The sequence below is a fragment of the Paenibacillus jiangxiensis genome, from assembly GCF_046098255.1.
In the GTDB taxonomy this organism is placed as follows: domain Bacteria; phylum Bacillota; class Bacilli; order Paenibacillales; family Paenibacillaceae; genus Paenibacillus; species Paenibacillus jiagnxiensis.
In genome coordinates this window covers 1-57,671 of the sequence record NZ_JBJURI010000017.1, presented here as the reverse complement: position 1 = coordinate 57,671, position 57,671 = coordinate 1, and the positions used below count along the sequence as shown (strand labels likewise).

Here is a 57,671-nt window from a genome sequence, read left to right as displayed (position 1 = left end):
GTTATGACGGCTGGCCATACGGCCAAATTCAAGTCAAAGTTGTTGGCTGGGCAGTTGCCAATGCGAATCAGATTCAGAATAAGCAGCCAAATGAAATCGTATATACGGATTATATCATCGACGAATTGAGCAAAACTGATCCGCGCATTCCCGCCAAGCTGCCGGTGGCGCCAAGCGCTTTGTCGAGATTTGACCATTTTAACGACCCGAACTATCAATATCCCGGCGGATTAGACAAACGATTTGACATGTATCTTTGGGGGACTACCAACTTTGGTGGAGGAGCTGGCGGAGACTGGGGGCAGCGGATGTCCGAGGATTATATCCTCAGCACGGTTAATTCCAGCACGAACGTGATTGTCAGCCACGAAATAGGGCATGGCTTCGGCTTGCCTGATTTTTATCAGCCTCAGGATCGGCCTCCGGGCGGTTTTCCTGTCCCAACTATTATGTGGGCCGGCAACTCCCAGGTGATCACCGATTGGGATGTATGGATGCTGCGCTATACATGGAGCCAGATCAAGAATGAACCTTCCAGGTTCTAAATGTAAATCATGCTCCAGTGTCTATATTCACTAAAATGAATAGCCGGTGAGGAGTGTGAGCTCCTCTCCGGCTATTTTTTGTTGATTGTAGTTATACAAACATAAGACGCAAAGGTATAATAAACTATTATATTCTGCTAACGATGGCCTCAGCAGGGCGTTATTCGTCTGTTTTGAGGTTTTATTTCTAATCAAACTTTTAATGGAGTGAAGCAGATGATAAATAAAAAACTCTTGAAGACTTTTGGAATGTTGGCGGATGAGACTGAGGTAAAATTGAGTGAAGGTTTTAACTTGGCTATTTTAAAGCAGATCAATTCTCCATTTCCTTTAAGTGAATTATCACTCCTGTTAAAAGAATCTACTGACCAGAAAAAAAGAGCTTTCGCATTAAATATGAATATCCGCATCAAAACCTTTTCTAACAAACCCTTTCCTGATTCTCAACTAATCACCTTATTAAGAACGAAGTATACAAAAGAAAAAACAAAAATATTATTGTACCAGCAAATTGCTAATCTTATTTTCGATATCTATGGCGAACCTGAAGAAATCACCGCTGATCAATTTTTGTGTGAAGAACGCAGAATCATCGAGGAATATGGACCGGCCCACTTTTATTGGGGATTGCGCATGTTTCCGATCCATGATAACAACATAGAGCAGCGTCTCATTGAACTTGGGGAGCAGATGACAACCTTTACTGATGTTTCAAAGGAAGTGGCAGTGACTGACGATCTGACTGTTGCAAAAGATGAAACTAAAGAAGAAAAAGAGAGCTCTCTTGTTGCAAAGGAACGAGGTCTAAGAGTAAAGGCAGAGCAAGAAGCAGAAAGCTTAAAGAAACAAATGAGGAGCTTAGAAAAAAGTCTGAGTCGTTTACAACAAAAAAACGAACTTTTAACATCAGAGAATGTCTCTTTGCAAGGAAAGCTGTCTGCAATGGAAGAGTCCACAAAATTTTATTGCAATAAAACCACTGACCTGGAAATCGAAAAGGATCATCTGAACGCTCAAATATACAACCTTCAGGAAATACTTGAAAAGCAAATAGCCAATGAGCAGCTAAAAATTCAAAATTATGAGGATAAAATAGAAAAGTTAATAGCTGGCGAACAAAGGATCATTCAAAGGTATGAAGCGGCTCTAAAGCAAATGAAGGAGGAAAAATCCTCTATCCATATATCTTTGAACGAAGCAGGAAAGATGCTGTTAGAGTATCTGAGTCAAGGTATCGATCAAAATTTTGCTCAACTGAAAGCCGGCCTTGAAATCCGGACAGAGCGGGAAGAACTAAGAAGAAAAATAAACGATCACTTTCAGCTCATGAATGCCCTGGAATTGCTTCTGGAAGAAGTAAAAATACCTGATGTTCGATTAGCACCCGAAAAAAATTATTCTGCACTGCAGATTGAGGAGCCTCCAAAGGGAAGTATTCAAAACGATGAAACTCTCCGTTCACAAATAGGTACCTTTTATAGAATGGATCATGGCGGTTATATTAAGCTGGAAAACGGTGCGGCTTTCAATATTCCTGAGTCATTGGTAAATTCCTTGGCTTTAGAGCATGAAGCTGAAGTTGAATGTGAACCAACACGTAAATTTGATGGTTCTGCAAATTACTTTATTCGGGTTCTTTTGCAAGGGGATGATACCCATGCCCCAATTACACAATATATGGGGTATATTGAACTTGGCGAACACTTTAAATACTACTGTGTGGATCTGTCTGATCCCACTCGTCGGTTCCCATTGTATGAAAAGGATATTGAAATTCAGAATCCTCAAGATGGCGATCCATGTTTGTTTAATGTTGCTCATGGCGGGGAACATGCCCGATTGTCCAAGCTCTTCACCAGGTATGAAGGGGAATACTTCACCAAGGAGAAGCTAAAGAAAGAGCAGTCAATCAAAGGAAGCACCGGTACCGAGTCAAAAGAGAAATATGAACAGACGAATGCCGAGGCCGAACCCTTCCTCGAAGGGTGTAAGATTGTCATCATCGGCGGATTAAAGAAATGGTTCGACTCCGTTGTCGAGGAAACGGGAGCTGAGTTCTATCATGATAGCGGAGAAACGCCATCCAGAATTCATCCGAAGCTGCGCCGCGCCGATGCTCTTTTTTATCTTTTAACTGCAAACTCCCATGAGGCAACAACGAGCTGCATTCCTATTGCGAAAGAACATCATATTCCTCATTTTAAGATTGAAGGTTCGAAGTCTAATCTTCGTAAGCTGCTTTGGGAAAATCGAGAGAGTATACGAAATCATAAAAATAGGCAGTAATTTATATCAGGCCAGGATCGTCCGCCGGGAGGTTTTCCTGCTCCTGTTTGTTGACAGAAGAATAGCCGGTGTGGAATGATCCACCTTGCCCGGCTATTTTCGTTTTTTCAATATTAAAGATTTGGAGAAACGAGGATTTTCACCTGACTTTTCTCTTTCAGCAGCGCTTCAAAGCCCTGTTCCACAATATCATCCAGGCCGATGCGTTTGGTAACCAGCTTTTCTGCAGAGAAGTAGCCTTGATTCATGAGGCTGATGACAGCAGGGAACACATCGCGGTAGCCGATGATGCCAGCCATGTTGCGCTCCTGCATGACAATCCGGTTCGGATGAATGGAAGCTTCTTTCTCAAAAATGCTGACAATCATAATCTGGCCGCTCAGCTTGGTGGATTCAATGGCTTGAGTCAATACGACCGGCACGCCCGTTACCTCATAAGCGACGTCAGCGCCGCCGCCCGTGAGGCGGTGGATTTCCTTCACGACATCCACTTCCGCCGGATTCAGGCCGATGGCTCCCAGCTCTTCCGCTTTATTTCTGCGTTCAGCGGACAACTCCACTGCGTAAATTTCCGATGCACCGGAGGCTTTAAGTGCTTCAATGACGAGCAGTCCGATCGGACCGGCTCCGAACACGACCGCACGGTCTCCGACCTTGAACTGGCTTTGGCGAACGGCGTACAGCGCAACTGCCGAAGGCTCCACGAGGGCACCCTGCTCGAAGGATACGCTGTCCGGGATTTTATGCACCATATGCTCATCTGCAGCGACATACTCCGAGAAACCGCCGCCGCCTCCGGCAAGTCCGAGGAAGCCCATTTTTTCGCACAGATTATATTTGCCCTGTCTGCAGGCTGTACATTTGCCGCAGGCAAAGATCGGTTCCACAACAACACGGTCGCCAGCCTTGAACTTGGTCACACCTTCCCCGACTTCAACAACCTGCCCGGAAAATTCATGTCCCATGACAATAGGAGCTTTTTCATTTGTGAGCGGGTGTGGGCTGTTTTGCGAAATGAAAATCGGCCCGGCCGCATATTCATGCAAATCGCTGCCGCAAATGCCGCACCATTCAATTTTTATTTTAACCTTCCCCTTGAGGGCAGCCGGTTCTTCGATGTTGTCCACTCTTACGTCTTTTACCCCATGCCATCTTAATGCTTTCAATGAAGTCATCTCCCAATTCAAACTAAAAATGAAAACTCCTCAAAATTTGAATACGTAAAACATTAAAATAAAAAACAAAACAGGAAACGTTTCCGAAAAATATATTGTCACACTTTAGACATATTGTCAATCGAAATTGGTTGTGAAAATGTGATCTTAATACTATGACTAGGCTGCGGTTATGCTACAGATTGTCAGCTTTACGATTTATGCGCTTGTTCATGTTATAATGTAAGCAAAGAATGAAAATTTTCAGCATTTATCGGAAACGATTCCTATATGAAAGGGATTTTCGCATGGCTAATAAAAAAAAGGTCACGATTGAGGATGTAGCCAAGCAAGCGGGGGTCGGCATCGCTACCGTATCCCGGGCGCTTAATAATAGCGGGGGCATCAGCGCCAAGACAAAAGCGCGTATTTTGCAGGTGGTGGAAGAGATGGGCTTTGTTCCGAATACTTCGGCACAAAGTCTGAAAATCCGCCAGACCCGCCAGATTGCGCTGGCGGTTCCCGATATCCGCAATGCCATTATCCCGGATATTGCCTGGTCGGTTGAACAGGCTGCCAAACAGCATGGGTACCGGGTTGTGCAGATTAACACGCTCGGTAATGCACGTCTTGAGCTGGAGGTCCTGAGAGAGGTCAAGAAGATGCATGTGGATGGCCTGGTCCTTTTTCCGCTGGCTTACCCGAAAACGCTGGAGAACATGATTAACCAGTGCGGGATTCCGGTGTCAGTTATCAATTATGGGAAGAGGCTCAGCCTGGACCTGAAGGCGGATGTCGTAGGCCTGGCCCGCCAGGAAGGAAAGCTGGTGATGGAGCATCTGCAGCAGATCGGGAGAACCAGGATCGCCTATGCGGGCGCTCCCAAGGACAAGATTGAGGAGCGGTATCTGGCATATGAACAGTCGTTAAGACAGGTGGACGCTTCGCTGGTCTACTTTGGCGAAGATTTTTCATTTGAAACCGGGCGGCAGGCGGCGGATTATTTCTACAACCTGAAAAATATGCCGGATGCGATCTATGCGGTAAACGACATGGTGGCGATCGGGATTGTGAACCGCTTCAAGGAGCTGGGCGTGCGGGTGCCAGAGGAAGTGGCCGTTGTCGGGATCGACAACAACCTGTGGGCGACCGTTACTACGCCGCAGATTAGCTCGGTCTCGATCATGGGCAATGAAGTTGGCCGCCTGGCCGCGGAGCTTCTGCTAAAGCGCATCCAATCCTCCCAGCATATCGAATATGACCGGGTGGAATTCGAGCCCCGGCTGATCGTGAGGGAGTCCAGCGTGTCCATGAAGCAGTATTCACGCAAGGATTCCTGAAGCCTCCACCGCAGTTGAATACAGATATTTGCATGGAGAGGACCGAATCAATCAATCGGGGACCGAGCGAAAGGAAACGATCGGAGAACATTTTGTCCGCTTGGGGATTTAACCAAATGCCGCCCATGCCGGGAAGGCTGGGAGATGACGAAACAACTGTAGACGATTATTTTTGGAGGAGTGCATATGAGCCATTATCCCGTTGATATTGAAAAATTCCATAACACCCTGATGCAGTTAAAGGGAATTACGGAAGTCCAGAGCGGAGTTGAAAATTTGGAGCCCATTAACGCGGAGCTGTTGGGGAGTCCAGGGTTCGCCCATCTTCCCCATGCAGCCTTGCTCCGCACGAACGGCGGCTTGGAGAATGAAGTGCTGATCCAATTTGAGCTCTGCACGGACTATTCGCTGGAAAGCATGCATTCTCTGGAGTTTCTTGCCTGGTTCGTAAGGGATTGTGCGCGTGGCGGAACACGGATTCAGCTTCGCCCCTTTGCGCTTCCGCCCTCAACTCCTTTCGGCAGGCAGATCGGAACAACACTGAAATTTCATGTTGACCTTTTTGTGGATGGAATCGGGGAGAGCCTGGAACCGGCTTTTGAGGTGATACGCCGCCTTCAGCAATCGCTGCAGACCGCAATCAAGCTGTATGAAATTCCCCTGAAATAACCGGATCCATTATATTTTCATTACATCACAGAAGGGTTGGGAAGCTCTTGATCTACATCGCTTTGCTGAGAGGGATCAATGTAGGCGGCAACAACAAGGTGGATATGAAGCTGCTCAAGCAAACGTTTGAAAAAGCAGGCATGAAGCATGTGACCACTTATATCAATTCGGGAAACATCATTTTTTCCAGCGAAGGCATGAGTCACCAGGAGTTGGCAGACAAGCTGGAGCAGGGCATCTCCGCCGACTTTGGCCTCAATATCCGTGTCCTTATCCGTAATCTGCCGGAAATCAGGGAAGTTATGAAAGTCTTGCCTGAGCACTGGACCAATGATGCCCAAATGAAAGGTGATGTTCTTTTCCTGTGGGATGAGATTAATGACAGGTCGGTTCTCGACCAGATTCCGATAAATCCGGAGATCGACACGGTGCTGTTTGCTTCCGGGGTCATTTTGTATTCCGTCAGTAAAGCGAATGCCTCAAGGAGTGGATTGATCAAACTGGTGGGCACCAAGCTATATAAGCATATGACGGTCCGCAACGTGAATACGACCCGGAAGATTCATCAGCTGATGGAGGCAGCAGCTGAGCAGGAAATTGCGGCCAATTAATAAGGAAGCATGATGGGAGGGTCTGTGGTGTACAAACTGAAGGACAAAGGAAACTTCGAGTCTCTGCCGGAGGAAGCTTTGCATATCTATGAAGGAAACATGTCGGCACTGCAAAGGCAGCTTGCCGAGGGATGGGATATACAGGCCCCGCTTCAGCTTGGGAAATATACGAGTCTATTGCCACTTGAAATCGCACTGATTATGGACCGGCTAGACGTTGTAAAACTGCTCATAGATCATGGAGCAGAATTGAATCAAGAGAAAAAGCCTGCTTTTCTTCTGGCTGTCCGGTATGGCAGCGAGGAAACGGTACGTTATGTACATCAGCAGGGGGCACGGGTGGATCTGCTGAACTCTGTCCAATCCAGCGCCTATCAGGAGGCCTATTACGGAAACGTTAAAAACATTCCGGTCATCCACGAGCTTGGACTGGATATCCGCAAATATGGCGGTAAAACACTGCGCACCGCGGTTTCGGATCGCAACCTGAAAATCGTGACATATATGCTGGAGCATGGGGTTGACATCAACTTCAACGAACCGGACATGGTCTACCCTTACCGGGCCACTCCGCTGACCGTGGCGGTCAGAAATAACGATATGCGGATGGCAAGGTTTCTGATCGAGCATGGGGCGGATGTCACATTGGCCGAGCAGAACGGCGAGCGCCCGTACATTATTGCGGCTGCCAATAAGAACCACGAGTTGGCCGTTTACCTGAAGTCGCTGGAGCCCTCTGAATTTCATGACCGGAGCAACAAGCTGTACGCACTGCAAAGCTATAAGCTTCCTCAAGAGCTGATCGCTTTTCTAAGCGGAGACAATCTGCGTCTTGCGCTCCCCGAAAATGAGTTTGATATCAAATACATTGATTTTTTGAGCCTGACGGATACCGTCGAAATGAAGGTTGACCGCAAAAAGCTGCTGCGTCTGTCGGCCGGGGTGGATAATTACAGCCATATTCTGATCGTGTGGCACCCGGGCCCCAAAAAAATAGGATACTACGATGAAGAACACCTGGAGTTTGCCCCTTTGGCGAAGTTTGCCGATTTTATGGCCGATCCGGTTGGCGTTTTGAGAGAACTTTTTTGAGACAGCTTCGATGGTAAGTGGGAGCCATTAGTCATTGAACAAATTGAACGGAGGGAGAACCTTGTACGCACAGCAAATAGAGCGTATTCTGGCCAAGCTGCGGCAGCTTGCGCAGACAGATCAGGAATACGATATTTTCGGTGCCGACAGCCATCATTACAAGCTGGAGCCGGTGAGAACACCGGAGGAAATCCGGCAGTTTGAAGCAGCGTGGCGAATAGATCTTCCGCAAGATTACAGGGCTTTTTTGCTGCAGGCCGGCGCAGGCGGGGCTGGTCCCTATTACGGATTGGAGAAACCGGAGGATGGTGTGTATGCAGATCTTAACTATAAGGATCTGCTGAACGATGTCTCCGGTGAATTCCCCTTTACGGAGGAATGGAACCCCGATGTTGATTGGTACGACGATGATGTAAGCGAGGAACAAATCGCAGAGCTGGAAAAGCAATATTTCAGTCCGGAGAAATCAGCGGGCATGCTGCGGATCAGCAATTTCGGCTGCGGCGTAACGATCAATCTCATCGTTAAGGGACAGTCCTGCGGCGAGATTTGGGTGGATGACCGCGCCAACAGCAACGGCATTTATCCGGATCATTATTTTGCAAATAAAGCCCGGCTGACCTTTCTGGACTGGTACGAAACCTGGCTTGACCGGTCGCTGGAGGAGCTGACGGAGGATTAATTATCCCCTCAATAAACTATAAGTTCAATCAGGGAGGAAGTGTATTCATGAATATATCAGATTCCTATATCCGGCCCTTTCCCGCATACGAGGAAGTGTTTGTAGGAGATTTGGAGCTGTACCACCGCCACTTCCTGCCCATCCTCTCCCTGAATTTGAAGTGTCTGTTCCCCGAGGAGGATCAGTGGCTGCATTTCGTATCGGTCAAGGAAATTTATGAGGGATGTGTGGGAGAAGCCACCGCGTCGGAACACCGGGACTTTACACGGGAGGATATGCTTGGTTTCGATGTGGTGGATGGCAAATACCGCTTTGAGGCGGATTGGAGCTATTTCCTGCTGCAGCAGGAGCCCGGGGACGAGGCCATGACAGAAGCATATGCTGACAATGAGCGGGATTATCTTGCGCGTAAGCAGTTCTATGAAGAGAAAGGACATATTTTCCCGTACTCTTCCTTTGGCCGGGCGGCTGCCTCAGCGGAGGAGCTGAAGGAGAATTTTCGGGAGAAGCAGGAGAAAGGCTGGGGGCTGAGCTTTCCCGAAGTGAACGGTTTGCTTGATGATGTCGGCTTTTTGTCTGATAAGGCTCAGCAGGAGCTTCGGAAAGAGGGAGAGTCTGTGGAGGACTGGCTGAGCTTTGAGCAAACCAATTTACTGCACGTGCCCCGCACACCGGAAGGGAAGGTCTTTACGTATATCGGGTGTCTGACCGGTTATTATTTTCAGGCCTACGGTGCCGACGCGGTGTATTTGTTCTATTCGCGCGTGCTTCGTAAAGCCGTCATTTGCTTTGAGTATACATAAAAGTAGACGGGATTGATGGTTTAATGGCAGAAGGAAGCATAAAGAAGGAACTGGCTGAGACTTTTAAATAAGCTGCAAGAGCTGTTAGAAAGGAGGAGACAGCGTGGACACAAAAGCGAAAAAAATATTAATGCAAACGTTCTGGAGTTCAACCGGTTGGAAAAGCGGGGGATTTACGTGTCCGGATGAGGATTTTGCCTACGCCAAAAGTAAAGGGCTGATGTTCGATTATTTGACGATGACACATGATGAGTGTGTCCGAAAATTGCGAGATCTTCATGAAAAGGTGCTGACCCGGGAAATAGTTGTTTCCGCCTTTATGCATAGCCTTTCTACGAGAAAAGTTCATCTGCGGAGCGCATTGTCCAGTTGGGCGCTTACCCATGATTTACCTCTGCATACCTATCAACAGAGGGGGGCGATCCAGCCGGGCTACAGTGCCTGCGCGGACTGCAATGACCATAGGCTGATGTCGAATGAAAAGTATGTGAATGAAGATCTGAACGTGCTGAACTTTGAACGGGTGAAATGGGGAGGTGTCCGTTTAAACTGGCTGATCTATTGTCTTATGGACCTGGAACTGCTCAGCAAAGAGGAGGAGTTAACTGTAAGCGGGGAGGATGTTGCCATCCTGCATCGAATGATTGAGGCGGTGGAAGCCTGCAGCGAGAAGGATGCTGCAAGACAGCTCGAGAAACGATGGAAGAATGTGTTCCCGTCCAATCAGTATGAACGGGACAGTGTGCTGGAAATTTGGGGATATACAGGTCTGCTGCACCCGCAGGATGATTTCCGCAAGGAACGCGGACGCGGTACGGACTTTAGGTCTGTGGCAACCTGGCGTGGGGAAGACGGCTATTCCCGGGACAAGCTGGAGTATTACTTTGGCGAGTATCTGAGCTGATTTCGTTTAGGGCAGCCGGCGTTTTGCTTTCCTGGGTGCTTCAGGGCGCCATGCCACGAGCAGGCCGGCTTCGCCGAGAGCCTTGTTCAGCTCCGCAAGCTGTTCCGAGGGGGCTTCCCACATCCACATGTCATCTCCGGCTTGAGTTAGCGAGCCGTGTGTTTTCGTACCGGAAATCCAGTCCTGCAGAGCAGTTCCGCCGATCTGCAAGTGCAGATGTCTGTAGTTAAGCAAGTTGCACGGGTATACCATCCGCAGCATCTGACCGGTATAACGGGCCTGCCTTTCATACAATCCCGGTGTTTCACGGCTCCAGGCAAATCCGTTTTCATTCGGAAACAGCGTGGTCAAATTATGTCCTTCCGCATAATTTAATGTGCGTATAGGGGAGTCAGCTTCATATAAAATGCCGTATGGAAATGAAAATTGTTGAGCCGCTTCTTTGAGCCACCCGGTGATAGCGGGGTACAGCTCTTTCAGAGGCTTGGCAAACTGTAGCTGGATATGGGGAAAGCTGCCGAACCGGCCAGTAGCATAATGAAAGGAAGCGGACCAGGGATCGCTTGCATTGCCGTAGAGCCAAAAGGTGTCTGCCTCGCCATCATGAAGCTTCTCTTTCAATGCTGCAGCGGGTACCTCCTCCAGATCGAAATCGCCGTCATGGTCTCCATCCTCAAGCAGCTTGTAATAACCTCCATCGGTTATTTTACTAACACCCATAGCATGGAAAAAAGCTTCCCCCAAACCAAAGGCTTCGGTAGGGCTGATCGCCTCAGTCTGATAAAGCGCTGCGCCTGTATACATATCTGCCTGTCCTCCGGGTTTTTATAGTTGGCACCAATGTATCATGCAAAAATAACCAGCGTCAATTGACCCTTCCGCCCATTTTCGTTATGGCTTACTAAGCCTTTAAGCTCTTTTAACAACCTTATCCGGCTACTAAAATAAAAGAATACCAAGTGAACGTAACTAACTGATCAGACAAGGGGATAGATCATTGAATAAAGCTGTCAAAGCTTTTCTGAGCGACGTGTGGGCGGAAGTCAGCGCGATTTACGCCAAGGAAAGCCAAAGAATTCATGAGCTGAAAAAGCAAAGCAGACTGCAGGCAGGCATTCACGATTACCTCCAGGTGGCGTGGAGAAAGGGAAAATTAAACCGGGCACAAGGAAGCATCCATATCGATGTTTACGAACCGTTCTCCTGGAGTGACAGCTCGTACAAAATCGAAGCGGGTTCTTATATAGAAGAACTGACAGACGAGCATCTGATTCAGGAGTTTTTCCCTGCATTATGGGGCCGTATGGATGCCCTGTTCCGTTCTGATGCGCTCGGCCCCCGTTTTTTTAATTACCACTTTGAAATCTTATTTGTATTTGAACGGGAGCAATCTGAATTGCGGCTCAGCCATCGCTTGGTGAATGAATCGAAGCTTGCGGAGCTCAAAGAATCGCTGGATCATTTTATTCAGACGAAAATTCTATCCGATCCTCCCGTGCTGCCAGGCGAAAATGATATGTTTTTCTTTGCACGGCATTTGACGAATCCAGACGTTATAAAGCAGGAGGAAAAAGTAGTGGGGCCGCTGATTCACCGGCTTGCAGACAAGCTTCGCAGCAACCGCAAACGATTGGACGAGTGGACAGGCCATTATACCTCGGCTTTGAACGATTGGGCGCAGGAGCATTTTCTGAATCAGCATTTTGTTCGTCCGGATGATTACTCGACAAATTGGATATTGAAGGGAGATTCCGAACGCCAGGCTCCAGAGCCGGGGGAGATAGACTTTTTTCTCTTTGCAGCCCTGGAGATCGGGAGGACCGATCCGCACACGAGACAAAAGTATTTGGAGCTCGCTGTTCAGCTTGGTTCCAGAAAAGCGGCAGACTATTTGCAAGCGGGGAGCGGAAGATTTGAGAGTTTATATAAAGGAAGCCGGATGGAAGGCAGAAATAACGATGTGACGCAGACGATTGAAATCCGTATTCTCTCCGAGGAGGAACTGGCGTATAAGGAAGCGCTGGACTATCTGGTTGGCCTTTTGAGAGACGGATTTCCCAAAGGGTACAAGCTGAAGCTGAAGAGCGGACAAAAGCATTTTCTGCCGCTGAAAAAGCTGGCCAAGTCGAAGCTTCATCAGTTTTTTGGCAATGCATTGCAATATCTGGCCCTCTTCCCCAAGCTTGCCGAATACGCCGAAACGGCCATGGAGGAATTTGCCTGGTACGGGGATGTAGAGCCTGGCGAAAAATCCGTCATGCCCGGCACCTATGCCGTATTTGGCCTCGGCCTGTACAGTGAGTCTTATTTTCCGCTGGTATGCCGCTATATGGAACTGGTGGATACCGAGCATCAGCTGGTACAGGACAGCTATGCGGAAGCTTTTGTTGACGCTCATGGCGTCAAGGCGGATCATATGCCTGTCCTGGTCGCCATTTTGCTGGGAGGCAACGAGGAAGCTAAACCTGTTAAAAATATAGCTATTGATCGTCCTGAGCTTGCTGAGGCACTTGTCAGAGCGCTGAAGGATAAAAAGGATTATGAGCGTGAGCTGGTACTGTGCCGGATTTTCGGCAGTGTCCAAAAGCTTGCCAAAGCGGCCAAAAAAGAACAGCCGCCACTCAAGAACGGGCTGGAACAGCTTTTAGCACTGTTGGAATAATTAACGTCACCCCATTTGAATGGCTCAGGAGTTGAAGAAATGAGTAAAAAAGGGATGTTTTCCGTTGCTGCTGTACTCGTTATCGCGTGCGTGATTATGCTCGGATATCTGGTCTTTCGACAGGAGCTGGACAAGCAGGCTTTGCCGCCTGCCGCTTCTCCCGCTTCATTGAAAGAGGACGATGCCAAAGAACTATTGCAGACTCCAAGCCTAGCGTTTCCTGGTACGGATGGCGGTGGGGTACGGCTTCCGCTGCAAATTGTGAAGAGCCAATTAACTTTGGATGACGGCACCAGAAGCTTAATTACAGAGCCCCCCGAGCCGCCGGTGATGAGCTATAAAATCCCTGCTGAGATGCAGGACAAGCTGCAGGCTGTCATGGTGTACCGTGAGGACGTAACCGGAGGTTATCTTTTGCTTGCTCCGCAGGGATGGCAGGCCTCGGCCGTTGTCGGCGCGAACGGTTCGTATGCAGTTACTCTAAATAATCCCAATAATCCGGATCAGACGCTGGAGTATATTGACACAGCGGGCTCATGTCAGGGCTGCGCGATCAACATAATCGGCACTTATTTTCCCGAGCGGGCCGAGTGGGCGGATCAGCAAGGCTTCACCGTGTATGAGCCGCTGGCTTTTACAGATTGGAGACAGGCAGGTACTGAGGGCGAGGATGCCAGAACAGCAGCTTACACGACAAAGGCAACCAACGAAGGGGATTATTCCAAAGGGATTCTATACTACCAGGAGGACAGTTACGGATATTTAACCCGCCATCTGGAGTTTAAGTTAACGGAAGAGACAAGAATCACAGATGAAACCATGGAAATTGCACTGGATTTTTTCAAGTTTCATCATGGGCCTCTGACAGTGGAAGAATCCTAAACAAGCACTGGAAGCTGGTCAATAGTAATTCTTACTGGGGAGGTTCTCCTCCTCTACATACTGGAACAAGATCGAGAACAGGGGTGAACTTGCCCCTGTTCTCTGTTTTGAAGTGGGGAATCGCACGCAGCAGCGGAGAGGACGAAGCAATTCCGGAAAAGCGGCAGCGTTCGCCTTTGGCACCAAATTTCAACCACTGAAAATATAATCATCAGAAATTTGGGGTCAACAGCGATTGCAGGAATGGTTCGTTCTCGGAGCGTCTCAGAACATAAAAAAGTCGAGCCCAGGATTACTGTTTCATATTTTTATATTCAATCATCATTTTGTTACATTTGATCCGGGTGTAACCGCTTTATAATTAGCTATATCGGCCAATGCGACCTGTTGGTGGACTTTTCGACGATTGATTACGGTCAGGTCATGGTCGGCATCACGATTGCCACCATTCCGATCATTGTATTTTTCCTGGCACTGCAAAAGCACTTCGTTGCCGGCATGCTGGGCAGCGCGGTGAAGTAAGCTGGTACAGATCAAGAGGATTTGTCAATAAACCCATAATTTAAATTGAGAGGAGAACACACCATAATGACTAAAAAATTTGCCCCGTTTCATCCTGCGGTAACAGGCCTGCTGCATGGAGGGGACTATAACCCGGATCAATGGCTCGATTACCCCGAAATTATTCAAGAGGATTACCGGTTGATGAAGCTGGCGAACTGCAACGCTTTTACGCTGAACGTATTCGGCTGGAGCGCGATCGAGCCGGAGGAAGGCCAATATGAGTTTGGCTGGCTGGACCGGATCATGGATGATCTGGCGGCAAGAAATATGAAGGTAATTCTGGCAACTCCGAGCGGCGCCAGACCAGCCTGGATGTCCGCGAAGTACCCGGAGGTGCTGCGGGTGGAGGGCAACCGGCAGCGGAATCTGCACGGATTGCGCCATAATCACTGCTTTACCTCTCCTGTTTACCGTGAGAAAACAAGGGAAATCAATACTAAGCTCGCCGAGCGGTACAAGGATCATTCTGCACTGATTTTGTGGCATATTTCCAATGAATTCGGGGGAGAGTGCCACTGCGACATGTGCCAGGAGGCTTTCCGCGAATGGCTGAAGAAGAAATATGGAACGCTCGACAAGCTGAACCACGCCTGGTGGACCGGCTTCTGGAGCCACAGATTCTCCGCTTGGGAGCAAATCGAATCCCCGGCTCCGCATGGCGAGAATCAGGTGCATGGCCATAATCTGGATTGGCGGCGTTTTGTGACGGATCAGACGATTGATTTCTACCGCAACGAGATCGTTCCGCTGCGTGAAATTACGCCGGATATTCCAGTAACGACCAATTTTATGGGCAATTACCCCCATATGGGTCCGTTCCTTGGCCTCGACTATGCCAAGTTCGGCAAGGAGGTGGATGTCGTCTCCTGGGACAGCTATCCGGCCTGGCACAGCGATTTTCAGCAAACCGCCGATCTGGCGGCAGACGTCGCTTTTGTACATGATATTTACCGCTCCATGAAAGGCGGGCAGCCGTTCCTCGTCATGGAGAATACGCCATCCCTGGTGAACTGGCATAATGTGAACAAGCTGAAGCGGCCGGGAATGCACGCTTTATCTGCTGTACAGTCCCTGGCTCACGGCGCCGATTCCATTTTGTATTTTCAGTGGCGGAAAGGCAGAGGAGCTTCAGAGAAATTCCATGGGGCGGTGGTGGATCACAGCGGCCATGAGCATACGCGCGTATTCCGGGAAGTGGCCGAAGTGGGCGATATGTTGCAGAAGCTCGGAGAAATCCGCGGGACTTCGGTAGAGCCCGAGGTAGCCTTGATTTATGACTGGGAAAATCAATGGGCCATGGATGACGCGCAGGCGCTCAAGCCAAGGGAGAAGGGCTACATCGCTACCTGCCAGGCCCATTACAAAGCGTTCTGGAAACGCGGCATTCCGGTGGATATCATCGACATGGACAGGGATTTTTCCGGATATAAGCTGATCATTGCCCCGATGCTTTATATGGTTCGTCCTGGGGTAGCGGAAAGACTGGAGCAATTTGTGCAGCAGGGAGGAACGCTCGTTGTCACCTATTGGAGTGGTATCGTGGATGAGAATGATCTGACCTTCCTGGGCGGGTTCCCGGGACCACTGCGCAAGCTGCTTGGTATCTGGGCAGAGGAAATCGATACGCTGTATGATGCGGACCGGAACAGCATCCGCTTCAATCAGAACGGGCTTGGGCTGGAAGGAGCATTTGAGGCCATGGAATACTGTGAGGTGATCCATGCTGAAACCGCCGAGGTGCTAGCCGAATATGGGCAAGATTATTACAAGGGATCTCCTGCGCTGACGGTCAATCCATTCGGACAGGGAGCAGCTTATTATATCGCCTCACGGAATGAGGCGCGCTTCCATGATGAATTCTATGGCAAGCTGGTGGGGCAGCTCGGAATCGGGCAGGCTCTGGATATCGAGATCCCGGAAGGAATCAGTGTGCAGCAGCGTTCCGACGGAGAGCATGATTATATTTTCATCATGAATTTTGCGGACAGCACCAATCAGGTAAAGCTGCCTGAAGGACAATTCGAGGACCTGCTGGATCAAACTGGTCGCTCAGGTGAGCTCGAACTGCCAGCTTACGGATATACGGTTTTAAAGCGGGATGCAATCCGGTAAAATAGAATAAGCCTGAACTGTCAGCCTGTTCCATAGCGAACAGGCTTTTCGGTATGATGATTGGACAAGCTTTAGGAGGAGGCAGAAGCGGCCTTGAAGAAGATCAGATACACATTTTCCGGACAGGAAAAGCCTCTGCCCTTATTTGTGGAGAGCATCGGTTATAATCCGCGTGAAGAGGATTTTGCAAGGCCTGAAGGATATCCTTACTTTCACTGGCTGCAGACCGTTGAGGGGGAGGGGATATTCTCCTTTTCCGGCGAGGAGTATACCCTTGGCAAAGGCGCGGGCATTCTGCTGATGCCATTTACGGAGCATTCTTATTACAGCACGGAAGATGCCTGGTCAACGTTGTATGTCACGTTCGGGGGAGCCTCAGCCGACAGCATTTTGAATGCGCTTGAGATTGGAGCGTCGAAGGTATATACCGAGTCGGAGGAGTTCCCATTTTCCGAGCTCATATGGCGTATGCTGAAAAAGATCGGCAAAGGCGCGGAGTTTTCCAGGCTGGATGCATCCGAGGAGCTGTACCGTTTTTTAATCATGCTGAAAAAATACGGTAAAACGGAAAATCAGCCGTCGCTATCCCATTATTATGATCGGATCAGGCCGGTTGTGGAGTGGCTTGAGAGCGAGTATGCGGAAAATATCGGGCTGCAGGAGATGTCCCGGCAAGCAGGCGTAAGCCCACAGCATCTCAGCCATTTGTTCCGTGAGACATTTAACATGAGCCCTTATGCGTTTCTGATTCAGCTGCGCATCCGTGAGGCCAAAAAGCTGCTGGTCGCAAGACCCGATATGCCGCTGAAGGAGGTTGCGCATAGGGTGGGCTTTCATGATGTGAGTCATTTTGTGGCAACGTTCAAAAAAATCGAGCAGATTACGCCGAGCAAATACCGCGGCCTGTTCAATTAGCAGGCTTGATGAGATGCTGAACCATGAAAATGACCTGCAAAAACCGATTCGTGTGCAATGGGTTTCTGCAGGTCATTTTGCTTGTCCATTTTTTGCCTCAGTCCGTGTACAATGCTCTCTTCATCTGCACGATTTTGGTGCCCGCGATGTGATTGCATTTTGGCACATGCCGCTTCAGGAAAGGAACGACATCCTCCTGGTAATCCCCAACTCTTTTGTCCGGACTTTGCTCGGGGATATTGAGAATAAAGCGGGCCAGCACACGGGCTTCCAGCGTCCAATTGGCAGGGTTGCGCACAGGCTTATCGATGGAGACGATCTGCTCTGTGACAATTTCGTTCTGCAAATGCAGCAGCTCATTTTTTATATATTGTTCATAGTCCTCCTCGTGAGGCACTCTTATCAAGCATTCTGCGTAGGTGATGACTTCAATCACGGCTAACCGTCCCCCTGTGTCTGATTCCCTCCTATTATACAATAATTGAGGTAGAATGTTTAAAGGGCCGTGATCCTGCTTTACTTTCTTTCCATAAGATTGGATAATGGTCAATTGAAAAGCTACACCATTTTACTTGCTGAAGGAGTGTGCAGCTTATGCCTGAAACTTGTATCCCTACTGGAGTGAAACCGAAAGACACCGGCTTTGGATATACGTTGTCCTTAATCGGCGGCAAATATAAAATGATCATTATGTACTGGCTGTATGAAAATAAAGTGATGCGTTTTAATGAGCTGCAGCGGAGCATCGGCACCATTTCCTTTAAAACGCTAAGCATGATGCTAAAAGAAATGGAGGCAGACGGCCTGATCATACGCAGGGAATTTCCGCAGGTGCCTCCAAAGGTTGAATATTCATTGTCTGAACGCGGTCAATCTCTTATGCCGCTGTTGAATATGATGTGCGACTGGGGAGAGGAGAACATGCCGGTTACAGACTGTCGATAAAATTTAAATAAGCTTGTGCGCTTTTGTCCAATTTGCTGGCAGGCGCTTCATTTTCTGCACCAGGCGCGTTCTCGCCGGGATCACCTTCTGTACCATAAAACGCAAAAGACGAACGGTAATCCGCATCACAGTATCGGAAGGTCGTTTCAAAGGGAGATAACAGCTGTTCAAGGGTATAGCGGTACCGCCCCGACTCACTATAATTTTCTTTTTTTGCGCCAGCAGATACTGCCAAAGCGGTTTTGCGGTTCTTTAGTTTATCGCCTCCATTTGAACCATAAGCCCAGCCATACGTAAAGACATCGTCAATCCATTTTTTTAAGAGGGGCGGGCAGTTAAACCAGTAGACAGGGAACTGCAACACAAGATTGCCATGTGATTCAATGAGCTGCTGTTCTTTTTGCACATCGATGTTTCCGTCAGGGTAGGCCTTATGCAGCTCATGCACCGTATACTTTTCCGGGTATTTTTGGAGCTCTTCCACCCAGCGTTTGTTTATAACGGATTCTTCCATGTTTGGATGAGTTACGACAACAAGAGTTTTCAACGATTTATCCTCCTTGAATTTGATGTATGTCATGAGTATAAAGAGAAGATCGCAATGATGTAAGTATGCACTTTTAGTTCAACTACTTTCCTAAAGGTAAGTGTTAACCGAAAAGATTGGCTCATAGGAAAAAGCCCGCGACTGACGCGGGCTTTCGTTCGTGCTCTTATCCGGCAATGGATGAGTTTCTATTTCGGTTGCTAAATTAGCTAATCGGTCAGATTTTCCAGAGCCCTGATCACTTCCGCTTTAGCCTGATCTGTGAAGCGGAGATGGCCGTTTTCCTGCTTAATCCGGTCTTCACGCTTGCGCTGGTCCAGCCAGCCGGTAATCCAGCTTGGAGCATAGCCGCCTTGGCCGAATTCGCCGCCGAATGCAATCATTTTCGGATAGACATCCAGATACTGCTGCCGGTCGGTATCCGGGTATGATTTGGTATAGAGCCAAAACTGCACATCATACATCAGATAAGACCGTTCGTCTGCATGAAAGGAAAAATGGCCTTTTTCTTCGACGATGCGGGTACAGATTTTGCGGATTTTTTGTTCAATCTGTTCCACTTCGGTGACTTGGGCACACAGTTCCGCGAGCAGGGGAGAGAACCTCCCATGGGCTACTTTATGTAAATCAGCTTCTTTGTCTTCCGCGGAGGTGTCGTATTCCTCTTCATTCACCAGGCCCCTGATAAATTCCTCAAAATTTTCGGCCAGAAAGGTGATTTCATAATCGTCCTCCTGATCCACATGAATGACCTCCGGCTCGCCTTCCGGACCGCATGCCCGGTAGTCCAGCATCACCACGTCATGGCCTGCCGAAGGACAGTCGCAGATGACAACACCAATGTCGGGGTAGCCCCATTCTTCAATCATAAAACGGCTGCCAAGGTCACCGCAGAGCGAGTAGCTTTTCTCCCGTCCAATGCCCAGGATGCCTGTGATGGCAATATGAGCTTCTGCCCAGGAAGTCGCTTCTTCTGTCGGAAAGCAGGTGTTCTTCGGAATCCCGCCGTTCTGCTGTTTCATTAAAGCAATATATGAGGCGGGCAGCTTATATCCAAGCTCTTCTTCGACGAATGCGATCATTTCATCTGTTGGCGGCTCGGAGACATAGGACTTCCTGGCATACTCGCTATCGTCCCAGAAATCCGAAAGCGACATTCCCGTAAAAGGAACATAGTTCGTGGCCGAATCGTAAGAGGCTGATGACGCTGCTGCCCGTTTGGCCGCTAAGCGCTGCTCCTGTCTGCGCCGCTTCTCCGCTTTTTGCAGGCTCCATTTTAACAGCAGCCCGGTATCCTCGTCGCCAGGCTCAAGGCTGTCTGCAATACCGAACGCACGCGCCGCTTCTTCATACCTTTTCAAATAATAAAGAGCAAAGCCGACCCGATAGTGCCATTTGGGATCTTTTTCGCCTTCGCTGGCAATTCTGTCGAATTGCTCAAGCGCCTCATCGTAAAGTCCCAGGTTGTTATAAGCTCTGGCCAACCGGCTGACCGTCTCATAATCCCGGTCGTTCTCGGGAATTGCCAGTAGGGTGTCCACAATCTGCTGATGCTCGTCCTCTTCATGCCATTGAGTCAATTGCTCGATAAGTTTTTGCTCCATAACTGCCCCCGTAATTTCAGAATGATATGAGAGATTGGTATAGTTACCCTGATTATACCAAATGGAGGGCATATGAAAACGATAATAGAAATATGGTGGACGCTCAGGGTCTTCAGAGCCGGCTCCAATTCAGATCAACAGGCATGGGAGGTGCAGTCCCCGGCTGCTCAATCCCGAAGCCGAGCTCCAGCACGGCTGTAATTTTTTCCTTCTCTGTTACGCCAAGCTTCCGGCATGCTGCGCTGTCGTACATCCATTCACGGAATATGACATTAGCGCCCAACCTCCGCTCGTAGGCGAGCAGCTGAAAGTTTTGCACGAGACAAAAGACAGCGGCTGTATTTTCACTTTGTTTATACGGGTCGCTGTCGTTCTGGCTGGCGATGATTAAATGCGCCCCCGGCTCATGGCTGAGCCATGCTATCTTTTCCGCTTCGTTGCGCGGGACAAAAATAAACCGCCACGGCTCTCTGAGCCTGTGGTTGGGAGCCCATACGGCATGGTTGAGCAGCTCCAGCACCAGCTCCTGCGGCACCGGTTGATGATCTGGCCTAAGTCTGCTCAGCTCTGCAATGTTGCGGTCCAACAGTTTCACTTGGTCTCATCCTCCTTAAAGTTTGGTATGCGCGGAATTATGATCCGCCGATGACCGTCCATCGCTGTTCGGCAGGCGTCCGCGGTCGCCCTTTGGGAGCCTTGTCAAAATGTCCGAGCAGTATAATGCCCACAAACCGCTCATCGTCCTGCATACCGATGCTTCCAAAAAATAATTCATTTTGAAGAAAAGGCTCGGTTCTCCAGGTCATTCCCAGCTCCTGCTCCCATGCAAGCAGCTGGAAATTTTGCAGAATACGGCATACCGTTCCGTAGGTTGCGTCATCCTTTAGCGGTTCTCCTTCTCTTTTGGCAAGAACAATAATATAGGCGGGCACCTCACTAAAGTGCTTTTGATAGGGCTTGAGCAGCGGTCCCAGCGCAAATTTGGCGATTTTATTTTCTGTGATCTTCTCCAATAAATAGCCCGTAAGCCGCTCTCTTTCTTCGAGGGAGCCTGCATATATATAGCGCCAGCGCGCTTTTCCTTCATAGGGGCACAACTGCTCGGCCTTTTTTAAAAGCTGTATCACCAAATCCTGTGAAACAGGACGGGTATTAAATCTTCGAATCGTTCTCCGTTCCCGGATTAATTGTTCAAGACTCATAGACTGATCCTCCTTCTGAGCACCATACTATTGATAACCATTCTCAGCGTCAATGAGGAACGGGAAAGTGCCATAAGAAGTCCGGTTATTTTGTTGCTTTGTCCTGAAAACTAGCAAAAAACCACCCTTCGCATCGGAAAGCCGTATGCGAAAGGGCGGTTTGATGAGAAGGGGCTGAAACCTCAACCCTTTACTCTAGTCTCAATGCGAAGAGGTGGTTATACATGTGTCAGCCTTGTCTGCGAAAGGCGGTCGGAGACATGCCCACATTTTTTTTGAAAAAACGTCCGAAGTAGGAAGGATCGTGAAAACCCAGATGGCGCGCGATTTCATCGACTGTCGAGGAGGAGTACCGCAGCAGGCGTTTAGCTTCGAGAAGCTGGCGCTCACGCAGCACTTCGCCTGCCGATTTCCCTAAAGTTTTTTTTACCGATTCAATCAGGTGGCTGGTGGTGACATGAAGGATGGACGCATATTCTGACACACTGTTCACGGAGCGAAAATGGGACTCAACGAGGGCCAGATACTGCTTGGTCAGCCTGAAACCTGCTTCTTCTCTATGGCCCTGCTGCCACTGGTCATGTATTCGTCCTGCTTCAATCAGCAATAACCGGATGTAGCTGCGGACTGCATCGGTTTGATCCTTGTGCTCCTTCGCCAGCTCCCGTTCCAGCAGGCGGAACAGCTCGTTGAATACGGAAGCATGATCAGGGCCTATATTATAGAACGGATTATCACCCATTAGATCGAGCAGAGACGTTTGCAACCAGCCTGCATGATCCAGCTGCTGCCCGGCAATGAGGTCTTTGGAGAAGATGAGCAGATAACCGTCGAACGCCATGCCGGGCTCTTTAGCGATCCAGCCGTGAATTTGACCTGGAGCAATAAGACTCAGGGTGTTAGGGGAAAAGCTGTAGCTTTGAAAATCAATTTGAACCTTGCCGCGTCCTTCCATAATCCAGAATAATTCATAGCAGTCATGACGATGCAAGTCGTAGGCCTCGAGCTCATCGCCATGCACCTCCAGGTTGAACCGCAGCAGCCGGAAGTCGTCGCTCTCCAGCGAAGAGGCGGGAATGACGGGAATGTTTTTGTTTCTGCCTGTTGCTCGCACAGGAGTTCCTCCTTTTGCATATTTCTGAGCGGTTTCTCGCCCTGGAGTTGCCCCCTAGTATATCTTGGTAGTTACGGGAACAGCTAATTGGAGACTTTTTTTGATAGACACAGCTTTCAACTCGTTTGAGGAGTGGTCTTTTGAAATGTGAGAAGCAGTCGCCAAACAGAGGGACTCACACGTTCGTAATACCTTGATTATTTAGCAAAGACATACCCAGTGAATGTCTGTAAAGTTGCGATGTAAAGGCCCTAAAAAGATAGGAGGGTATAAATGCAGTTTTTTTCATATGATCTAGGCTTTTTCCCGCTTGATTGGGAGTTGTGTTTTTTAGATATAGATGAGTACAAAGCAAAACTAGAGCAGAAGTACAAGAAAAAAGAAGCTTTCTACAAAAATGCCGCAGTAGAGCTTACGGACATGTTCACTCAAATCGATGAACTGCTGAAGGCTGCTCAGGATCATTGGAACAAGCAATTTCCTTATCAAAATGAGCTTCGTTGTCCACCCATGATCTCTGCTCTTCCCAAGGGAGATCATACAAACGGCGCTGTTTTTTGCATTGTTCTAAAACGTGATGAAGATGGGGATACCATTGTTTATTCACAAGTTCCGCTGCCCCATTTAGAGGAGTAATAAATTCTGTGAATAATTGGCGTGTCTCGTCAACCAAATGACTCTGAGTATAAAAATACACCGCCTAATTCTCAAAGCTGAGGGCGGTGTATCATCATCATATACTTTGTACTGCTTCTACTCTTCCCCGGTCGCTACCGGATTCTCCTCATAGCTAATCCAGTCACTCCAACTGCCTGCATACAGCTTCACATTGTTAAATCCAGCCCGCTTTAATCCCAGCACGTTCGGACAGGCCGATACACCGGAGCCGCAGTACGCGATGATTTCGGCATCCTTATCCAACTCAATGAAATGCTGCTCCAGCTGTTCCGTGCTCTTCAGGCTGCCGTCCTCATTCACTACGTCTTTCCAGAAGAAGTTGATCGCGCCCGGAATGTGGCCCGCTTTCTTGTCCAGCGGCTCTTCCAGTCCGAGATAGCGGCGGTGGTCTCTGGAGTCGATCAGGATGGGGGAGCCAGCCGGGAGCTTGTCGTCCTGTCCCGCCTGGCTGGACACCTCGCGCACTTCTTCCATCTGCGCCAGCATATCCGGCTTCACTTGAGCCGTAAATGACGTAGGAACAACAACCGGCCGCTCTTGCGTCACCGGATATTTGGCCTGCTTCCAGGCCGTGAAGTCCTGCTCCAGCACATAGACATTCTCATGCCCAAGATAGGTCAGCATCCACCAGACCCGGGCCGCGTTCATGCCGTTGTTGTCATCGTAGATGACGACGCGACTATCCTGGTTGATCCCGGCCTGTCCGAACGTGCGGCTCATCGCTTCCACATCCGGCAGCGGATGCCGTCCGCCGTGCTCGGTCACAGGTGCGGACAGGTCTTTGTCCAGATCCAGATAAACTGCGCGGGGAATGTGCTCTTCAAGATACTTTTGCTCTCCCGCTGCAGTATCGTTCAGCCAGAAACGGCAGTCCACGATGACCAGGTCCGGTTCATATAACCGGGCCAGCAGCCACTTGATCGGTACGGTATGTAGCATGTTCTCATCTCCTTTTAATAGTTTAAGCATACCAAGTGCAGGATCATTGTAAAGTAACATTTTGCAAAATAACAGCGCTCTTCCCCCAAAACCTTAGAATTCCGGTTAAAACAAAAGAGGAACCCTTTAAAAGTGTAGTTTCAATACTTTTTGGGTGCCTCTTTTGGCTTGGAGCGGACCGGAGAGCCCTTATTTACGCAAAATTATGGCTGCTTCACTTCCAAGCGGACCGAGCTGCAGTTATTTATATGAATTTCCGCTCTTGAAGAACATTTTTAACAGAATAAGGACGATACGGTCCGTTTACTTGAGTGGAACGTGCTTTTTTATCCAAATAAGGCCTCTCAAGTCCCCATAGCGCGAAGTACGCAGTGTGGCGCTCCTCGTGTCCGCATAAAACTAGTGGAGTAGAGCGGTGCCTCGCAAGGTCCGCACAGCCTGCAGTACAGGAGAGCAGCACAGCGGCAAGGCACACATGGCGTAGAGGCAGTTGTCCCGGGAGCGCAAGAGTCGCCCTATCCCGCCTTGCTCAGTTTATTGTCACCAGCAGCACTAACCGGCTTCTTAAAGTCACTTCCAAAACGGATAAACATCCACACCCCACACAGAATGAGCATGCCCGCCAGCAGCTGCACGGCCGTCAGCCTTTCATGCAGCAGCAGCCAGGCCAGGATGGAGGAGATGACAGGCTCGCCGAGCACGGCCATGGATACGGCTGTTGCATTGATATATTTCAGCAGCCAGTTGAACAGGTAGTGGCCGAACAGGGTCGGCACGATCGCCAGCAGCAGGAACAGTCCCCATTCACGCCAGGCGTAGCCGGTAAATGCAAATCCGCTGCCCACATTGTAAAGAGCCATCGAGCTTGCGGCTATGGCGAATACCCAGAAGTTGTATACATAGGCGCTTATGGATTCCCGCAGATGCTTGCCGAACAGCATATGAACCGCGACCGCAATGGTTCCCAGCAAGGACAGGAAGTCCCCCAGCAGAGCGTTTCCCGAGGCGCGGAAATCTCCCGCCCCGATGGCGATGGAGCCAACAACGGCAAGGGACATGCCGATGATCATCATCCGGTTGGCCCGTGTGTGGAAAAGCCAGAACGATCCGAGCATGACAAGAATCGGTTCAAGCGTTAGAATAACGGTAGAACTGGCAACGGTGGTCAAGCGCAGGGAATTCATCCAGAACAAAAAATGCAGCCCGAGCATGATTCCAGATCCGGCCATCAGCAGCCACTGCCTGCCTGTCAGCTTGAACAGCTCATGGCGGTATTTCCATGCGAGCGGCAGCATCAGCAAATTCGTCAGGTACAATCGGTACATGGCGATGACGGATACCTCCGCCTCCGACCATCTTATAAAAATGGAAGAAAATGAAATGGCAATAATGCCGATGACGTAGAGGAGCTCCAGAGAGTAGAACGATTTCTGATGGGTATTCATTTTGCATCTCCGTGAATTCAGATTAAAAAACGGGTAAGAATGGTGTGTCAGACAAAATATCATTATACCTGACCGCCAGCAGGTGTGGAATAGCCCCAAACCAAATTCCCGTATTGCCGTGCCGAAGAGCTTCCCGCTCAAGCACGGGGGAGCAAGTTAGTGAGAAGAGGAACTTTTCCAGCCAATTGTCGTCTAAATAATGTGGAGGTGTTACTTTTGATAAAAAAACGAATGATCTATGCAGCAGCGCTTGCTTCCGTAATGGCTCTTATCCTGTCCGCCTGCGGCGGCAAGCAAGTCAGTCCGCCGGCTAATAATACGCCAGCCGCCAACACTCCGGCTCCGGAACAGAACGAACCTGCTGTCCAGACACCGGAGACGCTTACCGGTACAGGGGTGTATAATGGACAGGCCGATCCTCATACCGTGGAAATTGAAGTAGACGGTGAACCCTCTGCATTTCAGCTTGGCGAAGGCGTTGACGCAGAGATCGCTCAATTGAATGAAGGGGACGCCGTTTCTTTCGAGTATACTGAAGAAGCGATTGAAGGAGATACAGCCAAGCAGCTCACTATCACTAAAATTACGAAAACAGGGGATGCTGCTTCACATGGTGACAATGATACCGCACAAGGTGGACAAGGCGGCGCACGTCCTGCAACCGCAACGTTCGAGGTGAATCTGGAAGGAACGAAGGAGGATCGCACGGCTGAGCTGGCACAGGGAGACGGCTACTCGCTGTACGTGTTTGATATGATGTCCTTTTTCCCGGACCAGAACAGGGTTGCCCTGGCGGTAGATGATAACTACTATGCGGAGATTACCAAGCTGCCATCCGACTTTAAGCTCGATACGCTTGAGAAAGAAGGCAAAGAAGAGCTGGCGGAAACCGGTGAAGTGGAGAAGGCTGAAGGGTCAGATATTCCCGCCGATCTGGAAGGTTCCAAATTATTCCTCTCCGCTACCGGCAACGGTGTAACTCAGAAATACATCGTACTGGAGAATGAAGGCCAGGGCTTTGCGGTTAAAATCAACGCCCCGCAAGGAGAGCCGCTGGAAGGCTTTATGGGTCATATTTACAAGACGCTGAACACACTGCAATAAAGATTTCATAAATCGGCGGAAAACCGCTGTAAATAAGGGCTTCGCAATGGTATGACCTGAAAGGTATCAATTGCGGGGCCCTGTCTTTTATGCTATAAAGGATTATAGTGTATGCTTGTTTCCAAAAGGAGCATGTTTGTATCCATAAGGAAAGCGTATGACCTGCGATGAAGGAGTGGTTGAACCGAGATGTCTATTGAAATGAACACTCAAGACGTAATCAATCTGATCAAGAACAGCAAGAAAAAGACCCCTGTCAAAGTATACGTTAAAGGTGAACTGGCTTCCGTGAACTTCGGGGAGAACGTTCAATCCTTTATTTCCGGTGGCGCTGGCGTCGTATTTGGCGACTGGGCCGATATCAAGGCTGTGCTCGACAGCAACAATGCCAAAGAAGAAGATTATGTGGTAGAGAACGACCGCCGCAATTCGGCTGTTCCCATGCTGGATCTGAAGGGCATCAATGCGCGCATTGAACCGGGCGCGATCATCCGCGACATGGTTGGCATCGGCGATAACGCCGTTATTATGATGGGCGCGGTGATCAACATCGGCGTAGAGATCGGCCAAGGCACCATGATCGATATGGGCGCCGTGCTTGGCGGACGTGTTAAAGTCGGCAAAATGTGCCATGTTGGCGCAGGCGCTGTGCTTGCAGGCGTCATTGAGCCGCCTTCCGCGCAGCCTGTAGTGCTGGAGGACGATGTACTGGTCGGCGCGAACGCCGTTGTCCTTGAAGGCGTACGTATCGGCGAGGGTTCCGTCGTGGCGGCCGGCGCTGTCGTAACGGAAGATGTTCCTCCATTCTCCGTAGTGGCGGGAACACCTGCGAAGGTGATCAAGCAGGTCGACGACAAGACAAGATCCAAAACGGAAATTTTGCAGGAGCTGCGCACCCTTTAATTTCAGGATACGTAGACGGCAACCTCGGACAAGGCTCGGCGGACGCGCCGGGCCTTAACTTGTTTCTAGGATTGACGTTCTTCTAACAATTATAAGCTATGATGATTTATGCAACTATGTGTCGAAAGGAGGTCTGGAACGACGATGACAACAGGGAACTTCAGTACATACTTTCAGATCCGGCGCGATTTACACCAGATTCCGGAGCCTGGCTTCATGGAGTTCAAGACACAGAGATATCTGCTCGATTATATCGCTGGTCTGCCGCAGGACAGGCTGGAGGTGCGCACATGGAGAACGGGGATTCTGGTGCTGATTCGCGGGACTGCGCCCAAGCGCCGTTTTGGCTATCGTGCGGATATGGACGCCCTGCCCATTGAAGAGGAGACCGGGTATGACTTCAAATCGCAGCATCCGGGCTATATGCATGCCTGCGGCCATGATCTCCACATGACCATCGGCCTTGGCATTGTGACCCATTTCGCTACCGAGCCGATGGCTGACGATCTGGTCGTGCTGTTCCAGCCCGCCGAAGAGGGACCCGGAGGGGCGCTGCCGATGCTGGGAAGCGAGGAGCTGGAAGATTGGATGCCAGACCAGATCGTGGGTCTGCATATCGCCCCCGAGTATCCGGTAGGCACGATTGCTACGCGCCCCGGCATTTTATTCGCCAATACGTCCGAGCTGTTTATTGACCTGACAGGTGTCGGAGGTCATGCGGCCTATCCGCACCGGGCAAATGATATGGTGGTGGCTGGATCTCAACTGGTCGGACAGCTGCAGACAATTGTGGCGCGTAATATCAACCCGCTGGATGCGGCCGTCATTACGATCGGCAAGGTGGAGAGCGGCACCAAGCAGAATATTATTGCTGAAACGGCCCGCCTTGAAGGCACGATCCGGACGCTGTCGGCGGAGACGATGACAGTGATCAAGTCCAGAATCGAGGCTCTGCTGCGCGGAATTGAAGCAGGCTTCGAGTGCAAGGCCGAGATCGATTATGGCTCGAACTACCGGCAGGTGTTCAATGAGGCCCAATTGACCGATGAATTTATGGACTGGCTCAGCGGACGCGAGGATGTGAAGCTGGTGGAATGCAGTGAAGCGATGACTGGTGAGGATTTCGGATATTTCCTTGAACGCATTCCAGGATTTATGTTCTGGCTGGGCGTGGACACACCGTACGGGCTGCATCATGCCAAGCTTGAGCCAAAGGAGGAAGCCATAGGTGTGGCCATTCGGGTCATGACCGATTACTTCACCTGGAAATCTCAGTCGTAAAAACATTCCCCATACTGGAGCCCTTTTCCCTGCTGTAATGGCATGAGAAAGGGGTTTTGCCGTGATTGAATTCGTGAATAAGTGTGGTAACAAAATAAAACGGCGCACAGCAGCGCCCCGGTGCAGCCTGAAGGCTCCCGGACATTAGGAGGTCATAATGGAAGAGCAGCCGATCATAAGATTCGAGAACGTAACGAAGCGTTATGATAACGATCCGCCCGTTCTGTCGAATGTCAGCTTTACCATTGAGAAGGGCAAGTTTTATACCCTGCTGGGGCCATCGGGCTGCGGTAAAACGACGATCTTGCGCATGATTGCCGGCTTTGCCGAGCCGACGGAAGGCTCTATCTATATGAACGGCAAGCTGATTAACCGCGTGCCTGCGAATGAGCGCCAGGTCAATACAGTGTTTCAGGACTATGCCCTGTTCCCGCATCTGAATGTGTATGAGAATATCGCATTTGGCCTGCGCATCAAAAAAATGAACAAGCGCGACATTGACGCCAAGGTGAAGCAGGCGCTGAGCTTCGTCAACCTGGAAGGCTACGAGCAGCGCAGCATCAGCGAAATGTCCGGCGGCCAGCGTCAGCGCGTCGCTATTGCCCGGGCAATCGTCAACGAGCCGGAGGTGCTGCTGCTGGATGAGCCGTTGTCTGCGCTTGATCTGAAGCTGCGGACGGAAATGCAGTACGTGCTGCGCGAAATGCAGCAGCGGCTTGGCATTACGTTTATTTTCGTCACACACGATCAGGAGGAAGCTCTGGCCATGTCGGATGAAATTTTTGTCATGAACCGCGGCAAAATTGAGCAGAGTGGGACACCGAATGACATTTATGACGAGCCGATCAACCGTTTTGTAGCGGATTTCATCGGCGAATCGAATATTGTACCTGCCAAAATGCTCTCCGATTATCTCGTTGAATTCAACGGACGGCAGTACGAGTGCGTGGATGCGGGACTTCGTCCGAATGAGGAAGTGGAGATCGTCATTCGCCCGGAGGATCTGCAGATTACCGCCGTCGATGAAGGCAAGCTGCGGGTAAAGGTCGACACCCAGCTGTTCCGCGGTGTCCATTATGAAATCAGCTGTTACGACGAATCGGGCCATGAATGGCTGGTGCATTCCACCCGCCGCGCCGATCCTGGCAGTGAAATCGGGTTGTATTTTGATCCTGAGGCCATTCATGTCATGAGATTCGGGGAGACTGAGGAAGAATTCGACCGCCGCCTGGAGGCTTACGAAGAGGTGCAGCCACATGTCCGGTAATACGCGCGCAGTATATCTGCTGCCCTATTATTTGTGGATTATGCTGTTTGTTGTGGCGCCTGTGCTGCTGGTGCTGTATTATTCCTTTTTCGATGTGGACGGGAATTTTACGCTGGCGAATTACGCCAACTTTATGACACCGATCTATTTGCAAATGACGCTCAGCTCCTTCTGGTATGCGCTGCTTGTAACCGTGTTTTCACTGCTGGTAGCCTACCCGGCGGCCTATTATTTGACCCGGACGAAGCACAAGCAGCTGTGGCTCTTGCTCATTATTCTGCCGACATGGATCAATCTGCTGCTGAAGACTTATGCCTTCATTGGCATTTTCGGTACACAGGGGCCAATCAACAGCCTGCTCAGCGTCATTGGCATTGGAGAACAGCAGCTGCTGTTCTCCAGCTTCAGCTTTGTGTTTGTATCTGTATATATATTTATCCCGTTTATGGTTTTGCCGATTTTCAACGCGTTGGAAGGGCTCAACCCTTCACTGCTGGCTGCGGCGCGCGATCTCGGGGCTTCGAAGTGGACGGCCTTTCGGCGGGTGGTGTTTCCGCTCACCCTGGGGGGAGTCCGCTCAGGATGCATGGCTGTCTTTATTCCCGCGTTGTCCCTGTTTATGATTACCCGGCTTATTGCAGGCAACAAGGTGATCACGCTGGGTACGGCCATCGAGCAGCATTTTCTGGTCACCCAGGACTGGGGGATGGGCTCGACGGTTGCGGTATTCCTGATTGTCGCCATGATTATTCTCATGCTGCTGTTTGGCGGCAGAGGGGAGGTGCAGCGTGGAAAATAAGTCCAGGCTCGCCAGCGTGTATCTCTTTCTTGTGTTTCTGGTGCTGTATGCGCCGATTCTGTATCTGATGTATTACTCCTTCAACAGCGGCGGTACGATGCACGGCTTTGAAGGTTTTACACTTGAATGGTATATGGAGGTGTTCCAGGACACCCGGCTCATCATCATTGTGATCAACACGCTGGTGATTGCGCTGCTGTCGTCCGCCATTGCCACGATGATTGGTATTATGGGGGCCTTGGCGATTGAGCGTGTACAGCGCAGACGTGTCAAAAATACGCTGCTCTCGCTGAACAATGTGCTGATCGTCAATCCTGACGTCATTATCGGGGCATCGTTCCTCATTCTGTTTACCATCGCCGGCATCAAGCTGGGCTTTGTGTCTGTGCTGCTTTCGCATATCGCGTTCAGCATCCCGATTACGGTGCTGATGATTCTGCCGCGGCTGCAGGAGATGAGCCCGACACTGGTGGATGCCGCGCGCGACCTGGGGGCCAGCCGGACGGATGTGCTAACGAAGGTCGTTCTGCCGTTTATTAAACCGGGAATTTTTTCAGGTTTCTTCATGGCTCTGACCTACTCCCTGGACGATTTTGCGGTGACCTTCTTTGTGACAGGCAGCGGATATTCAACCCTGTCGGTTGAAATTTATTCGCGGGCCCGGCAGGGCGTGGCATTGTCGATTAATGCCCTGTCCACGCTGATCTTCCTGTTCACCGTGCTGCTGGTCATCGGCTACTATTTCATTAACCGCAGGTACAACCAGACTTCCATGCTGAAGGCGGCACGGGTCAAGGAGTCTGCGGCTGAAGCGGGGGTGCCGCAATGAAATCTCTTGTTAGAGTGTTCGTGTCGGTTTTTGCCGCTGCCTTTATCCTGATGGGAGTGGCCGCATGGCTGAATTCCAGTCAAGGGTACTCGGGCGGGAATACGCTGACCATATACAACTGGGGCGATTATATCGATCCCGAGCTGCTGGACCGATTCCAGAAGGAGACAGGCATCACGGTCATTTACCAGACCTTTGACTCCAATGAAGCGATGCTGACGAAGATTGAGCAGGGCGGCACCTCCTTCGATGTAGCCATGCCCTCGGATTATGCCATTTCGAAGATGAAGGAACAGAATTTGCTGATTCCGCTCGATCATTCCAAGCTGCCGAACCTGAAAAATATCGATTCCCGCTTTATGAATCTGTCCTTCGACGAGGGCAATAAGTATTCGGTTCCATATTTCTGGGGCACGGTTGGCATTATATTCAACCCTGAAATGACAAAAGGAATTGACTTCAACAGCTGGGACGATCTGTGGGACCCAAGGCTGCGCAACAACATCCTGCTGGCGGACGGAACCCGTGAAGTGATGGGTATGGGGCTGAACAGCCTCGGTTACTCGCTCAATGATACGGAAGAGGCTCATTTGCAGGAGGCCTTGGCTAAGCTCAAGCAGCTCTCCCCGAATGTGAAGGCCGTTGTCGGCGACGAGATCAAGATGATGCTGGCGAATGAAGAAGGTGCGGTCGGGCTCGTTTGGTCCGGTGACGCCTCGGAAATTATGGGTGAGAACGAGAAGCTGGATTACACCGTCCCGGAGGAAGGCTCCAATCTGTGGTTTGACAATATGGTCATCCCAAAGACGGCCACCCATGTGGAGGCGGCCCACAAATTCATCAACTTCATGCTGGATCCGGAGGTCGCGGTACAGAACACCGAATATGTCGGTTACTCCACCCCGAACAAAGCGGCTTTGGCGTTGCTGCCGGAGGATATTTCCGGCGACACCCGCTTCTATCCGGAGCCCGATCTGATTAAGCGTCTTGAGGTATACGACAATCTCGGAAAGCGTATGCTGGCTCATTATAACGAGCTGTATTTACAGTTCAAAATGAGTCTGGATTAGCCAGACCATGACCAAAAAGCCTCCGGCTCCACAATAAAGTGGTGCGGAGGCTTTTTCGTTTTTTTATAAAGTATAGTACAGCTCCAGCTCGCCTTTTTTGTCAAACGGGCTGTCATACAGGAACTTCAAGGTGCCGTCATCCGTTTCTCCCGCAAAAATGAGCGTATCTCCGTGATAAGGGACATCGTTCTTTTCCGCATACTCCAGGTCTTCAGCTGTGGGAAGAAGCTCCTGATACAGCTTTACAACCTGATTGTTGTCCAGATTAATCAGCGTTAACAATCCCGTCCGGTTCGGCCGTACAATGAGATAAGAATCGTCCACTGCTGCAACGGTGTATTCTTCATCAAGCCCCACAAGCGCCGGAAGATCATAGGAAGCCAGTTCCTTACCGTCCTTATTCAGCAAATATAAAGTTTTACCATCCGTCAAAAGAGGTCGGCCCTCCGATGAGATTACATTTGCCTCGTAGCGCTGCCAATAGTGGGCCTTGGTTTCTTTAAGCAATTTATTGTCTTTTACGAAGGCTGTATACACATCGAAATTAATATGAGGTTCACCGTAGTTATCTAAAACCGTGACCATTAGTCCGTCTCCGTCCAGCTTGACTGCGGTCACCTCCAAATATTCTTGAAAATCGGCGTTCAGCGTGCCGGCTTTTGCAGGCTTGGAGAAGAATGAGGCGGAGGTGTACAGATCACCGGTTTTACGGTTGACCCAAACCGCCGGATTTTCCGGCAGGTTTTTCACATAAGAAGCATTTGCTGTGATCGCCACCGTGCGGGACGCCGCTTTCCATTCGACTTTGGCTCCGGTTGCCTCCGAGAAAAAGCGGAGAGGCACATACACACGCTGATTTTTCATCTGGATGGGTGCGGACAGGGCGGTTTTCACTCCGTTAATGTCAGCCTCCCGGCTGCCAAGCTTCAGCGTGACCAGGCGCTCCGGATAGGTCAGGGTCACGGTTTTATCCTTGGCGCTCCAGTATACGACAGCGTTGAGCAGGTTTCCTAGATCACGCAGTGGGAGGAAAATGGTTCCATCTTTTGTAAAGGGCTTGGCTTCCGGCGTAAATTCATCTCCATTGAAGGTAATGTTCACGCCGGAAGTTGAGGCTGGCGCTGCCTCCATCGTTCCGGCATTCAGGAGAACGGCGGATATCAGCGCAGCCATGGCTGTCATGAACAAATTTTTCACAAACGGAAGTGTTGTCATCGTCATAAACTGCTCCTTTTCCAATTAGCTGAAAGTAAATTTGCACACCATATATGACGCTTGCTAATTGGGAAAAGTTGCCGATGCGTCAAGGCAGTTTGTGGATAAATCCTTCCAGTCTGTCCAGCCCCTGCTCCAATACCGCCTGCGAGCACGCGTAGGAGATGCGGATATAGCCTTCACCGTAAACTGAAAATGCGTCCCCCGGTACAACGGCGGTTGCATACTCTTCAAGCAGACGGAGCGAAAATTCCATGGATTTCAGGCCAAACTGCTGAATGGACGGGAACAGATAGAAGGCCCCTTCCGGTTTGTCCAAAGGCATGCCCATCGCAGTCAGGCGACCGTGGACATAGTCCCGGCGCTTGCGGTATTCCTCGCGCATGGGCAGCGCATCATCGGCCCCGGCTATTAGTGCCTCCAGGGCTGCGTACTGGCTGATCGAACTGGCACAGGTCACATTATATTGGTGAACCTTGACCATATGCTGCGTAATTACAGCAGGTGCCAAGGTAAAGCCGATCCGCCATCCAGTCATGGAATGGGACTTGGACAGGCCGTTGATGACAATGGTCCGCTCACGCATTCCTTTCATGGAAGCGATGGAGGCATGCGGCACATCATAAACAAGCTCGCTGTAAATTTCATCGGAAATGACAAAGAGTTCACGCTCCTGCAGCAGTTCAGCGATTTGCTGCAGTTCTGCTGCCGTCATGACACGGCCTGTCGGATTGGAGGGATAACCGAGAATCACCGCTTTGGTTTTGGCTGTCAAATGAGGCTCAAGCAGCTCGGCAGTCAATTTGAAGCCGGAAGGACGGGTATCGACCAAAACGGGAATACCGCCCGAAAGGCGGATTAAAGGCTCATAGCCGGGATAAATGGGGCCTGGCAAAATCACCTCGTCCCCGGGGGAAAGGATCGTGCGCAGTGTGATATCAAGCGCCTGACTGGCCCCGTTCGTGATAATAACCTCATCATTTCCCCGGTAATAAAGTCCATATTTGCTTGTTATGTAATTTGCGGCAGCGTCGCGCAGCTCAGGCAATCCCGCATTTGGCGTATAGGCGGTACGTCCTTCATCAATGGCACGGTGAGCAGCCTCCATAATATGGCGGGGAGTCGGAAAATCAGGCTGCCCGAGGGTCAGGGACACGACGTCCGGTATGCCTGCCGCTTTGTTGGCAATCTTGCGGATACCGCTGATCTGAATGTCTTTTACATGCGAGTTCATTAAATGTTCCATCATTGTGCTCATCCTATCGGTTCTTTTTTTGAATGCTGATTGTGATTAGTGTACCACAGAATTCACCTGGTCTGAATTTAGTAAAATGATTCGAATAGAACAGACTTTTGACACCCTACTGGAAATTTATTTGCAGGGGTTGAAAGTTAATAGGAAATGTGTATAATTTGAGAGGAAAAATGAATTAAACATGTTATCTAGGGTTCCGCGATTTTATATCGGCTGGTCCGAGAGATAGCTCACAACCTTAGGTGTTGTGTCACGGAGGGATAAAAGCCCGGGAGATAAACTGTTGAATGACAGTTTGTTTCCCAGGCTTTTTTTGTTTTTTTGCTGCATTTGGTAAATACCGTATGTGGCGTAATTCTAAAGAGGAGTGTGAAAGTAATGAACAAAACGTGGTTGTCTGTCATTATTGCTGCGTTGATCGAGGTGGGATGGGTCATTGGATTGAAACATGCCACTGGGGTTTTGGAATGGGGAGCTACAGTGATCGCAATCATTTTGAGTTTCACATTAATGATTAGAGCGTCCCGCTCACTTCCTGTGGGAACCGTGTACGCAGTATTTGTTGGATTGGGTACAGCAGGCACGGTATTGGCGGAAATTATTTTATTTGGTTCTTCTGTTCAATTTGAAAAGATGCTGCTCATTGGAGTGCTTCTGTTGGGAGTTATAGGTCTAAAGATGTTAAGCAAGGAGAAGAAAGAGGAGGTGGCATAAAACATGAATTGGGTATTTCTTATTTTGGCGGGCATATTTGAAATGATAGGGGTTCTGATGATTAATAAGTTGAACAAGGATCGCAATGTGAAATCACTTGTTTTATTACTAGCAGGTTTTGGCTTAAGCTTTATGTTCTTGTCGCTGGCGATGAAAACACTGCCAATGGGAACGGCATATGCAGTTTGGACAGGAATAGGAGCATCAGGAGGGGCTATTCTCGGTATGATATTTTATGGTGAGCCAAAAAACATTCTAAGAATTATGTGTATTACCATGGTACTTGGATCTGCAGTGGGTTTGAAGTTGGTGAGTTAAAAGCTTGCCGGATCGCCTCGCCCATTGTATTAACCCATGATGTTTGACTGGAAATCTGCTGCGTGGGAAACGTATAATGAGTGAGGACCCGAAAAGGAAAGTTATACCGGGAAAATTCGATACGAGTATGCACAGCGGAGGAATGAAGAATGAGGCTGGAACATGACTTTTTAGGAACCAAAGAGGTGCCCGACGACGCTTATTACGGCGTTCAGACGATGAGAGCCGCGGAAAATTTTCCGATTACGGGACAGTGTCTGCACCCCGAGCTGATCAAGGCTATGGCGATAGTGAAAAAGGCGGCCGCGACCGTCAATATGGAGCTTACCCGCCTGCATCGGCCCAAGGGAGAAGCCATCGTCAAGGCGGCGGAAGAAGTGATTAACGGTCAATGGCATGACCATTTCATCGTAGACCCGATCCAGGGTGGAGCGGGAACGTCTATTAATATGAATACAAATGAAGTGATTGCGAACCGTGCGCTAGAGCTGATGGGATTGTCCAAAGGGAATTATAAGGAACTGAGCCCCAACAACCATGTGAATATGGCACAGTCGACGAATGATTCCTTCCCGACTGCGGTCCATGTTGCGACATTGGCGATGTTGGACAAACTTCTCGGTACGATGGATGAGCTGCGCAATGCGTTCCAGCGCAAAGCACAGGAGTTTGACGGTGTAATTAAAATGGGCCGCACCCATCTGCAGGATGCGGTTCCCATCCGGTTGGGCCAGGAGTTTGACGCCTATGCGCGCGTGCTGGGCCGCGACATCAAGCGGGTTGCCGCAACACGCGAGCATTTGCTGAGCATTAACATGGGTGCAACAGCGGTAGGAACCGGATTGAATGCGGACCGCCGTTATATCAAGCGTGTTGCCGAGGTGCTGTCGGAGATCAGCGGTTTTCCGCTGCATGCCGACGAGCATTTGGTGGATGCGACACAGAATACGGATGCTTATACAGAGGTGTCTGCGTCCCTTAAAATCTGCATGATGAATATGTCCAAGGTGGCCAACGATATCCGTCTTATGGCATCAGGTCCGCGCGCCGGCTTCGGTGAGCTGCTGCTGCCTGCACGGCAGCCAGGCTCATCCATCATGCCCGGCAAGGTAAATCCAGTGATCCCTGAAGTCATTAATCAGATTGCGTTTCAGGTCATTGGCAACGATAACACGATCTGCCTTGCTTCCGAGGCAGGCCAACTGGAGCTCAATGTCATGGAGCCGGTGCTGGTATACAATCTGCTGCAGTCACTGGAGATTATGAACCAGGGCTTCACGGTGTTCCGGGTGCACTGCATCGAAGGCATCCAGGCCAACGTTGAACGCCTCCGGGAGTATGTGGAGAACAGTGTCGGCATCATTACAGCGCTCAACCCGCATCTTGGTTATGAAGTGGTGTCCCGCATTGCGCGTGAGGCCATCACGACGGGCAAATCCGTCCGGGAGCTGGTTCTGCTGTATAACGTGCTGACAGAAGAAGAGCTTGATATTATTCTTGACCCATTCCAGATGACCAAGCCGGGCATCGCCGGCGAGGAACTGCTGGAACGGGAATAAACTGAATTAGCTGCGATAAGCCCCGCCTGACCAGGCGGGGCTTTATCATTTTCTCCGGTGAAAAAAGCAGTCGCATCAAGGATTTCGGAATTCGGTAAACCGGTGGAAATAAGTCTATTGTCTCTGCAAATGCCCACGGAGTATAGTGTTTGTACCTGATCGAACCTAAGTTCAGGCGCTTGAACTGCAGACAAATTTGCTGCTATACGATTAAAGGGGGAAGGGATGTCAGTGAAGCAATTATCAATACGTGGGAAAGCACCTGCTTGGCGATCTGGGGCGAAGCGCAGGTCTTCCTGGTTCCGGAGAGATTATCAGCTATACTTGCTGCTGGTTTTTCCAATCGCGTACTTCATTCTATTCAAATATGTTCCTATGTACGGAGCGGCCATTGCATTTCAGGACTATAGCATCTTTCGAGGGGTAACGGGCAGCGAATGGGTGGGGTTCGAAAACTTTCGCGAATTGTTCTCGATGAGCCAATTCTATATCGTCGTCCGAAATACACTTATGCTGAATTTTTTGGACTTGTTGTTCTCATTTCCCGCGCCCATTCTGCTCGCTCTTCTGCTGAACGAACTGAGGGTTGTGTGGTTTAAAAAAATGGCGCAGACGCTTCTCTATTTGCCACACTTCATATCCTGGATCATCATTGGCGGGCTTGTCTACCAAATTTTTTCTACCCAAGGAGGGTTGGCGAATAACTTTCTCGGGATACTGGGTGCAGAGCCGATTCCATTCCTGACGGAAAAGAATCATTGGCTGCTGGTCTATCTTGGAACAGGCATTTGGCAAAGCGCGGGCTGGGGAACAATCATTTATTTGGCGGCGATCACTGGTATTAACAAGGAATTGTACGAAGCGGCAGAAGTGGATGGCGCGGGAAAGCTGAAGAAGATGTGGCACATAACATTGCCCGGGATCCGGCCGACAATCATCGTTATGCTTATCATGCAGCTCGGTCATATTATGACGATTGGTTTCGAGAGACCTTTCATAATGGGAAACGATCTCGTCCAAGATTACGCGGAAGTGATCAGCACCTTTGTATTTAAAGTTGGACTGCAATCGGGGCAATTCTCGCTTGCAACAGCGATGGGGCTGTTCCAGGCTTTCGTTGGATTGATCTTCGTCGTCCTTGCAAATATAATCGCCAAGCGCTCTGGTGAGCAAGGCATATGGTAGGAGGGAAGAGCAATGACAGACTCAATCGCACGCAAGCGGCCCAAAATTCGGTTATCAGATATCCTCATTATGTTGATTGTAGGAGGGCTCATGCTCATTTGCTTGCTGCCTTTTCTGCACATCATTGCCGTTTCGCTAAGCTCCAAGCAAGCGATCTTGTCTGATCGGGTAACGATCTGGCCGCAGGAATTCAATTGGAACGCCTATGAGATCGTATTTCAAGATTCCCGCATGCTTCGCTCGATGGGGTTAACGATTTTTCTGACACTGACCTACACGGTCATCAGCATGATTATGAGCATCTGCGCGGCGTACCCGCTTACCAAGGAAAGGCTGAAGGGACGGTCGGTGTTCATGCTGCTTATTGTCTTTACCATGTTCTTCAGCGGGGGGTTAATTCCTGATTACTTGCTTGTAAAAGAACTCGGTCTTTTGGACAGTCTATTATCGCTTATAATACCTGGGATGATCAGCGCATTTAATCTTATCATCCTGCGGACGTTCTTCTCTTCGATTCCGGGCAGCCTGGAGGAGTCAGCCCATCTGGATGGCAGCTCCCACATTGGCACGCTGATTCGGATCATATTGCCGCTCTCGCTGCCGGTGCTGGCTGCCCTTAGCCTGTTCTATGCGGTTTCCCGGTGGAATTCATTCATGGATGCGCTCTTTTATATTACAAATTCAGAATTGTATCCCATTCAATTGAAGCTGTATCAGGTCGTCATGAACAGCATGACAACGGATCTCACGGCTCAGGAAGGAGCGGTGCAGGCCGAAACGGTGTCGGAAAGCATTAAAGCGGCCAGCATCATGTTCGCGACAACGCCCATTCTAATCGTCTATCCATGGCTGCAGCGGTACTTCGTCTCCGGAGCGCTGGTTGGCGCGGTGAAGGAATAACGATAGATTTTGATATTTTCAAGCAGAGGGGAGTATAAAAACATGCGAGCAATTGTAAGGCGAGGACTTTCATCTTGTATAGCAGTCATATTGCTGTCCGCTCTGTTGTCGGCTTGTTCCGGCAGCGCAAACGAGGGAACCCCGGGTTCGAATAAAGAGGCCATTACGTTGAGAGTTGAAATGTTCGACCGAGGCAACGCGCCAGCGGGAGCAGGGCCGGTAACTGATAATTTCTGGACACAGTGGATTCAGGAGAATTTCGGCGATCCAAACAACATCAAGATGGAATTTGTGCCGGTGCCCCGCAATCAAGAAGTGGATAAACTGAATGTGCTTATAGCAACAGGCGACGCTCCTGATATCGTCTTTACATACAGCAATAATACGGTTTATAGTTATGCAAAAGACGGCGGGCTTACCGATTTGGGGCCAATCATCGACGAATACGGCTCCAACCTGAAGGAATTTCTTGGAGAAGAGGTTCTCAAATACGGCATTATTAACGGTGTTCAGTATACGATTCTAGCAAAGAGGCCGCTGCAGCATATGCAGGCTTCGTATATTCGCAAAGACTGGCTTGATAAACTTGGTTTGCCGGTTCCAACAACAACGGAGCAATTCTATGACACTTTGAAAGCGTTTAAGGAGAAAGATCCCGGGCAAGTAGGCAGCAAACTGATCCCGTATGACTTTAGCGAAATATACAGTTCGGCTATTGCGAGCCCGGCTACACTTATCAGTTCGTTTAACGACAGCGTATCTGAAGAAGATTTTTATGCCTTGTCGCCTGCACTCAACACTCCGGAATTGATGAGACCGGGATACAAAGAAGGCGTTCGATTCGTGAATCAGTTAAATGCCGAGGGGTTGATCAATTCCAACTTTGCATTAGACAAAGATGGAAAGAAATTCGAAAGCGATGTGGCAAATGGTTATGTGGGAGCCTTCACTGCACTTGCCGCGCATCCCAGTTTGTTGGGGACGGGCCAGGTATTCGATACCTTGAAGCAAAACGTACCGGGAGCCGAGTATGTTGCAATGGATCCGTTCACGGATAAAGAAGGCAAGACGCCAAAGATGATGTATGATCCGATCGGCATGCACATCATGATTCCAAAGTCGAGCAAGCATGCGGCGGAAGCGGTCAAGTATCTGGATTGGATGGCCCAGCAGGACATACTTTTCACACTCCAGAACGGGATTGAAGGGCAGCATTATACGCTTGAGAACGGATATCCGAAAGCGATTACAACGGATGAAGCGAAAAAGACATTTTACAATAATCAAGATATAGCGATTATTAGCAATGGTAAAGATTTTGGATCCCTGGAAAAGAACATTGAAGCTGCTGGCTACCAATTCCCGGGCTATGAAGAAATCGCCATGCAACCTATCCGTTATGCTTTAAAAGATGGATATACCTATCCGTACTTCAACCGTCCGATCGATTCTGAGATCAAATACGGTACAACGCTCATTAGTAAAGCGACGGAGACTGTCGTGAAGAGTATTGTAGCCAGCCGGGATCAATTTAATTCCATCTACGATGCAGGTGTTAATGAATATCTGAAGCTGGGTGGTCAAGCAGTTATGGACGAGCGCCGCGCCGCTTACCAGGATATGCACAAGTAATCCTCCCGATAGATACGCGTTTCCGGACAAACCCCATTTTAAAGAAAGGGGTTTGTCTATCTTGTATGATTTCAAGAATGGGGCGATGATGGTGAATAACAATTATATTAAAAGAATGCTTCTCTCCTACCTCCCCATTTTGTTAATTACAGTCAGTGTGTTTATTTTTATCTTTATTTCGATCATGAATCAACTGTACGTCCGTAATACGATACAGGCAAACCGTCTTACGGCTGAATACGTCGCCAATATGGTGGACAGTTCCCTCAAGAGCATCTCTCTTGATGCGCAAAAAATGATAGAACCTGGCGGAACAATATCATATTATCTCGACGGCCCTTCGGACCAGGCGTTGGAATATGATGTTTCCAACCTTCTCAAGGGCCTGATGATTCAACATGGAATGATTGATTCCGTCTATCTGTATCGCGTTAAGGACAACAAGGTGCTTGACCAGAGCGCGATTCGCACGCTCGAAGAGTTCCCCGACCGAAACTATATCCTTGACTCACAACAGCAGGCTTATCCGGGCGTTTGGTCTTCGCCGCGCCTCAAGGAGGTCGAAGCAAGGGGCGCGGCGAAAACTACGCGTGTCACTTCGCTCGGGTTTAAAATCCCGCGCGACACCGGAAGTCTCGGTTTTTTAATCATCAATGTTCGGATTTCTTCGCTTCAGGCATTCATTGACCAAATGATTGACCGTAACATTACGACTGCACAGCTGCTTGATCCCAAAAGTGAGTTCTTTTCAGATGAGAATAACATCGTATCTTCCAATAGTCGCCTAAGCGCCGATATCATATCTGATTATACAGGTTGGACATACAGGATCAGCATTAAGGCCGGACAGCTGTTCACACTTTTGTTTCACGGCAGCACGGCTTGGTTATGGATAGGGCTTAGCGCGATCATCTTCGCGATATGCTCTACATTCTATGTAACTCGCAGAAGCTACAAGCCTATTGAAGCGATTATGGACCGGATTGAGCGCTTCTCTGCCTCAGTGAGGGCGGCAGACCGGATGGAGAATGAGTTCTCTTTCATTGATCAGGCCATCGAGCGGCTGATTACGAACAATATGGCCTACCAGGAACAGCAGCAGGAGAATCAGGTCATTCGCAGGCAGCAGTTTTTGCAGCTCCTCCTCAAGGGAGATTATGAAGGCGGCTGGAGCGCATGGGAACAGGAAAGACATTATTATGAGCTGGAAGCGGGTTTCTTCATTGTCGCGCTGCTTGAGCTCGACCGGTATGTCCCGTTCAGCTTGAAGTATAGTCTTAAAGATCAATCGTTGTTTAAATTTATCGTCAGCAGCATTGAGGTTGAAATTGCCGAGCAGAATAGCCAACGAATGGTGGCCGAGTGGATTGCCAAAAACCGGCTTGTTCTGCTCCTGCTCGCCAACGAGAGGGGGGCCCTGGAGTATCAAATGCTGCAGGTGTCGGAGAAAATACGGGTCTGGGTCCAGAATCATCTCGACTTCACCGTCACTATCGGGATAGGTTCAGCGGCAGAGGATGAGTATTCCATTGCTCGCTCATTTCAGGACGCGGAGGCGGCAGTCAGCCGCAAAGTTTCCTTCGGTACAAACCAGATCATAGACGTGGTTGAAGTTAAAGGGAAGGCAGAGAGTGAATGGCTGGCCTACCTGGACATCATTCGCATTGTTATCCGGTTGTTCCGTCTTTCCAAGCCCGATTGGTCTGCTGAGCTGAAGCGGCTGTTCGATGAAATGGCGGCTCAGCGTCTTCGCAGGGAAGATGTTGACCGATTGCTTAACTATTTGATTTTCCAGCTGGAATACGAATTGGAAGGATCGCTGCCGGACGCTGTTGAGCCTTGGCTTGAAAAGGTCAAACCAAAGCTAACCGCAGCTATGGATCAATTTGATACACTTGGGCAGTTGGAGAGCGACTTTATGGAGACGCTGGGGCAATTCTCATTACAGCTTGAGGAACTATTAAGCAGTCTGCGCCACCACTCGCTCATACAGGAGATTCGCGAATATATTACAACGCATTTTTCTGACCCCGATTTGTCTCTCACGCTGCTCAGCGATCGGTTCCAAATTGGCCCAAAGTATTTGAGTCAATTGTTTAAGGAGTGCGTTGGCGAGAATTTCAGCGATTTCCTGATCGGGCTGCGTATTGAAAACGCCAAGAAACTCTTACGTGAAACGGATGAGACGGTGCAGGATATTTCGGCGTGCGTAGGTTATCTCAATACAACATCGTTTATCCGGGTATTTAAAAAAGTTGTTGGCATGTCCCCGAGACAATATCGCGAATCTCGTCCGTAGGGCCTGGTTTATGATCAGAATGGAGATGGAAATCTGGCATATCCATGTTATTCAGAATTTAGATAACAGGCGGAATTTTGTATATTGTTCACTCTATTTTCCCGCTATATATTGGTAATGCCCCTTTCGGATGAGAGGGTGCCGTGGATCAACAATTTTCAGTCATTATCCAAAAAGGAAAGGAGGAACTGACCTAAGAAAAACAGCAAAGAGAAAATTGAAAGCGCTTTTTTATCGAATGGAATAGGTACTCCTAAAATGGTATGACATGATTATAGAGGAGGTATAACCATTGTTTGGACATAAGCGTATTCGAAAATGGGCTTCGATCTTGTGCGTGGCTGCTTTGCTTGTCGTAATGATGCATCCTGCCGCTATACAAGCGAATGAATTGCCTGCTAACGATGGAACATATGCTGCAACCGTCAAAACTCCTATTTCAAGCATTGACGCATCGATTACGGACTATGACAGAAAAGTAATGCTTGTTGACGGCAAGCCATTTTTCTTTAATGGGGTTCAGATCAGACCCGACTGGATCAGAAAAGATATGCACTACCCAGATGAGGCTTTTGAAACGATATATCAAAAAGCGTCTGACGATGGTTTTACAGTCGTAAATTCACAGATTTGGTGGACGCATATCCAACCCGATATGGTGTATGACGCGGTCGAATCCACATATATTTCCGGAGGTGTTTATGCGGATACATATTTCGCTGACAACCCCTCTATAAAAGCGAAGTATGATGCTGACGATCCCGGTAATCAAGCTATTTCGTATTTAAAATTTGATTTCTCTGATTTGGATCACCTTAATGCGGGAAAAGATGCTTCAAAGATCAGAATTTTTGTTAATTCCATGGATGCCGGGACAGCAAAACTTCAGTTGTATGGAATTGTTGATGATTCCTGGGATTCCTCGACATTGACTTGGAACAATGCGCCTAATCATAACGGGTATGATATAGCCGGAACCGAAGGTGTCGATTATGTCACCTTTGGTGGCACTCCAGTCTATGATCCGGTGGACAAGGTGGCTGTTTATGATTTTGATGTGACCGATTTTGTGAACAACTATGTTTATGACAAAGAAGAGAAAATTGCAAGCTTTATGTTGAAAACGGATGCATCCAATGAAACCGGGGTTTCCATAGACGGTGTTCATGGAACAACGTTTACACCAAAGCTTCTCATTTCACGAGCGGATGTATTCGATTTCTCTTGGGTTGATAAGGTTATTGATTGGTCAGAGTCTGCCGATCTTAAATTGGAATTGCTCTGGTTCGGGTCGCAAATCGTTAAGGTAACCGCCGATAATGTGACGCCATGGTACGTTATTCGAAATTACGAACGAATGGAGACAGCTTCAGGAAATCAAATTGTTGAAAAGGGTACAGACCCTGCAAAATTAAGCCTTACAGACAATACCGTATACCAGTATTCGATGTCTCTTCATGATTCAGCGCTAAGAGAACTCGAGTACAGGGTGTTGAAGAGGCTGTTTGACCATGTTGCGGAGTATAATGATGCGAACGGAAATAAAAAGACGGTAATTGGCTGCCAGATTCTGAATGAGCCCGGGGCAGCCATTCATGGAGATCGTTCATACTCGCCAATGAGCCAGGCTGCATACGAAGCAGGGGGATATACATCAACAGCCAAGTTCCTGGAAGATTCTTTTTGGACATTTGCACAAAATTTAGGTAAAGCTGTGAAGGATTCTAATTATCCGGTATACACAAGAATTAATTTTCATGCTGCGGAGCATAACTTTCTATACAGGAATGAGGAAGTAAAGGCAAACGGAGGAACAACTTATGTTGATTTTGTCGGATATGATCCTTATGTCAAGACGGTTGATGAAGCTTATCGATACGGACAAGGCTTGTGGGACGACCGGCAGTATGAGCCATATAATTATGGCAGCAATTTTGCCATGATCATGGAAACCTCTGCCCAGAATGCAAATTCCGATGATATGAATATTGCTGCACTTGCCGGAGGCGCCGCTTATAACCTGTATCAATATATTGGGACAGGACCACATGCCATGTATAATTATGATCCAGCTTATAATCCGGGATCGGGAAATTATAGTCCGGCAGCGAAGAACACAAACATATCAGAGATCGTGGAAACAAACAAATGGTTAAGGAAATTTGGGTATGATTTGGCAACCAAGCAACCTGACAGTCTGGGTGGTACGAAGCTCAAGTTCTTTAATCCGCATGGAGATTCCGAAGCCAATGTAACGAAAAAGATACGCGGCATTGACGTGAACTATAGCACAAACAATAAAGGGGTCGGAATTGCGATAGAAGAGAGCGACAAAGCGGTTGTCCTCGCCAGCAAAACCGCCTCTGCATTTACGCTAAGAAATTTGCAGTTATATGGTCCTGTTACAATAACAACGGGTTATTATGATGAAACCGATCATCATTGGGTATCCGAAGGAAGCAAAAGCTTTACTGCTGATGGTAACGATGTCATCGTGAGCATGGATGATTATGAGACGGTAAGGGTATCCACAGCCGAGTCTCTTCCTGCCCTGAATACGGTTTATTCTGTCGATGATAATTTTAACGATTCAATGGATGGATGGGCAACGGACACTTCCAAAGGGTATGTTTACCGCGAAAATAAACCTGGCATCGTAGATAAAAGTCTCTTTATTAGACGAACGTCCTCTTCAGCCGGAGAAACCTATGCCGAAAAGTCGTTTTCACCGGTGAACGGAATTGTGAAAATGCAATTCAAAATTCACAAAACCTCCACGGATGAATGGTTTGGTGCCCCATATGTGTACGATAGCCTGGGCAATAATGCAATCAGTCTGGCATTTGATGACTCTGGAAATATTGTATATAAGGATAACGAAGGCCTATGGACGACACTGCAACCATATACGATCCGAACTTGGTTCAAGGTTGACATGGAAATAAACACAAATACAGATACGCTGGATTTGTATATCAACGGCATCAAAAGATTAAGTCAAGCGCCGTTGACAACGCCAGTGTCCGATATCGCCAAAGTCAAATTTTTTGCGGAAAATACAGCGAGCAGAGCGTATATCGATGATGTAAAAGTGTATCAGGAGCAGGCACTTTATTAGGCAATTAACTTTAGTGGGACTGATGGATATATCATGCTGAAGGACACCGCTTCTGTCTGGTAGTGCTTGCACGTTCACTTCACCAGACAAAGCGGTGTTTTGTATTCACGAAATACTTGGATGACGCATTGCAGCAAGAAAAATCAATGCCCGGAAATCGCTGCGCAAGAATAAGTTATTGCCGGAAATTGAACACGAATGTATGTTAACCATATGATTTTGAAAGCGCATCCAAATGAACGCCTTACATTTAACAAACTATAAGGAGGAGCGATCATGGAAGTCCGAGCGGATAAGACCTCCGGCAGCGCCCGAGCGGGAAATTCTCATGCTAGTGGGGGAAACTCGCGCTTTGGTCTTGTATTGGCGGGGCTTATGAGGGACAGGTACTTGTATTTGCTTGCACTGCCGGGGATTTTGTATTTCATTATTTTTAAGTACGTTCCGATGTGGGGGATCATCATTGCGTTTCAGGATTATTCTCCTTACCAGGGCGTCTTGAGCAGCCCGTGGGTCGGATTCGAACATTTTATCCGCTTTTTCTCGAATCCGGATTTCCTGATGCTGTTTCGCAATACGATGGCGATCAATCTGCTCAATCTGATTTTTTTCTTTCCATTACCTATTTTGTTAGCCGTTCTGCTAAACGAGATTCGCGTATCTTCTTATAAGAAAATCGTGCAGTCGATCATTTATTTGCCGCATTTTCTGTCATGGGTCATTATCGTTGGCATAACCTTCCTTCTGTTATCTACGGGGGACGGGGTGATTAATAAGCTGCTGGTGAGCCTTGGGTGGGAGAAAATCGACTTTTTGACGGAAAGCCATTATTTCTGGGGGCTGCTGACGGTGCAGTCGATCTGGAAGGATGCCGGGTGGGGGACGATTATTTTCCTTGCCGCGATCGCGGGCGTTGATCCGCAGCTGTACGAGGCGGCGAAGATGGACGGGGCGAGCCGGATCAGACAGATCTGGCATGTGACGCTGCCGGCCATCCGTCCGGTCATTGTGATTCTGCTCATTTTACGGATCGGTCATATGATGGATGTCGGTTTTGAACAGGTTTTTCTGATGATGAACGGAGCTGTATCCGAGGTGGCCGACGTGTTCGATACGTATGTCTACCGTCTGGGCATCAAGCAGGGGCAATTCAGCTTCAGCACAGCCGTTGGTTTATTTAAATCTATCGTTGGTTTGCTGCTTGTCATCGGCGCAAATCGGCTCGCCAAGAAATTCGGTGAAGAGGGCGTTTACTGACGATGTCCAAACTATATTCAGTGATCCATGCTGGAGGTGAAATCTGTTGCGAGAGAGTTTAGGAGACCGACTGTTTGGCATTGTGAATGCCCTCGTACTTGGTTTGGTCAGTCTGATTACGTTTTTTCCGTTCTATTATGTCTTTATCGTCTCGTTTACCGATCCGTCGGAGTATATCCGGCGCGGACTTGTCCTGTTTCCGGAAAAGTGGAGCCTGGCCTCTTATGAATATTTGCTGTCCACGAACGCCTTTTTGCGGGCAACGGGCAACAGCGCTTTCCTGGCAATCGTGGGCACGGTGCTCAGTCTCATCGTCACCTCGGGGCTTTCGTATGCTCTATCCCGCAAAAGGCTGCAGGGCAGACGTTTTATGCTGCTGGCGATTCTGCTCACGACGTTGTTTAATCCCGGCATCATACCGCCGTATTTACTGGTGCGCGATTTACATTTGATCAACAGCACCTGGTCGCTGATTCTGCCCGTGCTGACCAGCGGCTGGTACGTGCTGCTGATGAAAGGCTTTTTTGACAGCATCCCGGCGAGCCTGGAGGAGGCCGCGCGCATCGACGGATGCAATGACTTTAGCGTCTGGGTCCGGGTAATTCTGCCTCTTTCCCTGCCGTCCATGGCCGCATTTGGTTTATTTTACGCGGTCGCTTATTGGAATACCTTTTTTAACGCATTGCTCTATATTAACGATTTTTCCAAACAACCGTTGCAGGTGCTGCTTCAAAATATGCTTATTGACGCATCAACAGCGGCAGGCGGCTCGGCTGCAGCCGAGATGATGTCGGAGCAGCGCATTCCGCCCGAGACACTGAAGATGGCTGCGGTCGTGATCGCAACGGTGCCGATCCTGCTTGTTTATCCTTTTCTGCAGAAGCATTTTGCTAAAGGTGCGATGGTCGGTTCCGTTAAGGAATAAAAAAAGTGACGATCATTTGGAGGGGAAAATATGTTCAAACATTTCTCTTGGAAATCCATGCGGAACATCGTTTCCATCTTGCTCATCCTGGCTTTACTGGCCGGGTGCGGCGGAAACGGCGGCGAATCCGGGGCTGGCGACGGAGTGTTAGATGTGGATATCATGTCGGTGTATTATACGCCTGAGCCGCCGGGCGAAGACAATGTCATCGTAGAGGAAATCGGGAAACGGACGAATACAAAATTGAACATCACCTGGGTGTCACCCAATAACTATGGAGACAAGGTTAATGTCACATTGGCTTCAGGCGATATTCCCGACCTGATGCTGCTTGATAACGCGTTTACCGCACAGGTGCGCATGATGGTGCAGCAAGGGGCATTTTGGGATTTAACGCCATACATCAAGGATTACCCAAATTTGATGAAGTTCCCGAAGGAAGCGTGGATCAACACAAAGCAGGCGGACGGGAAAAACTACGGCATCCCGCGCGTGCGTCCGGTGGATGGCGGCAACTTCTTGTACATCCGCAAGGATTGGCTGGATAAGCTTGGCCTTGAAGTTCCGAAGACGACCGATGAATTGTATACGGTGCTGAAGGCTTTTGTGGAACAGGATCCCGACGGCAACGGCAAGGCGGATACCATTGGGTATGCGGGGTATGTCGATCAATCCAGCATGGGTACTTTAAATGCGCTGCAGTACGCTTTTGTGCAAAATAACGGAGATTGGAAGCTTATTGATGGCAAGCTGGTCAATATCAACCTGCTTCCGGAAATGAAGGACGCTCTGGAATGGCTAAATAAAGCATACGAAGAAAAGCTGCTTCCTGAGGACCTGGCGACGTTGAAAAACTCGCAGGCAAAGGATATGCTGAAGGCTGGCCGCGCAGGCGGGTTCCAGGATACGGTTGAGGCCGCATGGGAGCCGACCGAGGAGCTTCGCAAAACAGATCCAAAAGCCGATTTTGAGCCGCTGGTTTCCCTGAACGGATATGTCAACCGTGATGCCGGATTTTTCGGTATGTTCGTCATTCCGAAGACCGTGCCGGAAGAGAAGATGAAAAAGCTGCTTGAGCTGATGGATTACGGGGCGTCAGATGAAGGCAGTGATCTGGCAAGCTATGGCCTTAAGGATGTGCACTATACCGAAGACAACGGCATCAAGGTGCCGACTGAGCAAGCCAAAACCGATATCGTCGCCCAGCAGGCCTTAGGCCAAATTTTCCTCAAGTATGATAAATATTTGCGGGCTTACCGTTCGGGAATGCCTGACGAAGTGCTGGAGCGGAATAAAAAAATTATCGATGAACGAGCGAAAATCAGCATACCGGATCTCGCGGCAGGTCTTAATTCCGAAACAAGCACGAGGGTTGGCAACGAGTTGCAGAAAAGCATCCAGGATATGAAAACGAAAATCATTTTGGGTAAATTACCGATTAGCGAATGGGATAATTTCGTTCATGAGCTTAAGAGCAATCCGGATCTGCTTAAAATGACAGAGGAAATAAACGCGGCTTATCAGCAGCGCACAGCGAGCATAAAATAACAGACAAAAACCCTCTTTTTCATGACCCTCAAAAGAGGGTTTTTGCCGTGGGTGAATGAATTTCATATATCCATAAGGTACTGCGAGGGGGAATAGGATGAAGCATTTATTTGCCCGGATACGGAAAACGGGGTTTTTGCTGCCTGCCGTGAAAGGCCAATTTTACCGGAAAAGCCTGCTGCTTATGCTGAGCATTACCTGCTTGCCTACCATTATCATGGGAGGTTTATTTTACATATTTGGAAGCGCTAACATCAAAGAGGAAGTCTCCTATTCCAATGAAGCGCTGCTGCAGAACGCTTTGAACCGGATGAAGGAGGACCTAAACCAGCTTGAGCTGACAGCCGTGCAGTGGGCGTATGATCCCCGGTTTGACGGCAGCCTGCGGAATATTGATCTCAAGCAGGAATACAGCACTACCCAGGAATTGTACCGTACCTTGGTTGGTATGAAAGGATTTAATCCGCTTATCGATCAGGTTCACTTCTACCTCGACGGCCCCACTCCGCAGATTGTATCTGATCAGGATGGCATTGAGGCCGTTAACGGTTACGAGGATCAAGCCGCGTATAGCGCGATTATAGACCGCAAAAAGAAAAGCTCCTTCTGGCTGAACGGTTTTCCCCGGGTCAACCAGCACGACAACCATGAGGTTGTGCTTGCCCAAAAGGTGCCGGGTGTCGGGGAGCCATACGGTCTTTTAGTCTTTTATTTGAACAGAGACAGGCTGGTAGAGATGGTCAGGGAGCTGTCGCTTGGCAAATCGGGCCACTCGTTCATCTTCGATGAGCAGGGCAATTTTGTCGTTACGGACAAAGGGGCCGGGTTGCCGGAAGGATCGCCGTTTGAGTCTGCATTAAGCGAGCAAATTAGACGGCAGCAAACAAACGAGAGCGGGACCTTTCTGTATGAATGGGAGAACAGGACCTATACCGTTACGTACGGTGATTTTTCCAAGCTGGGCTTGGACTGGACTTATGTAACCGCCGCTTCGCTTTCCTCGTTAACGGCACCTGTGCAATTGTTGTCGAAGATCATTATCGTCATCAGTCTATGCGGCTTTGTCTTGGCGCTGCTTCTGTCCTGGCTGGCTTCCAAACGAATGTATTCCCCCATCTCAAGACTGGTTAGCCTATTCCGTGACAACAGGCGACCGGGCGAGCAGAACTCGGATGAGATTGGCTTTCTAGAGAATGAGTGGCGCCATCTCTATAAAGAAAGCCATGAGCTGCGGGATAAGCTGGAGAAAGCACGGCCCGGGCTGCGCTCCAGCTTTCTGCTGCATTTGATTCAAGGGTATTACTATTATTTAAATGAGGATGAGCTGCGCGAGCGGATGAGCGATTTTGGCTGGACCGTGAACGGCAAAAATTTTCTGCTTATTTTGTTTCAGGTGACAGGCCTTGGTCGGCAGCAGGGACGGTTCGAGGAAAACGACGTGCAGCTTGTCTCCTTTGCTGCCGAAAATTTGGCACAAGAGCTAATGGCCGGCCTTGGCGAGGAAGCGGACACGATCAATTTTCAGGATATGTCTGTCGGAATTCTACTCTCCTTCAATACAGAAGAGCCTGAAGAAACGGTTCGCAGCAGGGCTTTTCATCTCGTGAACTCGCTTGCGCAAGCATCGAGTGCTGTTTTGAAATTTCACAGCACCATTCTGGTCGGTACGCCAATGATGAGGATTACGGATATTCCCGGTTCGCTCCAGCAGCTTCGGCAGGTTGTACGCTATCGTGAAGTTAGGGAGGGCAACCAGATTTTATCTTTGGAAGAGCTGTTGCCAGGCTTAACGGGAGATACGATCCCTTATCCGTTTGCGGCCGAAAAGGAAGTTACACAGGCGATCCGCATGGGGCTTAAGGATGAAGTATACGATGCGATTCAATTGTTCATGGAGACGCTGGTGAGGGAAGGGAATAAGGAGATGTTCATTCAGGACGGAGCCGTTCAACTGCTGGGCAGCATTCAGCATGCGATCCTGGAAACAGGCTACCATCCCCGCGCCTTATACGGCGATGACGATTTGTACGGGGAGCTCCGCCAGCTTCGCGAGCCTGATCAAATTACGGCATGGTTGAAGAACAGGATTGTTGAGCCTTACTGCAAGACCCTGGAGAGGGAGCAAACCATACACCTCCGGCGTCTCGTAGAGCGGGCGATGGATTATATGAAATTAACGTTCGATTCCGATCTGTCGCTTGAACGGTGCGCGGAGCATCTGGGAACAAGTCCTTTTACGCTTAGCAAAGCATTTAAACAAGTCACCGGCAGCAATTATATTGATTTCCTTATGCGGTTAAAGATTGATAAGGCAAAGGAAATGTTAATCGGAACAGACATGATGGTAAATGAAATAGCACAGCAAATCGGCTATCGTCCTTCTTATTTGAACCGGCTGTTCAAGAAGCTGGAAGGCGTTACACCCGGACAATACCGGGAGCAAGCGATAAAAAAAGAATGAATCACATCACACGAGTATTCATCCAAATGAAAACCGCTTGGATGAATAACGCAGAAATCTGTTGCTTCAATAAGAACTTGGACACATCTTAAATGGTAAAAAATCACACCATTTGTCCTATGATAAGATCACTTTTTTATGCCGAAAAAAACTGGTAGCCGGGAAAGACATAATATTCTGTTTCGTATCACTACTATTCTGATTATTTGCAAAAGAGAAAATTAGATATCCCCTTTTCTTCAAATTTCGATGCCTCTTCAATAGGAGAGCAGCATCTTTATATAGATAGAAAGTATATATGGAAATTCTATGAAAAGAAGCAGGAAAGGATGGTTTTGTTGAAACGAATCAGTAGAGTATTTAAATTTGTAGTTGCATTTGTTCTTATGACCACGTCCATTGGTTTGACCATCAATTCAGCCGAAGCAGCAAGCGGGCCAAGAATGATGGAAAATCTGGGCAGGGGGGTGGTGGCTGTCCGCGATGGCTCCAATGTTTTTATCAGCTGGCGCTTACTGGCATTAGATCCCTCAGATATCGGTTTTAATATTTATCGAATAACAACAGACAGCGCAGCAGCCGCACCAAGCTCAGTTGCGACTGATGTCTACCCGACGGAAGGAGGCTCGTCAGCCAGTTCGGTTGTGACCGACGTCTATCGGGCTGCTGCACTAGCGGACACTGCTGTCAAACTCAACAGTGAGGTTCTGACTGAAGGCACCAATTTTACAGACACTACTGCCGATCTTACGAAGGATAATACCTATTACGTAAAGCCCGTTATCAGCGATAAAGAACAAGCAGCCAGTGCATCGTATACGCTGGTCGCAAACTCCGCCAATGAGCCTGCCTTCGTCATTCCGATCCATAGCGGCAGCGAGATCGGAAATGTATGGGTGGGGGATTTTGATGGCGATCATGAATACGATTTTCTATTGTCTCGCAGAGCAACCGCTACTCAAACCCTTGAGGCCTATAAACGTGACGGCACTTTTTTGTGGTCTATCGATCTTGGGCCTAACAGCACCAATAAAAACAATATCTCCCCCGGTTCTACTACGATTGATGTAGGGATGTGGGATGGTGCTACAGTTTATGATTTGGATGGAGACGGTAAAGCAGAGATTGTCTTCAGGATCGCCAATGGTGTCACTTTCGGGGATGGAACGGTATGGCAAACTGAAGAAAGTGACGATCGCCAATGGCTGGTTGTCGTTGATGGCATGACAGGAAAGCTCAAAGCTTACAGTGATATCCCTGATGATTATATTTCCAGCGGTCCTCTTGCCTTGCAGTTAGGTATCGGGTACCTCAACGGAACTACACCAAGTATTGTTGCTTATATGAAAAATCGGAATCCGGATAAATCCTTTAATGTCATGATCTCAGCTTATCACTATAATGGCAACAAACTCATAATGGATTGGAAATGGCTTCACGAGTCATTCGACGGCGCTGATGGCCATCAAGTACGTATTGTGGATCTGGATAGTGATGGCAAAGATGAAATAGCTCAAATCGGGTACGTACTTAACGGCGACGGTACAGTACGATACTCTTTGCATGAAGATAATGTTGTCCATGGCGATCGCTTTTATATCGGTAAATTTGATCCCGATTCATCTGAATTTTATGGCTATGGTGTTCAACAGGATAACAAAACGGGATTACTTGAGTATTACTATAATGCCACTACAGGTAAGATGATATGGCAGCATTACACCACCCCTCCCGCAGGAGATGTTGGCCGTGGGGATGTGGGCGATATCGACCCTCGTTACCCTGGTTATGAAGCCTGGTCTTTTTCAGGGATCTACAACGGTCCAACAAATACACAGATTACAGAACCGGATAAAGCACCTTGGCCTGCCTTGCGTATATGGTGGGATGGCGACCTGTTGAGTGAAAGTTTAAATGATAAGATACTAGACAAATGGAACTATAACACCAGTTCTGTTTCTCGTTTGGAGACACTTTATAAGCATCACAATGCGACAACGAATTATCGTAAAGCATCACTATTTTACGGTGATATCTTAGGCGACTGGCGTGAAGAGATCATTGTGGCGGGCAACGATTATTCCCAGCTGGTTGTTTTTACAACGGATAAGCCAACAGACACGCGCCTCTATACACTCGCGCAAAATCCGGCTTATCGAAACAGCATGACCATAAAAGGATATTTGCAGTCTCATTTGACTGATTATTATCTTGGAGATGGAATGACTACACCTCCACGACCAAACATTGAGTTAGCACCGTAATTTACTAGGTGAGCATTTTGCATAAATCGGCCACATCATCAAACAATTGATTGACAACAGGAGGAAATGTATGTGATTTTATAATATTAAATGTCGGCACATGTCCAGGGCCCACATCCGGCTGTTCTCCGCTTTCACGGTTATACCGGGCGCAGCGCCGACTGGTCGGATTTGTTAAGCTACCCTTCGCTCGGTTATTCAATATTAGCCCTGGACTGCAGGGGGCAGGCAGGTCTGTCCGAAGACACCAGCTCCATAACGGGCACGACACTCAACGGTCACATCATTCGCGGCTTGGACTCAAAACAGGATGATCTGCTGTTCCGCCAGATCTTTCTGGATACGGCCCAACTCGCGCGGATCGCGATGAGACTGCCCGAGGTGGACCCGAACCGGATAGGCGCCATCGGCGGTTCTCAAGGCGGAGCTTTGGCTCTTGCCTGCGCGTCCTTGGAGCCGCGCATCAAGCGGGTTGCGCCCATGTATCCGTTTCTAAGCGATTATCAACGGGTTTGGGAACTGGATCTGGCCAAGGACGCCTATCAGGAGCTTTGCACTTACTTTCGGAACTTCGACCCGCAGCACGAGCGCGAGCAAGCCATCTTTGAACGTCTCGGTTATATCGACATTCAGCACTTGGCGCCGCGTATCCGTGCGGAAGTGTTGATGGCTGTCGGGCTGATGGATACGATTTGTCCCCCCTCTACACAATTCGCGGTTTACAATAAAATTCAAGCTCCGAAGTCCTTGGAGATTTTCCCCGATTTCGGGCATGAAAATCTGCCTGGTTTTCAGGACAAGACCATTCAATTTATGCTAAAGCTATAAAGATATAAAGATATAGGGGGCTGCGCAAGCGGTCCTTTAATTTATTGATTACGCCAGCAGCATTGAAGCGAAGATTTTATAAGTCTGGATACGTCCCAACTATCTGTCCCCCGAAAAGCGGATGGCAGTTTGCCTGATGTTACATTTATGCTGCCTGTGACTGTGGCAGTCCTCTTTATGAATACGGTTTAGGCTACCTTGTGGACAAATAAAATTCTGTTGTTTGCCTTAAATAATCTGTTATCTTCTTTGTGTGCCCCGTCTGTTTAGGCGGGGTAAAGCTTCCGCTCAACGCGGTCCGGCTTCTGTGAATGTACGACGATAGACATTTTTCTTATTTCTTGCTTATGGAAATGGAGCCGTGCCTTAGTTACTCAACTTTCGCAGCATGAAATCGGCAAACAGGCCTTGATGTCACTGGGCAAAACGGGGACCCACTGCTGGAGTTGACGCTGAATCAAAGCAGACAGCTTTTTTCTAGCTTTCTTGGAAGAAGGGGATTCGGCCCGCTCAGAGTCTAGTATCCAGAGTGAGACGGGTGTCTATAGGGTATGGTGTTTGGTGTTTGGTATCTGGTGTCCGTTATCTGATGCCTGTTGCCTCCCCATACAGCTTTGCATGATTATCCCTTTTGATCAGAGGGTAGGGGGTTGAGGTTTGGGGTTTGATGGGGCCTAGGAGAAGGAATAAAGAGAAAAGAGATACGAAAAAAAGAGGCAGTTCAAGTGGGATGTTCGGCTTGAAACGGGAACATATGTTTGGTATGATGAGTAAAAGAACTTATGTTCTTATTTTGTTGATTCGGAGGCGAGCAGACATGGAAATCCAAGCGGAAACGGAACTTCAATCCTTTAGTAGTCGTTATCATAACGAGCAGGACTGCATGGAGGCATTGATCGCGATGAAGTGGCCGAACGGCTTCGTCTGCCCGCGTTGCGCTCACACCCGCTGCAGTCGTCTGACTTCCCGGCGCATTCCCATGTTCGAGTGCGCCAGGTGTGCGCATCAAACGTCGGCTTTGGTCGGCACGATTTTTGAACGAACCCATCTCCCCCTGACCAAGTGGTTCCAGGCGCTGGAGTTGTTCCTGCTCCCCGATGGCATCTCGGCGGTGCGGCTGAGCCAGGTGATCCAGGTCACCTACAAAACCGCCTGGCTGACGCTGCAAAAAATCCGCCATGCCATCGGGGAGTTCGATGCCCGGGAGCTGCTCTGCGGAGACGTGAAGGTGAACAGCGACCTGTA

Annotated in this window: 49 protein-coding genes, 1 pseudogene and 1 riboswitch (1 of these 51 running past the window's edge); of the genes and pseudogenes, 38 read left to right on the top strand and 12 right to left on the bottom strand. The window is 49.0% G+C overall.

Features of this window, described 5'->3' with window-relative positions; genetic code table 11:
* Positions 1–545 carry the 3' portion of a dockerin gene (locus ACI1P2_RS17030; RefSeq protein ID WP_355321047.1) on the top strand. Its footprint begins 379 nt before the window's first position, so the window shows 545 of its 924 coding nt (coding positions 380–924); its start codon lies off the left edge, out of view; the stop codon is at positions 543–545.
* Positions 546–761: 216 nt separating this feature from the next.
* Positions 762–2,831: a hypothetical protein gene (locus ACI1P2_RS17025; RefSeq protein ID WP_355321046.1), complete on the top strand. Its 2,070-nt coding sequence runs from the start codon at positions 762–764 to the stop codon at positions 2,829–2,831.
* A 113-nt stretch (positions 2,832–2,944) separates the two neighbouring features.
* Here ACI1P2_RS17025 and ACI1P2_RS17020 read toward each other — a convergent pair whose 3' ends face one another.
* Positions 2,945–3,997 (bottom strand): 2,3-butanediol dehydrogenase, encoded by a 1,053-nt coding sequence (locus ACI1P2_RS17020; RefSeq protein ID WP_355321045.1) that lies wholly within the window; start codon positions 3,995–3,997, stop codon positions 2,945–2,947.
* 296 nt (positions 3,998–4,293) lie between these two features.
* Between ACI1P2_RS17020 and ACI1P2_RS17015 the strand changes: the two genes are divergently transcribed.
* The 7 genes from ACI1P2_RS17015 to ACI1P2_RS16985 all read left to right on the top strand — a co-directional run bounded on the left by ACI1P2_RS17015 (position 4,294) and on the right by ACI1P2_RS16985 (position 10,086).
* Positions 4,294–5,325: a LacI family DNA-binding transcriptional regulator gene (locus ACI1P2_RS17015; protein WP_355321044.1), complete on the top strand. Its 1,032-nt coding sequence runs from the start codon at positions 4,294–4,296 to the stop codon at positions 5,323–5,325.
* Positions 5,326–5,511: 186 nt separating this feature from the next.
* A complete protein-coding gene (locus ACI1P2_RS17010; RefSeq protein ID WP_355321043.1) occupies positions 5,512–5,994 on the top strand; it encodes a hypothetical protein in 483 nt (160 codons plus the stop codon).
* 47 nt (positions 5,995–6,041) lie between these two features.
* Positions 6,042–6,605, top strand: a complete 564-nt coding sequence (locus ACI1P2_RS17005; protein ID WP_355321042.1) for a DUF1697 domain-containing protein — start codon at positions 6,042–6,044, stop codon at positions 6,603–6,605.
* Positions 6,606–6,632: 27 nt separating this feature from the next.
* The gene (locus ACI1P2_RS17000; protein WP_355321041.1) at positions 6,633–7,697 is read left to right on the top strand and encodes an ankyrin repeat domain-containing protein; all 1,065 of its coding nucleotides are present in this window, start codon (positions 6,633–6,635) and stop codon (positions 7,695–7,697) included.
* Between the two features lie 34 nt (positions 7,698–7,731).
* Complete coding sequence (locus ACI1P2_RS16995) at positions 7,732–8,379, top strand: SMI1/KNR4 family protein (RefSeq protein ID WP_355321040.1); 648 nt, start codon at positions 7,732–7,734, stop codon at positions 8,377–8,379.
* A gap of 47 nt (positions 8,380–8,426) precedes the next feature.
* Positions 8,427–9,182 (top strand): siderophore biosynthesis protein, encoded by a 756-nt coding sequence (locus ACI1P2_RS16990; RefSeq protein WP_355321039.1) that lies wholly within the window; start codon positions 8,427–8,429, stop codon positions 9,180–9,182.
* Between the two features lie 103 nt (positions 9,183–9,285).
* Complete coding sequence (locus ACI1P2_RS16985; RefSeq protein ID WP_355321038.1) at positions 9,286–10,086, top strand: hypothetical protein; 801 nt, start codon at positions 9,286–9,288, stop codon at positions 10,084–10,086.
* Between the two features lie 6 nt (positions 10,087–10,092).
* On the opposite strand, the gene ACI1P2_RS16980 is transcribed toward ACI1P2_RS16985, so the two are convergent.
* Positions 10,093–10,890, bottom strand: coding sequence for a hypothetical protein (locus tag ACI1P2_RS16980; RefSeq protein ID WP_355321037.1), 798 nt, complete (start codon positions 10,888–10,890; stop codon positions 10,093–10,095).
* A 193-nt stretch (positions 10,891–11,083) separates the two neighbouring features.
* Here ACI1P2_RS16980 and ACI1P2_RS16975 point away from each other — a divergent pair, with 193 nt between their 5' ends.
* The 5 genes from ACI1P2_RS16975 to ACI1P2_RS16955 all read left to right on the top strand — a co-directional run bounded on the left by ACI1P2_RS16975 (position 11,084) and on the right by ACI1P2_RS16955 (position 17,221).
* Entirely contained in the window at positions 11,084–12,748 is a 1,665-nt protein-coding gene (locus ACI1P2_RS16975) for a DUF6138 family protein (protein WP_355321036.1), read from the top strand.
* A 39-nt stretch (positions 12,749–12,787) separates the two neighbouring features.
* Complete coding sequence (locus tag ACI1P2_RS16970; protein WP_355321035.1) at positions 12,788–13,630, top strand: DUF4850 domain-containing protein; 843 nt, start codon at positions 12,788–12,790, stop codon at positions 13,628–13,630.
* A gap of 390 nt (positions 13,631–14,020) precedes the next feature.
* The gene (locus ACI1P2_RS16965) at positions 14,021–14,152 is read left to right on the top strand and encodes a hypothetical protein (protein WP_408976254.1); all 132 of its coding nucleotides are present in this window, start codon (positions 14,021–14,023) and stop codon (positions 14,150–14,152) included.
* A 66-nt stretch (positions 14,153–14,218) separates the two neighbouring features.
* Positions 14,219–16,306, top strand: coding sequence for a beta-galactosidase (locus tag ACI1P2_RS16960; protein WP_355321034.1), 2,088 nt, complete (start codon positions 14,219–14,221; stop codon positions 16,304–16,306).
* Positions 16,307–16,399: 93 nt separating this feature from the next.
* Positions 16,400–17,221: an AraC family transcriptional regulator gene (locus ACI1P2_RS16955; protein WP_355321033.1), complete on the top strand. Its 822-nt coding sequence runs from the start codon at positions 16,400–16,402 to the stop codon at positions 17,219–17,221.
* 97 nt (positions 17,222–17,318) lie between these two features.
* On the opposite strand, the gene ACI1P2_RS16950 is transcribed toward ACI1P2_RS16955, so the two are convergent.
* Positions 17,319–17,657 carry a hypothetical protein gene (locus ACI1P2_RS16950; protein ID WP_355321032.1) on the bottom strand — a complete coding sequence of 113 codons (339 nt, stop codon included), beginning with the start codon at positions 17,655–17,657 and terminating at the stop codon, positions 17,319–17,321.
* Between the two features lie 158 nt (positions 17,658–17,815).
* On the opposite strand from ACI1P2_RS16950, the gene ACI1P2_RS16945 reads away from it, so the two are divergent.
* The gene (locus ACI1P2_RS16945) at positions 17,816–18,166 is read left to right on the top strand and encodes a winged helix-turn-helix transcriptional regulator (protein WP_355321031.1); all 351 of its coding nucleotides are present in this window, start codon (positions 17,816–17,818) and stop codon (positions 18,164–18,166) included.
* Here the strand turns inward: ACI1P2_RS16945 and ACI1P2_RS16940 are convergent.
* The 5 genes from ACI1P2_RS16940 to ACI1P2_RS16920 form a co-directional block, all read right to left on the bottom strand.
* Positions 18,150–18,713: an NAD(P)H-dependent oxidoreductase gene (locus tag ACI1P2_RS16940; RefSeq protein ID WP_355321030.1), complete on the bottom strand. Its 564-nt coding sequence runs from the start codon at positions 18,711–18,713 to the stop codon at positions 18,150–18,152. The genes ACI1P2_RS16945 and ACI1P2_RS16940 overlap by 17 nt on opposite strands.
* 209 nt (positions 18,714–18,922) lie before the next feature.
* A complete protein-coding gene (locus ACI1P2_RS16935) occupies positions 18,923–20,317 on the bottom strand; it encodes an SMI1/KNR4 family protein (protein WP_355321029.1) in 1,395 nt (464 codons plus the stop codon).
* 112 nt (positions 20,318–20,429) lie between these two features.
* Positions 20,430–20,912 carry a nitroreductase family protein gene (locus ACI1P2_RS16930; RefSeq protein WP_355321028.1) on the bottom strand — a complete coding sequence of 161 codons (483 nt, stop codon included), beginning with the start codon at positions 20,910–20,912 and terminating at the stop codon, positions 20,430–20,432.
* A 37-nt stretch (positions 20,913–20,949) separates the two neighbouring features.
* Positions 20,950–21,519, bottom strand: a complete 570-nt coding sequence (locus ACI1P2_RS16925; RefSeq protein WP_355321027.1) for a nitroreductase family protein — start codon at positions 21,517–21,519, stop codon at positions 20,950–20,952.
* 229 nt (positions 21,520–21,748) lie between these two features.
* Positions 21,749–22,633 (bottom strand): helix-turn-helix domain-containing protein, encoded by an 885-nt coding sequence (locus ACI1P2_RS16920; RefSeq protein ID WP_355321026.1) that lies wholly within the window; start codon positions 22,631–22,633, stop codon positions 21,749–21,751.
* A 273-nt stretch (positions 22,634–22,906) separates the two neighbouring features.
* Between ACI1P2_RS16920 and ACI1P2_RS16915 the strand changes: the two genes are divergently transcribed.
* On the top strand, positions 22,907–23,269 hold the full coding sequence (locus ACI1P2_RS16915; RefSeq protein WP_355321025.1) for a hypothetical protein: 363 nt from the start codon (positions 22,907–22,909) through the stop codon (positions 23,267–23,269).
* Positions 23,270–23,386: 117 nt separating this feature from the next.
* Here ACI1P2_RS16915 and ACI1P2_RS16910 read toward each other — a convergent pair whose 3' ends face one another.
* Together ACI1P2_RS16910 and ACI1P2_RS16905 are read right to left on the bottom strand one after the other, a co-directional pair.
* Positions 23,387–24,250, bottom strand: coding sequence for a sulfurtransferase (locus ACI1P2_RS16910; protein ID WP_355321024.1), 864 nt, complete (start codon positions 24,248–24,250; stop codon positions 23,387–23,389).
* A gap of 515 nt (positions 24,251–24,765) precedes the next feature.
* Complete coding sequence (locus tag ACI1P2_RS16905; RefSeq protein ID WP_355321023.1) at positions 24,766–25,695, bottom strand: DMT family transporter; 930 nt, start codon at positions 25,693–25,695, stop codon at positions 24,766–24,768.
* Between the two features lie 216 nt (positions 25,696–25,911).
* Here ACI1P2_RS16905 and ACI1P2_RS16900 point away from each other — a divergent pair, with 216 nt between their 5' ends.
* The 7 genes from ACI1P2_RS16900 (at position 25,912) to ACI1P2_RS16870 (ending at position 32,948) form a co-directional block, all read left to right on the top strand.
* A complete protein-coding gene (locus tag ACI1P2_RS16900; RefSeq protein WP_355321022.1) occupies positions 25,912–26,799 on the top strand; it encodes a hypothetical protein in 888 nt (295 codons plus the stop codon).
* A gap of 189 nt (positions 26,800–26,988) precedes the next feature.
* The gene (gene dapD / locus ACI1P2_RS16895; protein WP_355321021.1) at positions 26,989–27,702 is read left to right on the top strand and encodes a 2,3,4,5-tetrahydropyridine-2,6-dicarboxylate N-acetyltransferase; all 714 of its coding nucleotides are present in this window, start codon (positions 26,989–26,991) and stop codon (positions 27,700–27,702) included.
* Positions 27,703–27,846: 144 nt separating this feature from the next.
* Positions 27,847–28,983, top strand: coding sequence for an N-acetyldiaminopimelate deacetylase (locus ACI1P2_RS16890; RefSeq protein ID WP_355321020.1), 1,137 nt, complete (start codon positions 27,847–27,849; stop codon positions 28,981–28,983).
* A gap of 157 nt (positions 28,984–29,140) precedes the next feature.
* Positions 29,141–30,250 (top strand): ABC transporter ATP-binding protein, encoded by a 1,110-nt coding sequence (locus tag ACI1P2_RS16885; RefSeq protein WP_355321019.1) that lies wholly within the window; start codon positions 29,141–29,143, stop codon positions 30,248–30,250.
* Positions 30,240–31,049 carry an ABC transporter permease gene (locus ACI1P2_RS16880; protein ID WP_355321018.1) on the top strand — a complete coding sequence of 270 codons (810 nt, stop codon included), beginning with the start codon at positions 30,240–30,242 and terminating at the stop codon, positions 31,047–31,049. The genes ACI1P2_RS16885 and ACI1P2_RS16880 overlap by 11 nt, the downstream gene beginning before the upstream one ends.
* Positions 31,039–31,878: an ABC transporter permease gene (locus tag ACI1P2_RS16875; RefSeq protein ID WP_355321017.1), complete on the top strand. Its 840-nt coding sequence runs from the start codon at positions 31,039–31,041 to the stop codon at positions 31,876–31,878. Before ACI1P2_RS16880 ends, ACI1P2_RS16875 begins: the two co-directional genes overlap by 11 nt.
* Positions 31,875–32,948, top strand: coding sequence for an ABC transporter substrate-binding protein (locus ACI1P2_RS16870; protein WP_355321016.1), 1,074 nt, complete (start codon positions 31,875–31,877; stop codon positions 32,946–32,948). Before ACI1P2_RS16875 ends, ACI1P2_RS16870 begins: the two co-directional genes overlap by 4 nt.
* Before the next feature lie 63 nt (positions 32,949–33,011).
* Here the strand turns inward: ACI1P2_RS16870 and ACI1P2_RS16865 are convergent, their stop codons facing one another.
* Both ACI1P2_RS16865 and ACI1P2_RS16860 read right to left on the bottom strand, forming a co-directional pair.
* Entirely contained in the window at positions 33,012–34,169 is a 1,158-nt protein-coding gene (locus ACI1P2_RS16865) for a copper amine oxidase N-terminal domain-containing protein (RefSeq protein ID WP_355321015.1), read from the bottom strand.
* 82 nt (positions 34,170–34,251) lie between these two features.
* Positions 34,252–35,409 carry an aminotransferase A gene (locus ACI1P2_RS16860; RefSeq protein WP_355321128.1) on the bottom strand — a complete coding sequence of 386 codons (1,158 nt, stop codon included), beginning with the start codon at positions 35,407–35,409 and terminating at the stop codon, positions 34,252–34,254.
* A gap of 186 nt (positions 35,410–35,595) precedes the next feature.
* Positions 35,596–35,695, top strand: a riboswitch (guanidine-I (ykkC/yxkD leader).
* Positions 35,696–35,796: 101 nt separating this feature from the next.
* On the opposite strand from ACI1P2_RS16860, the gene ACI1P2_RS16855 reads away from it, so the two are divergent.
* From ACI1P2_RS16855 to ACI1P2_RS16785, 15 genes and pseudogenes are all read left to right on the top strand, one after another.
* On the top strand, positions 35,797–36,132 hold the full coding sequence (locus ACI1P2_RS16855) for a DMT family transporter (protein WP_355321014.1): 336 nt from the start codon (positions 35,797–35,799) through the stop codon (positions 36,130–36,132).
* Positions 36,133–36,135: 3 nt separating this feature from the next.
* Positions 36,136–36,450, top strand: a complete 315-nt coding sequence (locus tag ACI1P2_RS16850; protein WP_355321013.1) for a DMT family transporter — start codon at positions 36,136–36,138, stop codon at positions 36,448–36,450.
* Positions 36,451–36,599: 149 nt separating this feature from the next.
* Positions 36,600–38,009, top strand: a complete 1,410-nt coding sequence (aspA, locus tag ACI1P2_RS16845; RefSeq protein WP_355321012.1) for an aspartate ammonia-lyase — start codon at positions 36,600–36,602, stop codon at positions 38,007–38,009.
* 225 nt (positions 38,010–38,234) lie between these two features.
* On the top strand, positions 38,235–39,194 hold the full coding sequence (locus tag ACI1P2_RS16840) for an ABC transporter permease (protein WP_355321011.1): 960 nt from the start codon (positions 38,235–38,237) through the stop codon (positions 39,192–39,194).
* Between the two features lie 12 nt (positions 39,195–39,206).
* On the top strand, positions 39,207–40,094 hold the full coding sequence (locus ACI1P2_RS16835) for a carbohydrate ABC transporter permease (protein ID WP_355321010.1): 888 nt from the start codon (positions 39,207–39,209) through the stop codon (positions 40,092–40,094).
* 168 nt (positions 40,095–40,262) lie between these two features.
* Positions 40,263–41,726, top strand: coding sequence for an extracellular solute-binding protein (locus ACI1P2_RS16830; RefSeq protein ID WP_355321009.1), 1,464 nt, complete (start codon positions 40,263–40,265; stop codon positions 41,724–41,726).
* 61 nt (positions 41,727–41,787) lie between these two features.
* A complete protein-coding gene (locus tag ACI1P2_RS16825; RefSeq protein ID WP_355321008.1) occupies positions 41,788–44,025 on the top strand; it encodes a helix-turn-helix domain-containing protein in 2,238 nt (745 codons plus the stop codon).
* Positions 44,026–44,317: 292 nt separating this feature from the next.
* Complete coding sequence (locus tag ACI1P2_RS16820) at positions 44,318–47,143, top strand: CBM96 family carbohydrate-binding protein (protein ID WP_355321007.1); 2,826 nt, start codon at positions 44,318–44,320, stop codon at positions 47,141–47,143.
* A gap of 276 nt (positions 47,144–47,419) precedes the next feature.
* Positions 47,420–48,400: an ABC transporter permease gene (locus ACI1P2_RS16815; protein ID WP_355321006.1), complete on the top strand. Its 981-nt coding sequence runs from the start codon at positions 47,420–47,422 to the stop codon at positions 48,398–48,400.
* A gap of 46 nt (positions 48,401–48,446) precedes the next feature.
* Positions 48,447–49,325 (top strand): carbohydrate ABC transporter permease, encoded by an 879-nt coding sequence (locus tag ACI1P2_RS16810; RefSeq protein WP_355321005.1) that lies wholly within the window; start codon positions 48,447–48,449, stop codon positions 49,323–49,325.
* Between the two features lie 30 nt (positions 49,326–49,355).
* The gene (locus ACI1P2_RS16805; RefSeq protein ID WP_355321004.1) at positions 49,356–50,873 is read left to right on the top strand and encodes an extracellular solute-binding protein; all 1,518 of its coding nucleotides are present in this window, start codon (positions 49,356–49,358) and stop codon (positions 50,871–50,873) included.
* Between the two features lie 97 nt (positions 50,874–50,970).
* Positions 50,971–53,334 (top strand): AraC family transcriptional regulator, encoded by a 2,364-nt coding sequence (locus ACI1P2_RS16800; RefSeq protein WP_355321003.1) that lies wholly within the window; start codon positions 50,971–50,973, stop codon positions 53,332–53,334.
* A gap of 206 nt (positions 53,335–53,540) precedes the next feature.
* Positions 53,541–55,598, top strand: coding sequence for a rhamnogalacturonan lyase family protein (locus ACI1P2_RS16795; RefSeq protein WP_355321002.1), 2,058 nt, complete (start codon positions 53,541–53,543; stop codon positions 55,596–55,598).
* A gap of 102 nt (positions 55,599–55,700) precedes the next feature.
* Positions 55,701–56,426 (top strand): annotated as a pseudogene (locus ACI1P2_RS16790) (acetylxylan esterase); the annotation flags it as partial.
* 817 nt (positions 56,427–57,243) lie between these two features.
* Positions 57,244–57,671, top strand: a 428-nt coding sequence (locus tag ACI1P2_RS16785; RefSeq protein WP_408976253.1) for a transposase, incomplete at its 3' end; no start/stop codon positions are given.

Bases quoted from the DNA above. Each gene is read 5' to 3' on its own strand.
- ACI1P2_RS16910 (WP_355321024.1), bottom strand. From the start codon at position 24,250: ATGCTACATACCGTACCGATCAAGTGGCTGCTGGCCCGGTTATATGAA.
- dapD (WP_355321021.1), top strand. From the start codon at position 26,989: ATGTCTATTGAAATGAACACTCAAGACGTAATCAATCTGATCAAGAAC.
- ACI1P2_RS16945 (WP_355321031.1), top strand. From the start codon at position 17,816: ATGCCTGAAACTTGTATCCCTACTGGAGTGAAACCGAAAGACACCGGC.
- ACI1P2_RS16870 (WP_355321016.1), top strand. From the start codon at position 31,875: ATGAAATCTCTTGTTAGAGTGTTCGTGTCGGTTTTTGCCGCTGCCTTT.
- ACI1P2_RS16990 (WP_355321039.1), top strand. From the start codon at position 8,427: ATGAATATATCAGATTCCTATATCCGGCCCTTTCCCGCATACGAGGAA.
- ACI1P2_RS16925 (WP_355321027.1), bottom strand. From the start codon at position 21,519: ATGAGTCTTGAACAATTAATCCGGGAACGGAGAACGATTCGAAGATTT.
- ACI1P2_RS16970 (WP_355321035.1), top strand. From the start codon at position 12,788: ATGAGTAAAAAAGGGATGTTTTCCGTTGCTGCTGTACTCGTTATCGCG.
- ACI1P2_RS16905 (WP_355321023.1), bottom strand. From the start codon at position 25,695: ATGAATACCCATCAGAAATCGTTCTACTCTCTGGAGCTCCTCTACGTC.
- ACI1P2_RS16805 (WP_355321004.1), top strand. From the start codon at position 49,356: ATGTTCAAACATTTCTCTTGGAAATCCATGCGGAACATCGTTTCCATC.
- ACI1P2_RS16960 (WP_355321034.1), top strand. From the start codon at position 14,219: ATGACTAAAAAATTTGCCCCGTTTCATCCTGCGGTAACAGGCCTGCTG.
- ACI1P2_RS16855 (WP_355321014.1), top strand. From the start codon at position 35,797: ATGAACAAAACGTGGTTGTCTGTCATTATTGCTGCGTTGATCGAGGTG.
- ACI1P2_RS16885 (WP_355321019.1), top strand. From the start codon at position 29,141: ATGGAAGAGCAGCCGATCATAAGATTCGAGAACGTAACGAAGCGTTAT.
- ACI1P2_RS17025 (WP_355321046.1), top strand. From the start codon at position 762: ATGATAAATAAAAAACTCTTGAAGACTTTTGGAATGTTGGCGGATGAG.
- ACI1P2_RS16860 (WP_355321128.1), bottom strand. From the start codon at position 35,409: ATGGAACATTTAATGAACTCGCATGTAAAAGACATTCAGATCAGCGGT.
- ACI1P2_RS16935 (WP_355321029.1), bottom strand. From the start codon at position 20,317: ATGGAGCAAAAACTTATCGAGCAATTGACTCAATGGCATGAAGAGGAC.
- ACI1P2_RS16890 (WP_355321020.1), top strand. From the start codon at position 27,847: ATGACAACAGGGAACTTCAGTACATACTTTCAGATCCGGCGCGATTTA.
- ACI1P2_RS16850 (WP_355321013.1), top strand. From the start codon at position 36,136: ATGAATTGGGTATTTCTTATTTTGGCGGGCATATTTGAAATGATAGGG.
- ACI1P2_RS17015 (WP_355321044.1), top strand. From the start codon at position 4,294: ATGGCTAATAAAAAAAAGGTCACGATTGAGGATGTAGCCAAGCAAGCG.
- ACI1P2_RS16815 (WP_355321006.1), top strand. From the start codon at position 47,420: ATGGAAGTCCGAGCGGATAAGACCTCCGGCAGCGCCCGAGCGGGAAAT.
- ACI1P2_RS16840 (WP_355321011.1), top strand. From the start codon at position 38,235: ATGTCAGTGAAGCAATTATCAATACGTGGGAAAGCACCTGCTTGGCGA.
- ACI1P2_RS16980 (WP_355321037.1), bottom strand. From the start codon at position 10,890: ATGTATACAGGCGCAGCGCTTTATCAGACTGAGGCGATCAGCCCTACC.
- ACI1P2_RS16915 (WP_355321025.1), top strand. From the start codon at position 22,907: ATGCAGTTTTTTTCATATGATCTAGGCTTTTTCCCGCTTGATTGGGAG.
- ACI1P2_RS16880 (WP_355321018.1), top strand. From the start codon at position 30,240: ATGTCCGGTAATACGCGCGCAGTATATCTGCTGCCCTATTATTTGTGG.
- ACI1P2_RS17010 (WP_355321043.1), top strand. From the start codon at position 5,512: ATGAGCCATTATCCCGTTGATATTGAAAAATTCCATAACACCCTGATG.
- ACI1P2_RS16835 (WP_355321010.1), top strand. From the start codon at position 39,207: ATGACAGACTCAATCGCACGCAAGCGGCCCAAAATTCGGTTATCAGAT.
- ACI1P2_RS16865 (WP_355321015.1), bottom strand. From the start codon at position 34,169: ATGACGATGACAACACTTCCGTTTGTGAAAAATTTGTTCATGACAGCC.
- aspA (WP_355321012.1), top strand. From the start codon at position 36,600: ATGAGGCTGGAACATGACTTTTTAGGAACCAAAGAGGTGCCCGACGAC.
- ACI1P2_RS16800 (WP_355321003.1), top strand. From the start codon at position 50,971: ATGAAGCATTTATTTGCCCGGATACGGAAAACGGGGTTTTTGCTGCCT.